Annotated in this window: 48 protein-coding genes (2 of these 48 cut by a window edge); 26 read left to right on the top strand and 22 right to left on the bottom strand. The window is 45.6% G+C overall.

Features of this window, described 5'->3' with window-relative positions:
* Positions 1–118, bottom strand: partial view of a hypothetical protein gene (locus ACO1NU_RS10400; protein WP_448818409.1) — the 5' end (the start) only. It extends 806 nt beyond the left edge of the window; 118 of the gene's 924 nt are visible here — the first part of the coding sequence; it begins with the start codon at positions 116–118; its stop codon lies beyond the left edge, outside the window.
* 231 nt (positions 119–349) lie between these two features.
* On the opposite strand from ACO1NU_RS10400, the gene ACO1NU_RS10395 reads away from it, so the two are divergent.
* Both ACO1NU_RS10395 and ACO1NU_RS10390 read left to right on the top strand, forming a co-directional pair.
* On the top strand, positions 350–1,900 hold the full coding sequence (locus tag ACO1NU_RS10395; protein ID WP_448818408.1) for a glycoside hydrolase family 10 protein: 1,551 nt from the start codon (positions 350–352) through the stop codon (positions 1,898–1,900).
* 5 nt (positions 1,901–1,905) lie between these two features.
* Positions 1,906–3,087, top strand: a complete 1,182-nt coding sequence (locus ACO1NU_RS10390; RefSeq protein ID WP_448818407.1) for an anhydro-N-acetylmuramic acid kinase — start codon at positions 1,906–1,908, stop codon at positions 3,085–3,087.
* A gap of 39 nt (positions 3,088–3,126) precedes the next feature.
* On the opposite strand, the gene ACO1NU_RS10385 is transcribed toward ACO1NU_RS10390, so the two are convergent.
* Positions 3,127–3,723 carry a porin family protein gene (locus ACO1NU_RS10385; protein WP_448818406.1) on the bottom strand — a complete coding sequence of 199 codons (597 nt, stop codon included), beginning with the start codon at positions 3,721–3,723 and terminating at the stop codon, positions 3,127–3,129.
* 119 nt (positions 3,724–3,842) lie between these two features.
* Here ACO1NU_RS10385 and ACO1NU_RS10380 point away from each other — a divergent pair, with 119 nt between their 5' ends.
* From ACO1NU_RS10380 to ACO1NU_RS10355, 6 genes are all read left to right on the top strand, one after another.
* Complete coding sequence (locus tag ACO1NU_RS10380) at positions 3,843–4,058, top strand: hypothetical protein (RefSeq protein ID WP_448818405.1); 216 nt, start codon at positions 3,843–3,845, stop codon at positions 4,056–4,058.
* 103 nt (positions 4,059–4,161) lie between these two features.
* The gene (locus tag ACO1NU_RS10375; protein WP_448818404.1) at positions 4,162–5,883 is read left to right on the top strand and encodes a S41 family peptidase; all 1,722 of its coding nucleotides are present in this window, start codon (positions 4,162–4,164) and stop codon (positions 5,881–5,883) included.
* 11 nt (positions 5,884–5,894) lie between these two features.
* Positions 5,895–6,239, top strand: a complete 345-nt coding sequence (locus ACO1NU_RS10370) for an MmcQ/YjbR family DNA-binding protein (protein ID WP_448818403.1) — start codon at positions 5,895–5,897, stop codon at positions 6,237–6,239.
* Positions 6,240–6,284: 45 nt separating this feature from the next.
* Positions 6,285–6,821, top strand: a complete 537-nt coding sequence (locus ACO1NU_RS10365; RefSeq protein ID WP_448818402.1) for a lipocalin family protein — start codon at positions 6,285–6,287, stop codon at positions 6,819–6,821.
* Between the two features lie 36 nt (positions 6,822–6,857).
* Positions 6,858–7,802: a hypothetical protein gene (locus ACO1NU_RS10360; protein WP_448818401.1), complete on the top strand. Its 945-nt coding sequence runs from the start codon at positions 6,858–6,860 to the stop codon at positions 7,800–7,802.
* A 176-nt stretch (positions 7,803–7,978) separates the two neighbouring features.
* Positions 7,979–8,512, top strand: coding sequence for a C40 family peptidase (locus tag ACO1NU_RS10355; RefSeq protein ID WP_448818400.1), 534 nt, complete (start codon positions 7,979–7,981; stop codon positions 8,510–8,512).
* A 60-nt stretch (positions 8,513–8,572) separates the two neighbouring features.
* Here the strand turns inward: ACO1NU_RS10355 and ACO1NU_RS10350 are convergent, their stop codons facing one another.
* From ACO1NU_RS10350 to ACO1NU_RS10310, 9 genes are all read right to left on the bottom strand, one after another.
* Complete coding sequence (locus ACO1NU_RS10350) at positions 8,573–8,764, bottom strand: hypothetical protein (protein ID WP_106292459.1); 192 nt, start codon at positions 8,762–8,764, stop codon at positions 8,573–8,575.
* A 40-nt stretch (positions 8,765–8,804) separates the two neighbouring features.
* Positions 8,805–11,279 carry a ligase-associated DNA damage response DEXH box helicase gene (locus ACO1NU_RS10345; RefSeq protein WP_448818399.1) on the bottom strand — a complete coding sequence of 825 codons (2,475 nt, stop codon included), beginning with the start codon at positions 11,277–11,279 and terminating at the stop codon, positions 8,805–8,807.
* A gap of 25 nt (positions 11,280–11,304) precedes the next feature.
* Positions 11,305–12,918, bottom strand: coding sequence for an ATP-dependent DNA ligase (locus ACO1NU_RS10340; RefSeq protein WP_448818398.1), 1,614 nt, complete (start codon positions 12,916–12,918; stop codon positions 11,305–11,307).
* Positions 12,915–13,949, bottom strand: coding sequence for a ligase-associated DNA damage response exonuclease (locus ACO1NU_RS10335; protein ID WP_448818397.1), 1,035 nt, complete (start codon positions 13,947–13,949; stop codon positions 12,915–12,917). The genes ACO1NU_RS10340 and ACO1NU_RS10335 overlap by 4 nt, the downstream gene beginning before the upstream one ends.
* Before the next feature lie 90 nt (positions 13,950–14,039).
* Entirely contained in the window at positions 14,040–16,169 is a 2,130-nt protein-coding gene (locus ACO1NU_RS10330; RefSeq protein WP_448818396.1) for a carboxy terminal-processing peptidase, read from the bottom strand.
* Between the two features lie 175 nt (positions 16,170–16,344).
* Positions 16,345–17,418, bottom strand: a complete 1,074-nt coding sequence (locus ACO1NU_RS10325; RefSeq protein ID WP_448818395.1) for a tetratricopeptide repeat protein — start codon at positions 17,416–17,418, stop codon at positions 16,345–16,347.
* 60 nt (positions 17,419–17,478) lie between these two features.
* Positions 17,479–18,687, bottom strand: a complete 1,209-nt coding sequence (locus ACO1NU_RS10320) for a hypothetical protein (RefSeq protein ID WP_448818394.1) — start codon at positions 18,685–18,687, stop codon at positions 17,479–17,481.
* A gap of 36 nt (positions 18,688–18,723) precedes the next feature.
* Positions 18,724–19,569 carry an isoaspartyl peptidase/L-asparaginase gene (locus tag ACO1NU_RS10315; RefSeq protein WP_448818393.1) on the bottom strand — a complete coding sequence of 282 codons (846 nt, stop codon included), beginning with the start codon at positions 19,567–19,569 and terminating at the stop codon, positions 18,724–18,726.
* Positions 19,569–20,477 (bottom strand): cyanophycinase, encoded by a 909-nt coding sequence (locus tag ACO1NU_RS10310; RefSeq protein WP_448818392.1) that lies wholly within the window; start codon positions 20,475–20,477, stop codon positions 19,569–19,571. Before ACO1NU_RS10310 ends, ACO1NU_RS10315 begins: the two co-directional genes overlap by 1 nt.
* A 120-nt stretch (positions 20,478–20,597) precedes the next feature.
* Between ACO1NU_RS10310 and cphA the strand changes: the two genes are divergently transcribed.
* Positions 20,598–23,234, top strand: coding sequence for a cyanophycin synthetase (gene cphA, locus ACO1NU_RS10305; RefSeq protein WP_448818391.1), 2,637 nt, complete (start codon positions 20,598–20,600; stop codon positions 23,232–23,234).
* A 613-nt stretch (positions 23,235–23,847) separates the two neighbouring features.
* Here the strand turns inward: cphA and ACO1NU_RS10300 are convergent.
* From ACO1NU_RS10300 to ACO1NU_RS10290, 3 genes are all read right to left on the bottom strand, one after another.
* Complete coding sequence (locus ACO1NU_RS10300) at positions 23,848–24,432, bottom strand: carboxymuconolactone decarboxylase family protein (protein ID WP_448818390.1); 585 nt, start codon at positions 24,430–24,432, stop codon at positions 23,848–23,850.
* A 74-nt stretch (positions 24,433–24,506) separates the two neighbouring features.
* Positions 24,507–25,052 (bottom strand): peroxiredoxin, encoded by a 546-nt coding sequence (locus tag ACO1NU_RS10295; protein ID WP_448818389.1) that lies wholly within the window; start codon positions 25,050–25,052, stop codon positions 24,507–24,509.
* 120 nt (positions 25,053–25,172) lie between these two features.
* Positions 25,173–25,991 (bottom strand): N-acetylmuramoyl-L-alanine amidase, encoded by an 819-nt coding sequence (locus ACO1NU_RS10290; protein ID WP_448818388.1) that lies wholly within the window; start codon positions 25,989–25,991, stop codon positions 25,173–25,175.
* 69 nt (positions 25,992–26,060) lie between these two features.
* Between ACO1NU_RS10290 and ACO1NU_RS10285 the strand changes: the two genes are divergently transcribed.
* A complete protein-coding gene (locus ACO1NU_RS10285) occupies positions 26,061–26,921 on the top strand; it encodes an aldose 1-epimerase family protein (RefSeq protein WP_448818387.1) in 861 nt (286 codons plus the stop codon).
* 267 nt (positions 26,922–27,188) lie between these two features.
* Here ACO1NU_RS10285 and gltX read toward each other — a convergent pair whose 3' ends face one another.
* Entirely contained in the window at positions 27,189–28,703 is a 1,515-nt protein-coding gene (gene gltX, locus ACO1NU_RS10280) for a glutamate--tRNA ligase (protein WP_448818386.1), read from the bottom strand.
* A gap of 196 nt (positions 28,704–28,899) precedes the next feature.
* On the opposite strand from gltX, the gene ACO1NU_RS10275 reads away from it, so the two are divergent.
* The 10 genes from ACO1NU_RS10275 to ACO1NU_RS10230 all read left to right on the top strand — a co-directional run bounded on the left by ACO1NU_RS10275 (position 28,900) and on the right by ACO1NU_RS10230 (position 42,402).
* Positions 28,900–29,616: a phosphoadenylyl-sulfate reductase gene (locus tag ACO1NU_RS10275; RefSeq protein WP_448818385.1), complete on the top strand. Its 717-nt coding sequence runs from the start codon at positions 28,900–28,902 to the stop codon at positions 29,614–29,616.
* Between the two features lie 18 nt (positions 29,617–29,634).
* Positions 29,635–30,543 (top strand): sulfate adenylyltransferase subunit CysD, encoded by a 909-nt coding sequence (gene cysD, locus ACO1NU_RS10270; protein ID WP_448818384.1) that lies wholly within the window; start codon positions 29,635–29,637, stop codon positions 30,541–30,543.
* A 94-nt stretch (positions 30,544–30,637) separates the two neighbouring features.
* Positions 30,638–31,879, top strand: coding sequence for a sulfate adenylyltransferase subunit 1 (locus ACO1NU_RS10265; protein ID WP_448818383.1), 1,242 nt, complete (start codon positions 30,638–30,640; stop codon positions 31,877–31,879).
* Between the two features lie 46 nt (positions 31,880–31,925).
* Positions 31,926–35,267, top strand: a complete 3,342-nt coding sequence (locus ACO1NU_RS10260; protein ID WP_448818382.1) for a DUF4175 family protein — start codon at positions 31,926–31,928, stop codon at positions 35,265–35,267.
* Positions 35,268–35,272: 5 nt separating this feature from the next.
* Entirely contained in the window at positions 35,273–35,707 is a 435-nt protein-coding gene (locus ACO1NU_RS10255; RefSeq protein ID WP_448818381.1) for an ATP-binding protein, read from the top strand.
* The gene (gene ybeY / locus ACO1NU_RS10250) at positions 35,707–36,138 is read left to right on the top strand and encodes an rRNA maturation RNase YbeY (protein ID WP_448818380.1); all 432 of its coding nucleotides are present in this window, start codon (positions 35,707–35,709) and stop codon (positions 36,136–36,138) included. The genes ACO1NU_RS10255 and ybeY overlap by 1 nt, the downstream gene beginning before the upstream one ends.
* Before the next feature lie 73 nt (positions 36,139–36,211).
* Positions 36,212–36,865 carry an NAD(P)H-binding protein gene (locus tag ACO1NU_RS10245; protein WP_448818379.1) on the top strand — a complete coding sequence of 218 codons (654 nt, stop codon included), beginning with the start codon at positions 36,212–36,214 and terminating at the stop codon, positions 36,863–36,865.
* Positions 36,862–38,721: an ABC-F family ATP-binding cassette domain-containing protein gene (locus tag ACO1NU_RS10240; RefSeq protein ID WP_448818378.1), complete on the top strand. Its 1,860-nt coding sequence runs from the start codon at positions 36,862–36,864 to the stop codon at positions 38,719–38,721. Before ACO1NU_RS10245 ends, ACO1NU_RS10240 begins: the two co-directional genes overlap by 4 nt.
* Before the next feature lie 65 nt (positions 38,722–38,786).
* Positions 38,787–40,646, top strand: a complete 1,860-nt coding sequence (gene mnmG / locus ACO1NU_RS10235) for a tRNA uridine-5-carboxymethylaminomethyl(34) synthesis enzyme MnmG (RefSeq protein WP_448818377.1) — start codon at positions 38,787–38,789, stop codon at positions 40,644–40,646.
* 124 nt (positions 40,647–40,770) lie between these two features.
* A complete protein-coding gene (locus ACO1NU_RS10230; protein ID WP_448818376.1) occupies positions 40,771–42,402 on the top strand; it encodes an Ig-like domain-containing protein in 1,632 nt (543 codons plus the stop codon).
* On the opposite strand, the gene ACO1NU_RS10225 is transcribed toward ACO1NU_RS10230, so the two are convergent.
* On the bottom strand, positions 42,380–42,904 hold the full coding sequence (locus ACO1NU_RS10225) for a gamma carbonic anhydrase family protein (protein ID WP_448818375.1): 525 nt from the start codon (positions 42,902–42,904) through the stop codon (positions 42,380–42,382). The genes ACO1NU_RS10230 and ACO1NU_RS10225 overlap by 23 nt on opposite strands.
* Positions 42,905–42,913: 9 nt before the next feature.
* Positions 42,914–44,500 carry an L-aspartate oxidase gene (nadB, locus tag ACO1NU_RS10220; protein ID WP_448818374.1) on the bottom strand — a complete coding sequence of 529 codons (1,587 nt, stop codon included), beginning with the start codon at positions 44,498–44,500 and terminating at the stop codon, positions 42,914–42,916.
* 689 nt (positions 44,501–45,189) lie between these two features.
* On the opposite strand from nadB, the gene nadA reads away from it, so the two are divergent.
* Positions 45,190–46,182 carry a quinolinate synthase NadA gene (nadA, locus tag ACO1NU_RS10215; protein ID WP_448818586.1) on the top strand — a complete coding sequence of 331 codons (993 nt, stop codon included), beginning with the start codon at positions 45,190–45,192 and terminating at the stop codon, positions 46,180–46,182.
* Positions 46,183–46,192: 10 nt separating this feature from the next.
* Positions 46,193–47,230, top strand: coding sequence for a thiamine-phosphate kinase (thiL, locus tag ACO1NU_RS10210; RefSeq protein ID WP_448818373.1), 1,038 nt, complete (start codon positions 46,193–46,195; stop codon positions 47,228–47,230).
* 18 nt (positions 47,231–47,248) lie between these two features.
* On the opposite strand, the gene rmuC is transcribed toward thiL, so the two are convergent.
* Positions 47,249–48,607 (bottom strand): DNA recombination protein RmuC, encoded by a 1,359-nt coding sequence (rmuC, locus tag ACO1NU_RS10205; RefSeq protein ID WP_448818372.1) that lies wholly within the window; start codon positions 48,605–48,607, stop codon positions 47,249–47,251.
* Between the two features lie 157 nt (positions 48,608–48,764).
* On the opposite strand from rmuC, the gene ACO1NU_RS10200 reads away from it, so the two are divergent.
* Positions 48,765–49,457, top strand: a complete 693-nt coding sequence (locus ACO1NU_RS10200; RefSeq protein WP_448818371.1) for a zinc metallopeptidase — start codon at positions 48,765–48,767, stop codon at positions 49,455–49,457.
* A gap of 308 nt (positions 49,458–49,765) precedes the next feature.
* On the opposite strand, the gene ACO1NU_RS10195 is transcribed toward ACO1NU_RS10200, so the two are convergent.
* From ACO1NU_RS10195 to dusB, 3 genes are all read right to left on the bottom strand, one after another.
* Positions 49,766–51,079, bottom strand: a complete 1,314-nt coding sequence (locus ACO1NU_RS10195; RefSeq protein ID WP_448818370.1) for an NCS2 family permease — start codon at positions 51,077–51,079, stop codon at positions 49,766–49,768.
* 92 nt (positions 51,080–51,171) lie between these two features.
* On the bottom strand, positions 51,172–51,558 hold the full coding sequence (apaG, locus tag ACO1NU_RS10190; protein ID WP_448818369.1) for a Co2+/Mg2+ efflux protein ApaG: 387 nt from the start codon (positions 51,556–51,558) through the stop codon (positions 51,172–51,174).
* A 46-nt stretch (positions 51,559–51,604) separates the two neighbouring features.
* On the bottom strand, positions 51,605–52,597 hold the full coding sequence (dusB, locus tag ACO1NU_RS10185; protein ID WP_448818368.1) for a tRNA dihydrouridine synthase DusB: 993 nt from the start codon (positions 52,595–52,597) through the stop codon (positions 51,605–51,607).
* Positions 52,598–52,700: 103 nt separating this feature from the next.
* On the opposite strand from dusB, the gene ACO1NU_RS10180 reads away from it, so the two are divergent.
* From ACO1NU_RS10180 to ACO1NU_RS10170, 3 genes are all read left to right on the top strand, one after another.
* Positions 52,701–53,573 (top strand): CPBP family intramembrane glutamic endopeptidase, encoded by an 873-nt coding sequence (locus tag ACO1NU_RS10180; protein ID WP_448818367.1) that lies wholly within the window; start codon positions 52,701–52,703, stop codon positions 53,571–53,573.
* A gap of 192 nt (positions 53,574–53,765) precedes the next feature.
* A complete protein-coding gene (locus tag ACO1NU_RS10175) occupies positions 53,766–54,566 on the top strand; it encodes a phosphatidate cytidylyltransferase (RefSeq protein WP_448818366.1) in 801 nt (266 codons plus the stop codon).
* A 5-nt stretch (positions 54,567–54,571) separates the two neighbouring features.
* Positions 54,572–55,585: an energy transducer TonB gene (locus ACO1NU_RS10170; RefSeq protein ID WP_448818365.1), complete on the top strand. Its 1,014-nt coding sequence runs from the start codon at positions 54,572–54,574 to the stop codon at positions 55,583–55,585.
* 46 nt (positions 55,586–55,631) lie between these two features.
* Here ACO1NU_RS10170 and mfd read toward each other — a convergent pair whose 3' ends face one another.
* Positions 55,632–57,671: the 3' portion of a transcription-repair coupling factor gene (gene mfd / locus ACO1NU_RS10165; RefSeq protein ID WP_448818364.1), read on the bottom strand. Its footprint extends 1,305 nt past the window's final position; 2,040 of the gene's 3,345 nt are visible here — the last part of the coding sequence; its start codon lies off the right edge, out of view — the gene reads right to left on this strand; its stop codon occupies positions 55,632–55,634.

The raw sequence follows: 57,671 nt of genomic DNA, 5'->3' as shown, positions 1-57,671 counted from the left end.
CCTTCAGAAATACGTACGCATTGGTTCCTAAAAGGGCTATGATAACCAGTATCAGAAAGTAAATCTTGTTTGAATCCTTTGATGGACCGGTGGTCTGTTCAGGAGCTTCGTTTCTCATAATAATACAATTTATCCAGGCATAGCAAGGAAAAATAACTTAAAGTAACAAAGACGAAACTAATAACATCTTTCAACACGTTCAACAAAATCTATACATATATTTTCGTCAAACCGTCTTTTATAACCTTGTATATACGTTAACGATTTAAAATTAAACGAAGTATCTTTGTTTTTTTGCGGCAGTACGCCAAAACGAAGACATCTACCTTACTGTATAAAAATAGCGATAATGAACATTTTTAAGTCCCTTCTATTTTCCTTAATATTCTTTTGTTCCCTTGGCCACACTTTTTCCCAGGATATTTATCAGCACCCGGCGAACCCAAAAAGAGAGTTCCGCGGAGTCTGGATCGCTACTGTAGCAAACATCGACTGGCCCTCCAGACCAGGGCTCACAACCGACCTTCAAAAAAAAGAACTCCTGCGCATCTTTGATGAGCATCAAAAAAGCGGAATAAACGCCATCATCTTACAGGTGAGGCCCGCCGCTGACGCCTTCTACAGCCAAAGCAACGAGCCATGGAGCAGGTTCATCTCCGGCAAACAGGGTCGAGCTCCCTCTCCTTTTTATGATCCGCTGGCTTTTGCCATAGACGAAGCGCACAAGAGAGGCATGGAGCTTCACGCCTGGTTCAACCCATACAGAGCATCCACCACCTTGTCGCCCACAGAACTTAGTAACGACCATATCTCCAGGAAAAACCCACACTGGTTCTTCAACTACGGAGGGAAGAAGCTCTTTAATCCTGGCCTGCCTGAAGTGCGCGACTATATCGTTGAAACCATTATGAACGTGGTAAGGAATTATGACATCGATGGCGTACACTTTGACGACTACTTCTATCCTTATCCTGAAAAAGGCCAGATCATCAGAGATTCAGAAGAATTTTCCCAATACGGCAAAAACTTCAAGAATATAGGCGACTGGAGGCGACATAACGTCGATACATTGATTCAGACGCTCTCAGAAAGCATCCACAAAGAGAAAAACTTTGTAAAATTTGGAGTAAGTCCTTTCGGGATCTGGAGAAACAAGTCTCAGGATCCGACCGGCTCTGAAAGCAATGGTCTCGATGGATATGGGACTCTCTATGCTGATGCTAAAAAATGGGTCCGGAATGGATGGATAGACTATATCAATCCTCAGATCTATTTCCCTTTTAACAACCGTGCTGCTGCCTTTGAAAAGCTTACCGACTGGTGGAGCGATAATGCTTTTGGCAAACATGTATACATCGGGCAAGCGGCCTACCGGGCCATTGAAAGACGTCAGGGCTGGATGAACTGGTCCCAGATCCCTGATCAAATCCGATACCTGAGAAATAACAACAGGATTCAGGGGAGCGTATATTTTAGCTCAAAATCCCTCACCGGAAACTATGCAGGTCTGCAGGATTCTTTGAGACAGAACTTCTATCGACACCCTTCTCTACCGCCTCAGATGCTCTGGAGAGATGACAGTCCTCCTCAATCACCCATCAACCTGATGGCCATGACATCCGGAAACGACAAAGTACTATTAAACTGGAATGAGCCTTTGCCATCCAGAGACGGAGATAAAGCCTACGGCTACGTCGTGTACCGCTTCAACAATACCGAAGCAATCGACATTCAGAACCCTGAAAAAATTGTTAGCATCAGCTATCAGAATAAAACCACGTTTGTCGACTCCCATCATGTCCCGGGCACCTACTTATATGTAGTCACGGCACTAGACCGGTTAAAAAATGAGAGTTTACCATCAAACCATGCAATGGTGTCTATTCCTCAAGCGAACTAAAAGTCATGAACACTGCTCTGCAAAAGCTGACAAACTCCGCTGAAAAAACGTCAAGAACCATCATAGGTCTGATGTCCGGCACATCTATGGATGGATTGGATGTGGCTCTTACCAGGGTGAGCAGCTATGGCCGGAACACCTCAGTCGAGCTGCTCCGGTTTGAAACAGTTGCTTATCAGCCTGAGTTTCGTGAAGACCTGCAATCCATCTTCTGCAAAGAATCGGTCAGCCTGCAACGGCTTACTCTGCTGAATGCTGTCACAGCAAAGGTCCACGCAGATATTATTCTGGAATGCTTAAAGAAGTGGGACATAGCAGCCGATGAAATCGACTGTATCGCCAGCCACGGTCAAACCATCTACCACGCACCAAAGAGCCTGCACGCTTTAGATCAATACCCGAATGCAACGTTACAGATAGGTGATGGCGATCATCTGGCGGTAAGCACCGGAATAACCACCATAAGCGACTTTCGGCAAAAGCACATTGCTGCCGGAGGTGAGGGTGCCCCTCTGGCACTCTATGGCGATCAGATCCTCTTTGCATCGTCAAACGAGAACAGAGTACTGCTCAACATCGGCGGGATATCCAATTTCACTTACTTACCGGCTGATGAGCATCAGGAAAGCGTCTGCACAGACTGCGGGCCAGGAAACACCCTGTCTGATCTCTTGGTCAGCGAGCACTTTCAAATGCCTTTCGACCGGAACGGTGATATCGCACGCAGCGGTGAAATCAATTCTCCCCTCCTGAAGGCACTGCAGGATCAGCCCTTCTTCACCAGAGATCTTCCGAAAACAACGGGACAGGAGCTGTTCAATAAAGAATTTGTTGACAAGGCATTGAAGAAAGCAGAGATTGATACTATAACTCCTGAGGACCTCATTACAACCGTTGCAGAACTTACGGCCTCTTCCGTAGCTGCATGTATTAACGAAGTAACGAAGGGAGACCCGTTTACAGTTTATGCAAGCGGGGGTGGTGTTCACAACGGGTACCTCATGGAGAGCCTCAGAAAGAAGATACATCCTAACCCGGTATCAGACATAGATGAATTGGGAATTCATGCAGATGCGAAGGAAGCGGTGCTGTTCGCCTTACTGGCAAACGAGACAATCTGCGGATCCGCTCTTGAAAGCGGGGCAGGCCCACGAATAATGATGGGAAAGATCTCCCTCCCCATTTAAAAAGACAAGCCCATCATATGGACGGGCTTGTCTTTAAACTTACAATATTTTAAAACCAAGGCTTAGCTGCCACAGGTTTTGTTTCTTGATCGCGTCGTTTTCACTAACGTCGGTCAATCCGGCCTCATATCTTAGGTCAACCGTAACATTCGAAATGTCTACGCCCGCACCAAACTGAGCAGCCCAATTCTGATCCTTGTAGTTACTTGCCTTATAAGCATCCAGAACATCATTGCCTGACAGATTCTTATCCAGTACAAAAGAAACAACAGGTCCGGCCATAAAGCGCACGTTTACCGGTCCAAAACCAACTTTCGATCCCAGCAAAACCGGTACGTCAAGTGTCGTGAACCTTATTTTACCTTCAGCGTTTACTCCTGCTCCGTCATTGTCAGATTTGAACTCCCCGCCCTTACCCGCAAGGTAAGCTTCCGGCTGTACATAGAATCCTGCGGCCCCGACACGAGCCCATAGACCAGCCTGATAACCAAGCCGGTTTTCGTCACTGGCAAAGTTAGATTCCAGTTTCGCAAAGTTAAGGCCGGCCTTCAAGCCCAGATTAAAAGAAGGCAACTGGGCAGAAGCACTGCCTCCAAGGCCCATTAACATAATTCCAAATAATAAAATCTTTTTCATAATCGTAATCTAAGGGTTTGAGATCAATAACAACCACAAGCGTATAAAGTTGCCAAATGTAAGGTTCAATCGCTTGTTTTTAACACGTATTATTTCATAATTTTACCGCAAAGAAAATCATGGCGGAAATTAGCATTAGTACAGCGGACTGGGAAAGACTAAAATTAAAAGTCAGAAGGAAATACAGAGAGCTTTCAGAGGAAGATCTTGCCTATCAGGCTGGTCAGGAAGAAGAGCTGATTCAGAGACTCATGGTCAGACTAAAACGGAACCGTGAATACGTGGTATTTACCCTTAAAAAAGGCCTCGTCAATATCGACAATAACAGACTGTAATATCTGCGGTCCAAATATTACGCTTGCTTCGTAATATTCATCTTCAAATGGTATATTTATAATCCTGCACTGCATCTATCTTTACGTGCAATAAGAATGGATTATGTTGAGCCTGAAGAAGCATTCAAAAACACTTAGAATATCCGCATTTACGGGGATAGCACTATTCTCTCTTGCCTTTAGTGATGACTATTTCGAAGCATCCAAAAGCCTGGAGATCTTTAACTCCCTATACAAAGAAATTAATATCAATTACGTAGATGATATTAATTCTTCCGAAATGATTCAGACAGGTATTGAGGCTATGCTGCAAAGCATGGATCCCTATACCGAGTATGTTCCCGAGTCTGATATGGAAGACTACCGCCTCAGATATGTAAGTACCCAATATGGGGGCATCGGCACAAGTATCTATCAGCGAAACGGAAAGTTCCTCGTTGCCGAGGCATTCGAAGGCTTTCCCGCTCAAAAGGGCGACTTGAGGGCTGGTGATGAGATCATCGCCATTAATGAGCTTTCTCTTAAAGGAAAGCCTTACGAGTCGGTGAGTTCCATGCTGAAAGGCCCGAGAGGCACCAAACTAAACCTCACGGTTCTGCGCCCCGGCGAAAAAGAACCTCTCAAAAAGCAATTGGTCCGAGATGAGATCACTCAACCCAATGTGAGTTATTCAGGATTGATTAACGATAAAATCGCTTATATTAAGCTGGATAAGTTCCTCGAAAAGTCCGCTTCTGAAGTCGAGAACTCCCTGGCAGTGCTACTGAAACAAAAGCCGGAAGGTCTCATCCTCGACCTTCGCTCTAATGGTGGAGGCATACTCCAGGAAGCAGTAAAAATCGTCAACCTCTTTGTAGACCCCAATACCATTGTGGTTACCCAGAAAGGAAAAACGAAGGAGAAATCTTTTACTTACAAAACTTATAACAAACCCATGGCGCCCAAACTGCCACTGGTAGTCCTCGTAAACGGCCGCTCAGCATCTGCCTCCGAAATCGTAGCAGGAGCCTTGCAGGACCTCGACCGCGCTGTCATCATCGGTCAGCGCAGCTATGGTAAGGGACTTGTGCAGCAGAGCTTTAATCTCCCCTACAACAGCCTGGTAAAGGTCACGGTAGCCAAGTATTACACACCTTCCGGAAGATGCATCCAATCTCTTGATTATACACATCGCAGGGAAAATGGCGCGGTGGTTAAAGTTGCCGACTCTCTGATTACTGCTTATCAGACAAAGGCCGGCCGCACGGTTTACGATGGCAGTGGTATCTATCCGGATAAATTCATCAGTCCGGTTAAATACAGCCCGATAGCAGGCACCCTACTTTCTAAACGCTTCATCTTCGATTACGCCACGCTGTACCGCAATACGCATCCCACAATCTCCGGCTCCAGAACCTTCGCTCTCACCGATGAAGAGTACAAGGCTTTCGTCACTTACCTGTCCGATAAAGACTATAATTACTTCACAAAAACAGAGAAACTGTTGAACGACCTGAAAACAGAAGCCGAAAAAGAAAAAAAGATCTCAGAAATCCAGACAGAATACAATGCGCTGAAATCGAAAGTATCCATCAGCAAGAAGAACGACCTGACGCAGTTTAAGCCTGAAATAAAGCGCCTTCTAGAGAACGAGATCGTCTCCCGCTACTTCTTCCAGAACGGACGTACAGAGAACAGCTTCAACTCGGATAAGGATATAGCAGCAGCAGAGGAAGTCCTCCTGCATAAAACCCTCTTTACCTCTATCCTCAAAGGAAATGGTGATTACAGCTCTATTGGGAAGCCGGTGCATGGCTTTACAGCAAGCATTTCTGAAGATGAATAGCCGCACATATCATGAACATTGAAGAGTACCGCGATTTCTGCCTAAGCCTGAAAGGAGCAAGCGAGAGCTTTCCCTTCGGAGACGATACCCTGGTGATGAAGGTAAAGGATAAAGTTTTTTCTCTGGCATCTCTTGAGGGCCTCTTCTCCTTCAACGTCAAATGTGATCCTGAAAAGGCAGTCGACCTTCGGGAACGCTATCCCGACGTTCAGCCCGGCTATCACATGAACAAACGACATTGGAATACCATTCACGTTACCGGTGCCGTTCCTGACGATGAGCTCAGAGAGTGGATCCGCGACTCTTACAACCTTATCCTGAATAGCCTGCCCAAAAAGCTCCGGATGGATATATGATGTTTAAGCTTCTAAACCTTCCTAAGGGTTCTTTGTTAATTGAACATGAGAAAAACGACACCTGAACTAGCTTTGGCAGCCATTCTATTGGGCTCGGCTGCCTTGGTCATACGTAAATTACTTCAGAAACCTCTTGACACCGTTCCCCATGTTGAATTGGAAAAGTATCTTGGTAAATGGTATGAAATAGCAGCTTTCCCTCAGCGATTCCAGAAAGGATGCACCTACACCTCCGCACATTACAGCCTGAACCCCGACAAAAGCATTTCCGTAAAAAACGCCTGCATTGCAAATGGCGAAGAAAAGATCGCCGTTGGTAAAGCTAAAATCACCGATAAAAAAACCAATGCCAAGCTGAACGTGCAATTCCAATGGCCATTCACAGGCAAATACTGGATACTTGAACTGGCACCAGACTATAGCTACGCCATGGTAGGACATCCTAACCGCGACTACCTTTGGATATTAAGTCGCAAGCCCTGGATGGAGATGGATGTTTACAAAAAACTGCTGATGTCGGCCGACCGGAAAGGCTTTGATATCTCCAGACTCCGTATCACACCCCAGAAGTCTAACGACTGATTTTTCTAATGCTAAACTTCCTGTATATTTAGCTGCATGATGCCGCTATACAGCTTTACCAAAGGTCAGATACTTCCTCTTTCAATAGTCTTCATGCTATTGACTTCCATTCTGCCTTCCTGCAACAGAAAAGAAGAGAAAATACGGCCTTCTTTTAAGCCTGTGTTGGGCATGCAGTTTATTGAATACCGCAGGGAGTTCGACAATGGCCTCGCATTTAACGAGTATGGCTTTCAGCAAGAACCCGCCTGGAAGCTATATTTCTTATCAGAAGACTCCGTCATGATCTATAGTCCTTTTGAAAAGAAGTACTATCACTATCCCATTTACCACGATCATGACTCCGTATTCAATATTGCCCGGGAGTGGCTAAGACTGAAGCAACTCAACAAAGACAGCCTTACCTTTCAGCTCTTGTCTGTAGACCGCAAGCAGGTATCCCGCGAGAGGTCCAATGTACTGATGAAGTTCTACTCCTATCGCTATCTCGAGGAAGTTCTGAAAAAGGATCCTGTATTTCTCAGGAGACCAGGACCTCAGGATACCCTTTTCATCAGGTCCCTCGTAGAAAGAGCAAACCGGAATCCCGCCAATGCAGACAGCAGCTTTGCTGCGCGGCAGCCCGTGCAGCTCGTTAGCACTATTAAGGAGATCAAAGTAAGCAAGCTGGGACTGGAATATGACCCCAATAATCTTCTGAATATTAGTTCCGCCGACACCTATCTAAAGCCTGAATATTCCATAACCATTGATAAGGCTTATAAAGATTTTTTCCATACGTTCACGGTACTGGTTGACCAAAAAGGACGGTTCCATGTTGACACATTCATCACCAGTCCGGAGTTCACAGCCTCCCGGCGGAAAGTACTCGAAGGAATTGTAGATGTCTACCTGCAACGTTTCCTTCAGGTCGTCCCCGGCTCTACGCTCGGAATGCCCCACACCAGTCAGATCACGTTTCATGTGAGGGGTAAAAAGTAACATTTCCACCACAATTGTATCATAATCAGGACAATTGAAATGTTAAATTTGTTAAAATAGGACACTTATCACTTGCGCCTTTGGATAATTTAGTTAGATTTGCAATGCTCGTGTCAGACCTTATGACACAAGAGGGCGTTTAAAAGTACTGTTGTTTAACTTTAAACGAAGTTTAAATGGGGAAAAAAATGATTGTAGCGATGTTAATCGCTATTATGTACGTGTCTAATACCCAGGCGCAAACTAAAAAAACTGTAGAGGATCCTGACAATCTTGCCAAGGATTACTTCTCCCAGATCATGGGAATCGCTGTATCAGCTACATCTAATGTTAAGCTTTACCAATTTGTTTATGACTGGATCGGTACTCCTTACCGTTTAGGCGGTGATACCAAAAGAGGAATTGACTGTTCAGGTTTTGCTTTTCAATTGTACGATAAAGTGTTCAATACAGTTATCGGCAACAATTCCAGAAACATTTTTACCATGGTTAATCCCGTAAGTAAAGATGACCTTAAAGAAGGTGATCTGGTATTCTTCAAAATAAAAAGCCGCGCAATCTCACACGTAGGCGTTTATTTAGGAGATGACAAATTTGCTCATGCCTCATCAAGCAGAGGTGTTACAATCAGTAATCTGAACGAGTCCTACTGGAAGCGTTACTATTACAAAGGTGGAAGACTTATCGAGTCTCTGAAAGAACAGTTGTAAAAACTCTGTTCAAAAAGCGGGGGTTGATATGAAAGCAAAGGCTGTTCATATCAACCCTTTTTACATTTTAGCCACGTCGCGTGTGTTCTTAACCAGGCCAATGCCGGTAAAGAAGAATATCAATCCCAAAATTCCGTAGACAATCAATTCCCTTGGTGAGCCTGATTGCTGAACAAATCCAACAGCGGCATAAATCAGTCCTACAATACCTAGTATTGTTAATATAGTACCAAATGTTCTCTTTAAGTTCATAGTGTATATGTTTGCCATCTGCTATGCAAATACAAGGCCACTATTTTCCCTTTGCATATCTTAAACTCATCTTTGCTACCCGCTCTTCCAATGTCTCCGTGGTAAGCTTTTCTCGAAGCCTGTCAACCATAATAGGAAAAGCGAATGGCGTGGGTTTCTTGCTCTCCGTAATCACTACTTGAAGCTGCTGCAGCCTGCTTAGTGCCTCCCTGAGCCTGAACTCTTCCAACTGGAATTGCAGAGCCTCATTATAGGCTTGCCTCACCAGTACATTATCCGGCTCATATTCGTTAAAAACATCAAAAAGAAGCGAGGTCGAAGCTTGAAGATGCCGATTTTTCATGGTCTTCCCCGGATAGCCTGTAAACACCAGACCTGCAATATGCGCGATATCCCGAAAACGCCGCCTGGCCATTTCATTCGCATTCAAGCTGCTCTGAATATCGTCCAGCAAGTTTGCTGACGAAAAAAGATCTGCTGCCAGAGCTTCCTCCAGGGGTATCGGATCCGCCGACAGCAACTCAAATCCATAGTCATTCATCGCGATCGAATAGCTCGCCTTCCTGACCTTCGCAATCCGATAAGCAAATAAGGAGGCCATACCTTCGTGTACCAGGCGCCCCTCAAACGGATAGAAAAAAAGATGATAGCCATCGTGAGAATTGAAGCGCTCGATCAGAAACTCATTGCTCGTGGGCAGATGAGAAAGCTCGGCCTGCATATCAAATAAGGGCCGTAATGTCTTGATCTCGATGTCCTTTTCTATATGATGCGCTACATCATCCAGCTTGCTTCTGAACATCGCTGAAAGCTGAGACGACAAGGGGATCCTTCCTCCCATCCAACTGGGTATCCGGCCGTTTCCTTTCGGCGACTTCTTTACGTACGCGGTCATATCCTTGGTCTTAACGAGCTCCAGACTCCTGCCGGCAAACCAAAAGTTATCTCCCACCTTTAAACGTGCAACGAAATCTTCCTCTATTGATCCCAGATAACCACCTGAAAGGAATTTGATACGCATGCTCACATCACTCACAATGGTCCCCATAGTCAGCCTGTGCCGCATAGCTACACGTTTGCTCTTTACCTTATACAAACCTTCCTCAATTTCCACCTTCAGGTACTCATCATACTGCGACAGGGTCTTACCTCCCAAAGTGATAAAATTCAGGATCTGCGCATACTCCTCCTCCCGCAGATCTGCATAGGCGTAGGTATCCTTCAACTCTCGAAAGATTTCATCAGCTCTGAATCCGTCTGAAACAGCGAGTGTAACCAGATACTGCATCAATACGTCCATCGCCAAAACAATGGGATCCCTGCTTTCGAAGATCCGGTGCTCAATTGCTCCCTTGATGGCCGCTCCCTCCAGAAGCTCCAGCGAGTGCGTGGGCACAAACCAGGCTTTTGACGTTGCTCCCGGATGGTGCCCGCTCCGTCCGGCACGCTGCATAAAGCGCGCTACGCCCTTCGGACTCCCGATCTGCACTACGGAGTCCACCGGCCTGAAATCTACCCCCAGATCAAGGCTGGACGTACATACAACAAGTTTAAGCATCTCATTATGCAGTGCTGCCTCCACCCATGACCTTAGCTCATTGTCTAAAGATCCGTGATGCATAGCCATGATGCCTGCATACTCAGGATATTGATCCAGAATAGCATGATACCAGATTTCCGACTGAGAACGCGTATTGGTGAAAATCAGCGTCGTCTTACTCTTCGCCACAATGTTCATCACCTTCGGCAACAGCTTGATTCCAAGATGGCCCGCCCATGAAAATTGCTCTATATCATCAGGAATAATAGACTGTATCTCGATCTTCTTATCCAGGTCGGCCCGAACCAGCCGGATAGAAGCAGGATCCGCCACCTTTCCCAGAAGTACATCCGCTCCTTGCTCCAGATTACCAATGGTCGCACTGATGCCCCATATTCTCAATTTCTCCCTTGATGTATCCCGGTTAATAATGCCCTTCAGTCGCGACAGGCCCAGCTCCAGCTGAACGCCCCGCTTCGTCCCCAGCAACTCATGCCATTCATCAGCTACAACCGCTTGTAGATTCTCAAACAACTTCGGATAGTCCTTCTGCGACAGCATCAGATGCAGACTCTCCGGAGTAGTAAGCAAGACTTCCGGCTGCTTTCGCTTCTGCGCCTGCTTCTCTTTTGCAGATGTATCGCCCGTACGGCTCCCTATACTCCAGGGAATCTCCAGGTCATCTACCACCGTCTGCATGGCTTTCCGGATATCATTGGTCAAAGCCCGCAAGGGCGTGATCCACAACATCATCAAACCGTTGCTCTTCCTCGTCTTATAGGTATCCGGATAACGGTTAATATACTCCGCCACGATAGGAAGAAACAAGGCAAAGGTCTTCCCACTTCCAGTAGGGGCATTTAACAACCCTGAAAAGCCTGAGAGGTAGGCTGTCTGCATCTCTTTCTGAAATGCAAACTGCTTCCAGCCCTTCATTTTAAACCATGTAGTAATTGCCTTTTCGCCAACCGTCATACGTTCTGATAAATAGTACCTGCTGTTATCCCAGCATCGATTTCAAAGCCTCCAGATGATCGGCTTCTTCAATTTTCTTGTCATGCCTCCAGCGCAGGATCCTTGGGAAGCGAAGCGCCACACCCGACTTATGCCGCGGTGATGCGTTGATCGCCTCAAAGCCGATTTCAAACACCAACCCGGGCTTGACTGTCCTCACCGGACCAAATTTCTCCAGCGTATTCCGCTTCACATAATGATCCACCTGGTTGATCTCCTTGTCTGTCAATCCCGAATAGGCTTTAGCTACCGGAACAAGCTTGTCGCCGTCCCACACAGCAAATGTATAATCCGTGTAAAGGTCAGCTCTCCGGCCATGACCTTTCTGCGCATAAACCATTACCGCGTCAACAGTCAGCGGATCAACCTTCCATTTCCACCAGTCGCCACGCCTTCTTCCGGTCTGATAGACCGACTCCACCCGCTTCAGCATAAAGCCTTCAGCAAGGTGTTCTCGTGCTGTAAGGCGAAGATCGTGCAGATCCTGCCAGGAATCAAAATGAACTACCTCAGACAGCCTGAAGATGTCCTGGTGCTTACTCACTGCATGCAGCCTCTCCACTATAGCCCGTCTGTGCCGCAAAGGCATTGAACGGATATCATCGCCCTCAAATTCCAAGCAGTCATATACAATAAAGGCCATAGGGCTTTCTGCCATGATCTTTTTTGTCAGATTCTTCCGGCCGATCCTCGTTTGCAATACATTGAACGGAAGCGGGCAGCTGCCACTGAAGCAGATCGCCTCACCATCAAGCACGGTTCCATCCGGAAGTTCGGAGATGAACCGATGCAGTTCCGGGAACTTATCTGTAACTAGATCTTCCCCCCGGCTCCATATGAAGATCTCCCCTCCGCGAAATATGACCTGCGCCCTGATGCCGTCCCACTTCCACTCTGCCTGCCACTGCTCCGGACTTCCTAAGGCCGCATCCAGATCCTCTGCCGACTTCGTCTGATCGGAAGTCTCCTGAACAGGGTATGCCAGGCAAAACGGATAAGGCCTGGAGATATCCTCAGACGCATCCTGCTCCTGCATCAGATCATGGAAGCTGAACGAGGCCGGATCCCAGTTACCCATAATCCTGTGGGTCAGCACCGAGGCCTCCAATCCCGAGAGCTCCGCAAGAGCCTTCACAATTAAGCTATGAGAAACGCCGACTCGGAAACTGCCCGTCAGTATTTTGTTGAACACGAAACGTTCCTGCCTGTCCATGCTATCCCATGCAGAAAGTAACCATCCTTTCTTCTCGCCTTCATCCAATGCCGCCAGCGCATTTATCTCAGCAATCCATTCAGTGAGCGACTTATCCTGTGAACCACCAGGCTCGGGCAACAGTAAAGCAATGGTTTCGCCCAAATCACCCACCACCTGGTATGACTCTTCAAAGAGCCAGCCTGGGATATGCGCCAGCTCCATAGCCCAGGTCTTAATAAGCGTGGAATTGATCTGCCGTCTGGGCTTCCTGCCTGTAAAAAGAGCAAGTGTGCTGATCTTATCCTCGTCAGACACAAACATGAAATAATCTTTCAGAATCCTGACCTTCTCAGAGGTCTTATTAGTTTCATCGAGGTCTGAAAACAACTTCGCAAAATCCTTCATATCACGTCCTCCGCCTTTGTCTCACCGGCTTCTCCAACTTCATCATCTTCTACCCCGTAGTGTGTTTCTGCTTCGTAGGCATCTAAGCCCTGCTCCCGCAAATACCGCGAGAATGACGCCGTAGAGCCATGCGTCAGGCAAACCGCTTCGCACTCCGTCGCATAAATCGCTTTTATCAGGTCATCCCAGTCGGCATGATCTGACAATACAAAGCCCCGGTCGGCTGCCCTTCTTCGCTTCGCACCCCGTATGGCCATCCAGCCTGAGCAGTAGCCGAAAGACACGGAAGGAAACTTACGCATCCAGGGAGAGCCTACTGCTGAAGGGGGACAAATCACAATGCCGCCTCTCGCCTGCTCCCGCTTAAATTCTGCCGTTATCCGCTCTGCATCAGGGAGCCGTATCCCATTCCGCATCAGGGCATCATTGCTGTTGGCGATGACCCCATGCAGGTAGATCTTACCAATCGAGGGATTTAGCCCCTGCATGATCCGTTGCGCCTTTCCAAGCGAATATCCCGCCACAACCGTTGTCCGTCCCTCCTCTGCATTCAGCTTCCACCATTGGTTGATATCATCATAGATCTCCTGCTGAGGCCGCCACTTATACACGGGCATACCAAAAGTACATTCTGAAATAAACGTATGGCATTTTACCGGTTCAAAGGGGGCCGACAAGCCATCATCTTCCAGCTTGTAATCTCCTGAAGCCACCCAGACCTCACCTTTATATTCCACCCTTACCTGTGCTGAGCCAATGATGTGACCAGCCGGATAAAATGTCACCTTCACTCCATTGATCACCGTACTCTCTCCATACTCCAGCGTTTCCAGGGATATTTCCCCCAGGCGGTAATACATAATTTCTCTTGAGAGATGATGAGCCAGGTAATGTTTATGTCCCCAGCGGGCATGGTCTGCATGGGCATGTGTAATGACCGCACGGTCTACTGGTTTCCAGGGGTCTATATAAAAGTCCCCGGCAGCGCAGTATATGCCTTTATCATTAAATTGGAGGAGTGCTTGAGCCATGGATGAATAACCATCCGAAGCAGCAGATAGTTTTAAACGCAAAAAGGCCGGCTCCTTATGGATGCCGGCCTTTAAAAAATTGCTTGTTTTTTAGTATACCATCGTGAACTGACCCGCCTGGCTCAGACGGATAAAGTCAGCCATTGTCTTTAGACTCTCGTCCTGTATAAAGTCATATTCGTCGGCTTTCTTCACCTCTCCTTTTTTCAATGGAGGCAGCCCCTTTAATGCCCGGCGCTGATTATCTCTCGCCAGCGTTCTTGCTTCCTGTTCTTCACGCTCCTTCTTCAGCTTCGCCTCATTCAGTGTAATCTGCGACTCAGCCTCTCTCCGTCTGAACTCAGTGATATCTTCCAGCAGGTATTTATATTCTGCCGACTTCTTCATTCTTTCCTCATGGAGCTTCACCAGCTGTGACTTAATAGGTGCGAGATCCGCCACCGGAGTGTACTTTGTCGGACTGATAGAGTCAAACGGTAATGCTGAGGGTTCTGAGCTTTCACCATATTTATCGGCCGAAAAGATCATCGGGAACTGAATATCCGGAATCACCCCCTTATGCTGGGTGCTGCTTCCGTTGATCCGGTAGAACTTGGCAATAGTCAGGTTAATCTGCCCAAACTTAGGCCCCTGCGTAGCAGTGGTGTTTCCGGTCTTGTCTGTTGTCTTGATTTTATTCAGGAACTCATCTACAGTACTGATATAGCGGGACAGATCCAGTGCCGACTGTACCGTACCTTTACCATAGGTCTGCGTACCCATTATGACACCGCGATTATAGTCCTGAATAGCGGCCGCAAAGATCTCCGATGCAGAAGCACTGAAACGGTCTACCATGACGCCTAGTGGTCCGGTCCATGAAATAGTTGGATCGTCATCATCACTCACCTCAGTGCTGCGTGGATTACGCACCTGTACTACTGGTCCTGATTTGATAAACAATCCGGTCAGCTCAATCGCTTCAATCAGGGAGCCTCCTCCGTTTGTTCTCAGGTCAATAACGATACCGTCAACCTTATCACGCTTCAGCGTATCGATAATCCTTCTCACATCTCTTGTCGTACTCTTATAGTTGGGATCACCCTTCCGGTAGTCGTCAAAGTTTATATAAAATGCAGGCACTTCGATCACCCCGATCTTATACGTCTTACCGTCTTCCGTAATAGTCTTTATCGTCTTTTTAGCCGACTGGTCTTCCATCACCACCTTCTCGCGCACCAAGGTCACGATCTTCGGCTGCGAAGAAAGCTCCTGGCCCGCAGGAATAATCTTCAGACGCACCACCGTGCCTCTTGGTCCCTTTATCTTCGAAACAGAGTTATCAAGCCTCCAGCCACGTACATCCTCAAATTCGCCATCCTTGCCTTGCGCCACGCCAATGATCTTGTCGTTTACATGAAGGGTCTTCGCCTTAAAGGCTGGCCCCCCCGGCACAATAGCGGCGATCTTGATCACTTCATTCTCCAGCTGTAAACTCGCGCCAATCCCTTCGAACGTACGGGACATCTCTTCATTGAAAGCCTGAGCACGCTGCGGAATGAAATAATTAGTGTGAGGATCGATGGTTTCCGTGAAAGAATTCATGATCACCTGGAAAGCATCCTGATTATTGAGTTTCTGAGTCTGGGACAACAGGTTCTTATATCTGGTTTTTAAGGTCGTCTTATTCTTCACTGCATCACCTCCTGATAGTTTCAGGTTGAGCAGATCAGACTTCACCCGTTTCTGCCACAGCACATTTGACTCCTCAATGGAAGCAAGCCATGGCAATTTTTCCCTGTTATAGGTAAAGGTTTCGTTCTTGGTAAAGTCGAATGGCTTATCTACCTGGGCCATTGAGTATTTCAGCCTGTCGGCATATCTCGCCTGAAACACGTTGAAAATATGAAAGAAAGCGGTAAGATCCCCGGCACGCAGATCATCATCAAACGTCGTGCGGAATTTTTCAAACGATTTGATATCCGATGCAAGGAAATAGCTCCTGCCCTGGTCAAGCTGATCAATGTACTTATCCAATATCTTTGAAGATAAAGAATCATCAATCTTGACCTTTTTATAATGTGCACCCTCAATAATTTTCACCAGCTCCCGGGCTACCAAGCTCTGAGAAGGCTCAGGCTTTAAGTTGGTTGAACCCTCCACATCCGTCACCACACGAGGCTCCGCAGCACAAGCAATAAACGCAAGGATGAACAAAGCCAGGAATATTTTTTTAAGCATTTCTTTAAGAGATTTAAAATCCATTTTCTAATAAGCTATCTGCGAATACTATACCAGTTTACGAGTATAAACAAAAAAGAGGCAGTATCCACCGCCTCTCTAACATAACAATATCAAAAATAGTATTATTTGTTTCCCTTAATATAAATAAATTACAAAGCAGGGAGATTACTCCCTATAACACCATTCCCTTAACAAGCTTTTCGTGAAGCCTGGAATACTCATCAAGTGCCGTACCCGCAGCTGAATAATTTCCCATCAGATTGTAGGTTTCACCCATATCTCCTTTGATCTCAACTAGGCTTGTTATATACTGGTTCTGAATGGCCAGCAACTCCGCCTTCTTATAATCAACAAGTGCATCCTCATGATCTTCCAGCGCATTTTTCACTTCCGCAATATGGATCAGGCTGCCTATCAGTGCTCGCTTGTCGTTCAGCTTTTCCGCAAGGGCGGTTGTCTGAATACAAAACCATTTAGCTTGAGAGTAGCGTTTCTGCTGATAATAGAGTGCTGAAAGATTCTGGAAGCATCTCATCCGACCGGCCTTATTACCCATCCGGGTAAAGAGCGGCAAAGCCTTCTTGATGATGTAGTATTCTGCCTCATCATGCTTCTTGAGCGACAATTTATTCTCCGCAAGCTGAAGGTAGGTATCCGCTACATCATGGTTCTTGCTCATCGAGCGGTATAATCCGATAACAGTTTCATTTTGGAGGATCGCTTTCTGATATTCTCCGGACAGGCGGTAAAGAGCCCCCAGATTAGAAGCCACCGAAACCATCCCCCGCTTGTCATTCAGCTGCTCTTTGAGACGGTAAGCTTCATTAAAATAATGAATAGCCTGAGGTATGTTCCCTTTCTTTCCGTAGTACACACCATAGGTGTTCAGGATTAAAGCCTGACTTCGCTGATCGTTCAGCTGCTTGTAATCTTCCAGCAGGATCTTCAGCGTGGGCAACAAGCTTTCCTGAGGTTCTCCAGATATCTCCGTCTGATTCAGCAACGAATGAAGCATCAGCACATTGTTGTACTTAACAAGATCTGCCGCTTGCTTGTTTTTCATAACCAGACGCTTCCCGATATCCTGCTTGAACAGCAGAGTTGAGTCGACCGGACTGGCGTCAAAATACACCGGCCCTACCAACCTTCCTGGTTTATTCACAAGGGAATCTCTTTCACCAGCCTGCACTACACCACTTGCAATCAGCATGACTGCCACTGCTCCCCTAATTAGATTCTTTTGCATATTTCTTCTAAACTCTTTGCAAAGATAGAGATATAACTAATTAGATAACAAGTTATTGCCCTATTCTTTTTTTCTCTTGAGGAGAAATGCACCGAGAAGAACGAGGAAGAATATTGCTGTGGCCATCTCCAGGGTGTAGTTTTTCTGGATTGCGGGTTTTTGTTCGGGGGCAATGACCGGAGGAGCTGCCGGCTCATTAGGAACCACGCTGGCCGTATGCGCCGACTCTGTTTGCGAAGCCATCATGTGGCTAACCGAGTCGTTCAGCCGTACAGAGCCGCGCTCAGATCGGTTCGCGGCTATCTTATTCCCGGTTCTTAAATAATAGTTGGCATAGCCCGACTTCACATCAGCAAGCAGACTTAGGTTATTCAGCTTCGACGCAATCACGTTTGCTTCCTTCAGATCGCGCATGGCAAGTGAATAGTCCTTAATGGCGACTTTGACTTTAGAAAGATTCACCAGCGAGGTCACAACTCCTTTCTCATCATTCAGGTTGCGTGCAAGCGTATTCGCCTGTATGAAAAACCACTTCGCTTCCGAATGCCGTTTTTGCTCCAGATAGATGTGACCCAATACATCGAAACAGTTCACGCGGCCTACCAGGTTATCTGCAGAACGGTAAAGCCCCAGCGCCTTATTCAGGATCATACTCTCTGCCTGCTTGTAGCGCTTCTGGACCCTGCGGATCTCAGCTAGCTTCACATATGCATCTGCCAGTGTACTCTTATCATTGGGTTGATCGTACTTGCTTGAAATGATCGAATTCAGATAGCCCGACGCTCCTTTCACGTTCTGCTGTTTCATCAGCACACCGGCAAGCGTATTCGCCGTTTTTGCGGCTTCAGCAAACTTTTGGCGGCTCTCCTGAACCTGCAGCAGCAAGGTGTAATACTTTTCTGCGTCTGCCAGCGCATTGTTCATTTTGTAAAAGGCAGCCATCTTGCTGATAGCGGCTTCACGCTTATCGCTATTTCCGGCTTTATGGAACAGCATTTCAGCTGTCAGTAGCTCTGAAAACCCTTTTTTACTCCAGCCTTCCTTAAACATGATCTCGCTGAGTTCAATCCGCAGATCTCCTTCTTCTACCAGCTGCGTATCGTGGTTCAGGGCAGCAATAGCCGACCTCAACGACTTGACTTTCGCCTGCGGATCATCCGGAGATGCCACATCGGGCGCAGCGAGTTCGATAGAGTCTGTAGCAGCCTGGCCAGACGTCAGGGATGGTTGAAAAAGAAAAAGGGCAGCAGCCAGATAAAAGACCTTCATGAAAATTTGATAGCATTACATAAACCTCTGTGTGGATCAGAATGTTTCAACACCTGAAGAAAAGGCTGCCCAGACCATATACGGGTGTGAGTCCACATGATAAATCTCTCCCTTCGCGGAGATCCCGATCACACCGGCAAAGCCATCAAAAGCCTTGAGTTCCTTCATCGTCTTATCTGCCGCTTCCGCTAAAGGCAGGCCGTCGGTTACTCGTGTGACGATCTTAGCAGCCACCGCAGCACTGACAATATTCTCACCCACCCCGGTGCAGGATACAGCGGCAAAAGAATTCGCATAGTTGCCGGCCACTGTAGCAGAGTCGCTGATCCTGCCCGGCATCTCAAATCCCTTTCCTCCGGTGGACGTCGCAGCCGCAAGTCGCCCCTTCCCATCCAGTGCAACACAGCCTACCGTACCCTTCCGGGCTGCTGCAACACTCTTCTCCTCAAACTCCTGTCTCCTCTGAGGGATCTCCGGATCATAATGCTCCATGCCCATCCCTCTGGCGAACGACAAAGCCTCAGGGCCTCCCAATACGCTGTCTTCATATTCAAGCAGCCGCTCGGCGATCCGCACCGGGTTCTTTACGTCTTCTATGTTGATCACCCCGGCAAACTTGCTCGTAACACCGTCCATAATTGCCGCACTCATCCGGATCTTTCCGTCGCTTTGGATCTGAGAGCCCGTGCCGGCATTGAACAGATCACAGTCTTCCAGCAAGCTTACCGCATAAGCCACTGCTTCAACAGCCGTATGCGTTTTCAGATACGCGTACGACCGGGCCACTATCTCTCTCAATGCCTCCTGCTTCGCATGTTTCACATCGTCGTTCGTACCCGACTCGCTGAAAAAACCGCCATGTATAATAATCTTAGGCTCCATTAATCGTAATCTTTTGCTTTTAAGTATGTATCCTCTTCTATTTTAATCGCTTTGTTTATGGACAGTGTATGCTTCTGAAGGTCGTATCTATCATAGATAGACATGACGTGTACCTTTAAATTGTCGATAGACACCGGCGACCCGATCTCCACATCATAGATGCTGGTCTCGCTGATGTAACGTCCATCCACGAGGATCGTTAAGCCCGAGCCGATAGCTTCCATGGAGCTGCCTCCCGTGATCAGCAGGCCCGCATCCTCTCCCAGTCCGATTCCCAACATCCCCGGATTGCTCGCTACAGCATAGAACAACCTTCCGATCCGGCCGCGCTGCACAAAATGCGTGTCGATAATCACATTGTTTAACAGCCCCAGGCCCCCCGTGATCTGCACTTCGCCCTTCAGCAAAGCTTCAGAACTGCTCCCCCGGTAAATCATATTGGTCGACGCCGCAGCCGCACCTGCAGAAGTGCCGGCGACTAAGAAATCATCCTCCTGATACCTCTTCTTTAAAATCCGGTGCAGTTCTGTGCCTCCCAGGATCGCACTGAGGCGGAGCTGATCCCCTCCCGATAGCATCACGATATCAGCTTTCTTCATGCGCTCCAGCACATCAGGAGAATTGGCATCCTCCCTGCTCTTGATGTCGAGCACGTTCACACGCCCCACTTGGAGCTGATTGAACGACTTGATGTATTCATTACCTACAATTTCCGGAATTTTAGAAGCTGTTGTAATCACTTCTACTGCTGAATCTTCGCCCTTCGCCGACTCGGTTATCATCCTTTTCAATATGCCGCGTTCAAAGAACTTAATATAATGAGGATGATTGATGTCTTCATTGTAGCTGAGTGAAGTTCCGAGATCCACTGCACCACCAATGATAACGAGTTTACCTTTCGGGACCATAGTTGATTGTTTTAGTGCGCATTATTAATATATCAAAAAAATGACGTTTTAGTTTTTCATACGGGCAAAAACCTTTAGTCGGCTTTCAAGGTTAATTGTCCACATTTAATGATATGATTAATGAAAATACAGAGTATTCAGGTGCTGAAAGGACCAAATATCTGGTCGATAAAAAGAAAGAAACTCATACAAATGCGCCTGGATCTGGAGGACCTGGAGGAAAGACCAAGCAATACCATTCCCGGCTTCAAAGAGCGGCTTGAACAGCTCATCCCCAGCCTGTACAACCACCGGTGCTCCGAAGGCCATAAAGGTGGCTTTTTCGAGAGATTAGAGCGCGGAACATGGATGGGGCATATCATCGAACACATAGCCCTAGAAATTCAAACACTTGCCGGCATGTTTGCCGGCTTCGGCCGTACCAGAAGTACCAGCACCACCGGCGTCTACAACGTGGTGTTCACCTATGTGGAAGAACAGGTAGGTTTGTATGCTGCCAAAGCTGCCGTCAATATAGCCGAGGCCCTTATCTCGGGCACCAGCTATAATCTTGAAAATGACATCATGCATATGCGGAAGCTCCGTGACGATGTCAGGTTCGGACCCAGTACAGGATCCATAGTCGATGAAGCGGTTTCCCGCAACATCCCCTATTTCCGGCTGAACTCCGGCTCCCTGGTCCAACTGGGGCAGGGCAAAAACCAAGTCCGCTTCAGAGCTACCATCACTGATCGTACCAGCAATATCGCCGTAGACATTGCAGGAAATAAAGAAGAAACCAAACGGATCCTGAACGAACAGGCTATACCTGTTCCCCGGGGACTAACCATCAGCAGCGAAGAGGGCCTTCAGAAAGCCGTCCGCGAACTAGGATTTCCACTGGTGTTCAAGCCATTTAACGGAAACCACGGCCGTGGTGCAACCATTAACGTCAACAACCTGGCCGATGCTGAAGCGGCATTTGAGCTTGCACGCAAAATCTCGCCGAAAGTCATTGTAGAGCGCTTCATTGAAGGGCATGACTTCAGGGTGCTGGTGATCAATTACAAGATGGTTGCTGCTGCTATGCGGCAGCCGGCACATGTGACCGGCGATGGTGTCAGCACCGTTCAGCAACTAATTGATATCGAAAACCTCGACCCAAGAAGAGGATATGGACACGAGAACGTACTGACCGAGATCACAGTCGATCACGACACCGAGTCCCTGCTTAGAAAGAAGGGCTATACGCTCCAGTCGGTTCCAGCCAAAGGAGAAGTGCTGTATCTGAAGTCTACGGCCAACCTGAGTACCGGAGGCACGTCAGTAGATGTGACCGACCTGGTCCACCCTCTGAATGTATTCGTCTGTGAGCGGATCGCCCGTATCGTAGGGCTCGATATCTGTGGTATCGACATCATGGCCACGAACCTTTCCGACCCTCTCAAGCAGACAGGCGGGGTCGTTCTGGAAGTGAATGCCGCTCCCGGGTTCAGAATGCACCTGGCGCCCTCCGAAGGCACGCCTAGAAACGTCGCTGCCCCCGTGCTGGATATGCTTTACCCTTCGGGAGCTTCAGCGCGCATTCCAATCATCGCAGTTACGGGAACAAACGGCAAAACCACTACAACACGGCTCATTTCGCACATCGTGAAAAACAATGGTTACCGGGTAGGCTATACCACTTCGGACGGGATCTATATCCACGACTCCATGCTCAAAGACGGTGACACAACAGGACCTGCCAGTGCAGCCTTTGTCCTGCAGGATCCAACGGTTGAATTTGCGGTGCTGGAAACTGCCAGAGGAGGTATCCTGCGCTCCGGACTTGGCTTCGATACCTGCAACATTGCCGTATTAACGAATATACAGGAAGATCATCTCGGAATATCCGACATCAATACACTCGATGACCTTCGGCGGGTAAAAAGCGTGCTCATCGAGTCAGTCAGAGAAGATGGATGGGCCATACTGAACGCTGATGATCAGCATTGCCTTAAGATTGGCCAGAAGACTACACATTGCAATGTAGCCTATTTCAGCATGGATGCCGAAAACCTGGCGATTATAGAGCATTGCAGCAAGGGAGGCACCGCTGCCTTCGTCGAAAAAGGATTTGTCATCATCAAGAAAGGCGGATGGAAAATTCCTTTATGCCGTATCCACAACATTCCGATTACCTATGGCGGAACAGTGAAGTTCATGATTCAGAATGCAATGGCGGCAGGTCTCGCTGGATATCTCTGGGGATTCAAAGTGTCCGAGATCCGCGGCGCCATGGAAACATTCCATCCTTCGGTAGATCAAACTCCGGGAAGGATGAATTTGTTCGACTTCGAATCGTATAAGATTCTGGTAGATTACGCCCACAATCCCGATGGACTACTCGGCATACAGCCCTTTATCGCTGCTACGCCAGCATCTATCCGCACAGGGGTGATCTCCGGAACAGGAGACCGCAGGGATGACGATATCAGACAAATGGGTCGCATCGCAGCCGGCATTTTCGACAAAATAGTTGTTTGCCAGGAACGATACCTGAGAGGCCGCACCGCTGGAGAAATCACCGGTCTGCTGGTAGAAGGCATAAGGGAAGTTGCGCCTCAGAAACCTGTAGAAGTCCTGCAGAGCAGCGAAGAAGTATGGAACTTTATTATAGACCATGTTCAACCCGATGAGCTGATTACGATTATCAGCAACACGGTTGAAAATGCCTATCAGAAAGTTAATGAACACCATGGCAACACGCGAAAAGCAGAATACAGGCAATCTTCATAAAACAAACCGGCCTGTTTCACGTTATTATTTCGAGTCATTTGATGGCTTAATTGTGATAAGGTTTAGGTTGAAGCGTCAGGGATCATTTCCTGACGCTTCTTTTTTTAGTCATGTCTTCCTTTTACAAATACATTCACATATAGGCCGGCGAATAGTATTCCCACTATCGCACCCATTAGGGCAAAAACGATTGAAGAGGTCGAAACCCATCCGGTCAACACCCCAAAAATAATTGCAAGTATAAAATAGATACCTGTCGAACTGTTTTGATGAACTGGCTGCATATCTTTATCTTTTTCTAAGACAGAGCAAAAACCGTGCACATTCCAGAAACGGGGAATGCGATGGATCGGAGGATAGAAAGGCGGAGATGCGAAGGCGGAGAATAGCCCTGAAAAAACAAACCGTCGCATGAGTATATCATACGACGGCCTTCCCTAATTACAATTAAAAACCTTTTTCCTTCGAATCTAAGGCAGGTGATTCATCCTTCAACCTGTCTGTACGGGAAATCTATCAACTCGAAGGCGGTTAACCTTGTAGCTAAATTAACGATTTTATTTTACAAATAAAACGGAGCAAGAGCTTTTCGTAATTTATTTGAAATTTGGTCTTAGTAGATCACCTTGCTTGTTGCAGTAATCAGAGACGCGATACGAACAGCATCAAAAATGCGCTCTTCCTTCGCTCCAAGCTTGATCAACGAATCTTCGTGTGAGTTCACACACATCTCGCAGCCGTTTACCGCAGAAATGGCCAGACTCATCAGCTCAAAGAACTCTTTACCAGTTATCGGCTTCATCATGATCTGCATTCTGATACGCGCAGGAATCTGAGTGTATTTTTCTTTCTGGGTGAAATGTCTGAAGCGATAGAAAACGTTATTGGATGCAAGAAGAGAAGCACATGCTGCAGCTTCAGCGATTTCTGCTGCTGTTGCTTCATTCTGCTCTGCAAAATGCGTGTAAAAGTCTGTTAACGGCTTGTTGTTCGCATTAACTGCAACAGAAACGCCGATCAGGCCAATTTCCTTTGCAGAAAGATACTCGGAAGTCAGGGTACTGCTGAAGTTCACCTTCAGATCCCTTACATACCTTGATTCACCCTTTTCCAAAATCTCCAGGCTCGTAGTGCGGTAATCACCATCCAACTGTATACTCTCTAGTAATTCTTTTATTACTTCTGTAGTTTCGCTCATAATAATAATATGTATTTATAAAAAATCCCCGTGAAACACGGGGATCTATACTGTCTGATTAAAACGGGATCTGACTATGCGTTGATCGTTTCCTGACCTTTTTCCCAGTTGCATGGGCAAAGCTCGTCAGTCTGAAGACCGTCAAGAACGCGTAATACTTCTTTCACGTTACGACCAACGTTTAAATCGTTTACACATACCCAACGAACGATTCCCTGAGGATCGATGATGAAAGTTGCACGGTAAGCGATCTTTTCGTTTGGCTCCAGGATACCCAAATCTTCAGCAAGTGATTTAGAAGTATCAGCAAGCATCGGAAATTTCAAGTCACGAAGATCATCGTGGTTGTTTCTCCATGCCAGGTGAACAAATTCACTATCCGTTGAAGCTCCGATTAAACGAGCATCTCTGTCGCGGAACTCTCCGTAAGCTTTGTTAAACTCAGCGATTTCAGTTGGGCAAACAAAGGTAAAATCCTTTGGCCACCAGAACATTACTGTCCAAACGTTATCATCGTTGGTTAGATATTCTGATGTGATTGATTCAAATTCTTTTCCTTTTTCAATACTAACTACTGCCTGTTTCTCGAAAGACGGGAATTTCTGACCGATTGTAATCATAAACTTTTCTACTTAGATTTAATTATATCGCAAAAGTATCCCTTATAAATTATGAATGCAATATCAAATCTCTATTTCGTTATATCAATTATCAATACGTTATAGACAAAATCTATAAGATTATTGATCCATCTTCCGGAGGAGGTTCTGTATAACGGCCTTGTCCTTCGCTGTAAGAACCGGACTCAGGTCAGACTGGATAAAGTGTAATTTGAATGACTTAATTGCTGCTACTGAGTCCTTTATATTGTAACCGATCATTCTCAGGGCTTGAACCCCATTGAACCCCGACTGAACTGTATCCAACAGATTATCAGGCCAGTGGCCAAATCCATTCTGAGATAGCTTCTGCCATGGGAATTTCGGGTTTGGATCCACTTTTCTGCCCGGTGCAATGTCTGAATGGCCTATAAAATTAGCCGTTGGGATGCTGTAATTCTTCTTCAAAACGGCCAATAATTGCATTAAACTCGCGATTTGACTCTCTGAAAAAGCCTCAAAACCGTTATTATCAAGCTCAATTCCTATGGAAGAAGAGTTAATATCTGTGTTGTTACCCCACTTACCGTTCCCTGCATGCCAGGCCCTGAAGTAGTCGTTCAGCATGTGATGAACCGTACCGTCTTTGCAGATCACATAATGTGCACTGACCTGTGTTCTTTGCAGTGTGAACGTTTTCAGCGTTTGCTCACAGGAATTCTGAGCCGTATGATGAATAATCACATAGTTGGGCTTTCTAAGGTTCAGATTCACGGTACCCACCTCATAGGCAGGAACTTTACCTCCGTAGTTTGTTACGGGTGGCAAGCCTTCAAGCGATCTGGCCAGTTCTTTCGCCTGTTTTTTATACACACGGTTTGTAGCAGAATAAGGATTGGATGAGCAGGCTGAATACAGTATCGCAAAAGTCAGCAATGACGGTAAGATATATTTCTTCATTTCACAGTTTGAAATGCTAAATACGCTATTTTTACCGGACACGTAAAATATTCATTTAACAATATATCCATGATCACCTTAGAGAATGACGATATTAAAGCTGATATCCACCCACACGGAGCAGAGCTGCACAGTATCTTTTCAAAGAAAGAACAAATTGAATACCTCTGGAACGGAGACCCCTCTTTCTGGCCAAGACACGCTCCCGTACTCTTTCCTATAGTCGGCGGGCTAATTGACGACACGTTTATCTACCAGGGCGAAAGCTATCATTTAGAAAAGCACGGCTTTGCAAGAGACAGCGACTTCGAAGTAGAGGACAGCACATCCACAACTGCTACTTTCCTGCTGAAAAGCAATGAAGAGACCCTGAAAAGCTATCCTTTTGCCTTTGAACTGAGGTTAAAGTACCGCTTGGACGGAGCCAAAGTGATCCTTGATTACGAAGTAAGCAACCCTGACCAGAAGCCGATGTTCTTCTCTATAGGTGCACATCCGGCATTCAAAGTTCCACTTACAAGCGGAGGCTACGAGGATCATGCGCTTGTTTTCAGCGAGGTCGAAGAGGCAGACTCATGGGCTGTAAGCGGCAACTATCTGACTACGCCGTCGAGATACCTGGATGGACAGCAACGGCTGGATCTTCGCCACGATCTTTTCTACAACGACGCCGTTATCTTTAAAGATCTGAAATCCACTTCCATCTCAATAGTGAATAACCAGAATTCACACGGGCTAACTTATGAATTCAAAGGCTTCCCGTATATGGGGATTTGGGCAGCTAAAGACGCCCCATTTGTATGTATTGAGCCATGGTGTGGCATTCCAGACAGCATTGAGCACGACCAGAACATTGAAACAAAGGAAGGCATTATCCGCCTGGAAGGACAGCAAAACTGGACCGTTAGTCAATCTATAGCCTGCTTCTAATTAAGTCAGGACTTAACAGGTACAGAGGACATACGAAGAGGTACTTCAGGGGTGACGGGCTTGTGCCAGAAACTCCCCCGGTGCGTCATTAACCAGCAGTTCACCTGTATTTTTTCCGGTGAGTAACGGGTCCGTGTCGGGTGAGCAGCGAGAGAAGAGCGGCTGAACCACCATCCTGGTACCTCTGTAAAACGAAGGGGGTAGCTTTTTGGTTTAAAGCTACCCCCTTCGTTTTATATCCTGATGATTATAAAGGATTCATGTTGCTCAGGCACCAAATTCCGTAACTGCTTTCGCAATCCGGGCAATTGCTTCCTGCTCACCGATCATCTTGGTAATATCAAATACTGCCGGACCGAACTTGCCGCCTACCAGCATAATGCGGTAAGGAAGCATCACGTCGCCTACTTTCAATCCTTTGTCCTGTGCCAGTTGCTTAAACGCAGCTTCCAGTTCCGCAGCATTCATGTCTGATCCGGAAGCAAGCATATCGGAGAAAGCAGCGAAGAACTCCACCTTTTGTTCTGACCACTTCGGTTTAACCGAATTCAGATCATATTCTGCAGGGATACGGAAGAAATATCCGGCTTGCTGCACAAAGTCCGTGATAAACGTACAACGGTCTTTCACGAGCTCGATAACAGGAAGCACCTGTTCTTCTGTAGCTTCGATACCTTCAGCAGCGAAAAGCTTTGCTACTTCAGGGTACAATTTCTCTGCAGGGCTTTTTTTGATCCACTCGGCACTGAACCATTTTGCTTTCTCAAAATTGAATTTAGCACCCGCTTTACTTACGTGCTCCAGGCTGAATTTCTCCACGAGCTCATCCATGCTGAATAGCTCCTGTTCGGTTCCGTCGTTCCAGCCCAACATCGCCAGCATATTAATGAAAGCTTCCGGCATGAAGCCGATCTCGCGAAATCCGGGAGTGATCTCAGAAGTCGCCTGGTCAGTCCAGTTCATTGCATATACCGGGAAACCGAGGCGTGCACCATCGCGCTTGCTCAACTTGCCGTTTCCATCTGGCTTCAGGATGAGCGGAAGGTGTGCCCACTTCGGCATTTCATCTTCCCAGCCCAGGTATTTCCAGAGTAAAAGGTGGACAGGCGCTGAGGGCAACCACTCTTCGCCACGAAAAGCGTGAGTGATCTTCATCAAATAGTCGTCTACAACAACCGCCAGGTGGTAAGTAGGCATTCCATCCGCCTTCAGAAGCACTTTATCATCTGACAGGCCGGCATCAAAGCTCACGTCGCCACGGATCAGGTCGATGAATGAAATGGTTTCCCCCTCAGGTATCTTGATGCGGATGACGTGGGGCGCACCGCTGTCGAGCAATTGTTTGACTTCTTCCTGCGCCAGGGAAATCGAGTTTTTCATCTCCATACGATGCGCGTGGCCGTATTGGAAGTTAGGGATTTCTTTGCGCTTGGCGTCCAGTTCGGCGGCGGTGTCAAAAGCATAGTACGCATAGCCTTCTTGCACAAGCCTTTCAGCATATTCGCGATAAAGGGGCTTGCGTTCGCTTTGACGGTAAGGCGCATAGGGTCCGCCAACCACCGGGCTCTCATCGGCGCGAAAACCGCACCATTCCAGACAGTCCATGATGTACTGCTCGGCACCCTCCACATATCTGCTTTGGTCGGTATCTTCAATTCTTAAAATAAACTTACCTCCGTGTTTCTTGGCAAAGAGATAGTTAAACAAAACTGTACGTACACCTCCGAGGTGCAAACCGCCTGTTGGGCTGGGAGCAAAACGTACCCTTACGTTATCCGTCATAATTTCTGATTAAAACGCAAAGATACGCTTCCTGTGGTTTATACAAATAGCATCATCCGGAAGACAAGCCTGAGAGTCATGCAACTGCCTTATTTTAAAATTCATAACACTTTCCTGAGCAAATGTTTCTATTTTTGCCTACCTTTTCTATAGATTTACCGATTGACTGTAATAAGAAAAGGCAAAAGAATAGAAGATGTCAGAAATTCTGGAAAATAAAATACAAGAATTAGCAGCGGTAACAGCTAAATTATCACCTCAGGATGGCCTGGCTTTGCTGGCCAGACAGTTTGAGGGGAAGATTGTTTTCTCCACGAGCTTCAGCTGGGAGGATCAGGCTATATCCCATATGATCCTGAGCCATTCACTTCCCGTTAAGATCTTTACCCTGGATACGGGTCGTTTATTTAACGAAACCTATTACGTATGGAGTCGCACCAACGAGCAATATAGCACGTGGATCGAAGCCTATTATCCGAATCAGGAAGAGATCCAGAACTTTGTCAGCCTAAAAGGACCGAACTCCTTCTATGAATCTGTAGATAACCGTAAATCGTGCTGCTTCATCCGCAAGGTTGAGCCGCTACGGCGCGCTCTCGCAGGAAATACCCTTTGGGTCACAGGCCTGCGCGCTGAACATTCGCCTGATCGTGGTGATCTGCCGGCAATTGAATGGGACGAGACGAACAAGATCATTAAGTATCACCCTCTGCTTCACTGGACCACCGAGGAGCTTCGTGCTTTTATCAACCAGAATGGCATTCCATATAACACCCTTCATGATAAAGGCTTTGTGAGCATCGGATGTGCTCCATGCACCAGGGCTATCCAGCCGGGCGATGACTTCAGAGCCGGCAGATGGTGGTGGGAAGACAGAACAAATAAAGAATGTGGCCTTCACGCGCATTCATAAATTAAAAATATAGCTTTTATGCCGCAACATACATTGGATTACCTCGACTTGCTTGAAGCGGAGTCGATACACATCATGCGCGAGGTGGCGGGTCAGTTTGAACGCCCTGCTCTCTTATTTTCGGGTGGTAAAGATTCTATCACCCTGGTACAACTGGCTCTTAAGGCCTTTAAACCAGGTAAAATCCCTTTCCCCCTGGTCCACATTGATACAGGGCATAACTTCCCGGAAGCACTGGAATACCGCGACAGGATTGCGGAGCAATATGGTGCTAAGTTGATTGTACGGAAGGTAGAAGACACAATCAAAGCCCGGGGCTTGAAAGAGCCTTCAGGAAAGTTCGCTTCCCGCAACGCCCTGCAATCATACACCCTCCTGGATACCATCGAGGAGTTCGGCTTTGACGCCTGCATCGGCGGAGCACGCCGTGATGAGGAGAAGGCACGGGCTAAGGAACGTATCTTTTCGGTAAGAGATGAATTCGGTCAGTGGGATCCCAAGAAACAGCGTCCGGAACTATGGAACCTGTACAACGGCAAGATCGCACAGGGTGAAAACGTACGTGTTTTCCCGATCAGCAACTGGGTGGAACTGGATGTATGGAACTACATCAAGCGGGAAGGTATTGAACTTCCTTCGATCTACTTTACGCATGAGCGTGAAGTGATCGTCCATAATGAGCATCTGGTTGCGATGTCGGAGTTTATCCGGGTAGACGAAGGTGATGTGGTCGAAAAGAGGCATGTTCGGTATCGCACAGTGGGCGACATGACTTGTACTGCAGCGGTAGAATCAACGGCTTCGACGATTGACGACATTATCGGCGAGATCCACAGGACCAATATCAGTGAAAGAGGCGAGACGCGGATCGATGATCAGGTTTCTGAGGCGGCGATGGAAGATCGCAAAAAGAACGGTTACTTCTAATCGTACTTCAACAAATTGCTCTTTTGCTGAGCTTAAACAATTACGGTAAGGTGAATACCTCGTGTTTGCCCCTTAAGAAAGAATATAACATTAAATGGATTTACTGCGATTTATAACTGCTGGTAGCGTTGATGACGGAAAAAGTACGCTGATAGGGAGACTTTTGTATGATACAGACTCTATCAAGGTTGACCAGCTTGAAACGATTCAGAAACAGAGTAAGAATAAGTCTGAGGGTGAAATTGATCTTGCTCTTTTTACAGACGGCTTGCGCGCTGAGCGTGAACAGGGGATTACGATCGATGTAGCCTATAAATATTTTTCTACAGAGAAAAGGAAGTTCATTATAGCCGATGCGCCGGGTCATATTCAGTACACAAGGAACATGGTTACGGGTGCATCAAACTCTGACCTCATCATCATATTGGTTGACGCACGTCTTGGTGTAATTGAGCAGACCCGTAGACATACCATCATTGCTTCTCTTCTGCAGCTTCCGCATGTAGTGGTGACCATCAACAAGATGGATATGGTTGACTTCTCTCAGGAGGTGTATGACGGCATCGTGGCTGAATACTCTAAAATGGCTGAATCGCTGCAAATCAAGGACGTGAAGTTTATCCCAATCAGTGCACTGAACGGAGATAATATTGTGAATCCTTCTGTAAATACCCCATGGTATACTGGAGAGACGCTGCTGCATCTACTTGAAAATGTAGATGTAGCCCAGGATATCAACTACGACGAATCGAGGTTCCCTGTACAGTATGTCATCCGTCCGCAGTCTGAAGATCTGCATGATTACCGTGGTTATGCGGGCAAGGTGCTGAGCGGTACCTACAAGAAGGGCGACCGTGTAACCGTCCTGCCGGATGGTATTGATTCCGTGATCGAAGCGGTCGAAGTACATGGTGAAGAAGTGGAAGAAGCTTTCGCTCCGCAGAGTGCCGTGATCCGCCTCCGCGATGATATAGATATCAACCGCGGAGATCTCATCATCAAGCAATCAGGCATTATCCAGGTATCGCAGGATGTTCAGGCTACGATTTGCTGGATGGATAACAGACCGCTGGTAAAAGGTAACAAGTATCTGCTGCAGGTTCAGAGCAAACGCGTAAGATGCGTTATCAAGGAGATCAATTATAAGATTGATGTCAACACACTGGAACGCCATGAAGACTTTGATCAGGTGGTGCTTAACGATGTGGTGAACGTAACGATCAAGACCGCATCTCCAATTGCCTACGACAGCTACAACACACTGAGAGCGAATGGTGGGGCGATCCTGATCGACGAGACCGCTCATACCACTGTTGCGGGCTGTATGTTGAAATAAACGTTGAAATAGCATTTTATTCGCTAATTTTATAGAAGCGGATAAGATGGATACCTCAGCGGAAAATTATAGGGGACTCATCCTGAAAATTGATGGGTTCATACGTAAATACTATTTAAACAAGATAGTACGCGGATCCCTGTATCTCCTGGCTGCGTTGCTGACCGGATACATCTGCGTCACTCTTACTGAATATTATGGAAATTTCAGCCCGGCTATCCGGGCTGTTCTTTTCTATGGATTTATCCTGATACAGCTGTTCGTTTTTGTAAGCTTTCTGCTCACACCGCTCCTGGCCTATTTTCGCCTTGGGAAGCGAATTGACCACCAGCAGGCATCGTTCATTATCGGGAGGCATTTCCCTGAGGTTAAAGACAAGCTCCTGAATGCATTACAGCTGAAAGTGCTGTCAGACCGATCTGATGCTTCAAATGCCATCATTGAATCTGCCATCCAGCAGAAGGTCGCAGAGCTGAAGCCCGTCCCGTTTAGCTCGGCCGTTCATATCGGCGAAAACCGTAAATACCTGCGTTACGCGCTACCCCCTCTGTTCATCATTGTTTTACTCGCGTTCACAGCACCCTATATCCTGAGTGAGGGAACAGAAAGGATCATCCACTACAAAAAGCAGTACGTTAAAAAAGCACCTTTCCGCTTTGTTCTACTGAACAGGGGGCGGACGGCTCTGCAGGGCGAGGACTTTACTGTTGAGCTCAAGCTGATCGGTAATGAGGTGCCTGATGCGGTGTATATCGAGGACGGACTGAATACCTTCCGAATCGAGAAAGAAAATGTGGTGCGCTTTAGATACACGTTCAAAAAGATGCAACAGACGAAGAACATACGCTTCAGGGGCGGGGAATTCTTATCAGAGCCCTTTACTATAGAAGTTCTTCAGCGTCCTGCTTTGATTGCGGCGGATGTTAAAATTATTTATCCCGCCTACCTGAAGAGACCTTCCGAACAAACCAATAGCATCAATGACCTGACCGTGCCTGCGGGAACGCATCTTTCTTATCGCCTTTCCACTAAGAACACGTCCGATCTCAGGGTTTATGATGAGCAGGGAAACCCGCAGGTGGCCCGCTCGCTGGGCGATTCGGTATTCCGCTATGACCTGAGGGCCATCACATCCGGCGGAATGAAGATTAAAGCCACGGACAGGCGTAAGTCAGGCGCGAGCAGAGATGCCGATCTCATGAGTTTCAGAATCAATGTGGTACAGGATGAGGCTCCGTTAATCACTATTGTGGAACGCAAAGATTCACTGGATGGACAGATGGCCTTTTTTCTTGGGCAGGTTCATGATGATCATGGTTTCGCGGACCTGAAGATCAAGTATCGCATACTTGAGGGATCTGCTACGGGTCCATTACAATCAAAGGCGATTTCCCTTAACAGAATGGCCGCTCAGAACTCCTTCTTTCAGGCAGTATCGGCGTCAGACTTCGGTGTAAGAGAAGGACAGGATCTGGAATTCTTTTTTGAAGTGCGGGATAATGACGGCGTGCGCGGGCCAAAGAGCAGCAAGACGGAAAGCTTCAAACTGAGTCGCCCGACAAGAGCAGAAGCAGCTCAGCAAGCAGCCATAGCCCAACAGCTGACCGAAAACAAGCTTAAAACAGCGATCCATACAGCAGCGCGGATTGAAACGGAGGCAAAGAAGCTCAACAGGGACCTGATGAGTGAAAAGGAATTTTCTTTCGCTCAGAAAAAGCAAGTAGCCGAATTGCTGGAGAAACAGCGGGAGCTGGAAAAGCTTCTTCGAGAGTCGCGCGAGGAAAGCGAGAAAAACAGGCGGAACAAAGAAGAGCACGATCCGAAAATGCAGCCGGCGGCAAAAAAGCAGAAGCAGATAGAGAAATTGCTTGATGAGGCTCTCGATGATAAAACACGGGCCCTGCTGAAGAGTATCGAGGAACTGATGAAAGAAAACCAAAAAACTCAGACGCAACAAGAGATCAGTAAAATGCAGTCGGGCAGCAAAGCACTGCAAAAGGAACTGGATCGTATCCTGGAACTTTACAAGCAACTGGAATATGACCATCAGCTGAGTCAGACTATTGAAGGCCTGAAGCGGACAGCAGCAGAGCAAAAGAAGCTCGCACGTGATTTAGCTGATCGCGGGCTGAACAAGCAACAGGCTCTTCGCAGGCAAGAGGAAGCAGCAGCAGATTTTAAAGCGCTACGGAATAATCTAAAGGCTTTATCGGACAAGAACCGTGAGCTGGAAAAAAGTCACACTCTGGAGCCTACAAATGCTGAAGTACAGGAAATCAGCCAGGCACAGGCTCAGGGTCAGCAATCGTTAAAGAACGACAGACTTGCACAGGCCCAGAAGAACATGAACGAGGCAGCAACGAAGATGGCAGCGCTCTCCTCCAAACTGGAAAAATCTAGGGAATCATCGGAGGCAACAGGTAGCATGATTAGCTTACGGGCGCTTAACCAGATTATCCATAATCTCCTGACATCCTCGTTTGACCAGGAGAAGCTGCTTAATGCGACAAAAGAGAGCAGGCCGGGAGACCCGCTACTCTCCAGCTATACCAAGACGCAGATGCAGATCAAAGACAATATGCGAACCATTGCCGATAGTCTCTACAGCTTGAGCAGGATGGTCCCACAGATCGAATCTACCGTACACATGGAAGTTGACCAGGCTACAGCGAGCATGAATTCGGCGCTGGAAGGTTTGGCAGACAGGCGAATAACCGACGCGGCACGGCATCAGCGGAATTCCATGACATCGATGAATAACATGGCCTTGCTGCTCGGCGAAGTGAGGGACCAACTTGAAAAAGCGATGAAAAATGCTTCAGGTAAAGGCAAGGGTTCGCAACAGAATCTTTCCCAAATGATACGGCAACAAGAGGAATTGAATAAAAATATGCAAAAAACAAGGGATCAGCTCAAACAAAATGGCCAGGAAATTGGTAAACAGAGGGGCGCGTATGCCGTTTCAGAGAAGATGGCCCAGATGGCTCGAGAGCAAAGCATTATTCGTCACGCGTTGGAAGAATTTAACAAGCAATCGAAACGCGAAGGAGCCGGAAATTTAGGCAATCTTGAAAATTTGGCAAAAGATATGGAACAAACGGAGGCGGAGCTCGTAAACAAGAAAATTCAACTTGAAACGATGAACAGACAGCAAGAAATTCTGGTTCGTCTTTTGCAAGCTGATAAATCCGACAGAGAACGGGAACACGATGATAAGCGTGAAAGCAGCCAGGGAATTGATCAAGATCCGGCGGCTATTCCTATGTTACAGCAGTTGAAAAAGATAAGGGCAAGGGAGACGGATTACTTAAAGACTGTTCCGCCAAACCTTAACTCATTTTATCAATTGAAAGTTGGTGATTATTTTAGATCTTTAACATCAAAATAGTAAATATGACAACTAATTGGGTAGATAATTCGGATAACTCCGTTCTTTATACTTTGCAGTTGCCTTCAAAATTGGAGAGTATAACTATTCTTGAAAATTTTATAGACACGATTAAGACGGAGAATAGCATCCCGGAGAATGTTTATGCCAATATGCTGACTTGTTTGAATGAGGTTGTGATCAATTCGATCATCCACGGAAACAAGCAGGATGAGTCAAAACTCGTCTATATCAATCTTGAAATCGTAGACAAGAAAGAACTGCAATTTACTGTTACAGACGAAGGAGAAGGATTCGATTATAATAATCTTCCTGACCCGACTGCTCCTGATAATCTCGAGAATCTCTCGGGGAGGGGAATTTTCATCGTTAAACATTTGGCGGACCAGTGTATTTTTAACATGACGGGAAATCAGATTGAGTTACATTTCAAGATCTGATGGCTAAAGAAAAAATTCTGTTCCATTCGGAGGGCATCCCCTTCGTACTTAAACAAAAAGGCGAAATCCGTAAGTGGATTAAAGCCACTATAGAAAACGAAGGCCAGTCGTGCGGCGAACTATCGTTTATTTTTTGCAGCGATGAATACTTGCTTGATATCAATATCCAGTACCTGAACCACGACACGTTTACTGATATCATTACGTTCGACAATAGCGAAACGGAAGGGCTAATTGAGGGTGACATCTTCATCAGCATCGACCGGATACGGGACAATGCTCTTCAGTTTAAAACGTCTGAGCGCGACGAGTTACATCGGGTAATTATCCATGGTATTTTGCACTTGCTGGGTTATAAAGACAAAGGCAAGGAGCTTAAGGCCCGGATGACCATAAAGGAGAACCAATATCTCGCCTCGAGAACATTCTAGGTCCTTTCATTTACTGACCTTTCTGTTATAGAAAAGCCTATTTTATTTGCTTATTTTTGCAATTAGCATCACTTTGAAAAGAGCAATAATCATCGGCGCAAGCGGGCTTATAGGATCGCATCTCATCAGGACACTGTTGGCAGACAACTGTGTTGAGGAGGTGGTGGCTCTGGTGCGCAAGCCTCTTGAGATGACCACCCCCAGGCTTTCCCAGCACGTGGTGGATTTTGACAACGAGCAAACTTATTCAAACTTCGTTTTTGGAGACGCGCTGTTCTGCTGTTTAGGCACTACAAGGAGCAAGTCCCCTGATCCTGCGATGTACAGGAAGGTTGACCTGGAGTATCCCCTTGCAGTCGCCCGCGTAGCCAGCGTTAATCAGGTAGCTCAATTTCACTTAATATCGGCATTAGGCGCTGACATTCAATCACTTATCTTCTACAGCAGACTAAAGGGCGAGTTGGAAGTCGGAGTTAAGAATCTGAATTTCAAGGGTATATATATCTATCAACCCTCTCTACTCGACGGATCGAGAGCCGAGTTTCGCCCGGCGGAAAAACTTGGAATAGCAGTCATGAGGCTAATCAATCCCATTTTGGTAGGGCCTCTAAGCAAATACAGGAGCATCAACGCAGAGACAGTGGCCAAAGCAATGGCAATTACAGCACACAAGAATCTTGATGGAGTTTACGTGTATCCTTCAGACAAGATTAAAGAAATAATATGAGCATTTTATCAGGAGAACAGTTGAGCCATGTATTTAATGATACCTGGCTATTTAAGGATCTTACGTTTGGCATTGCAAAGGGACAGCGGGTTTCTCTGGTAGGCATTAACGGATCCGGCAAGTCTACACTTTTGAAGATCCTTGCCGGACGCATCGCTCCCAAGGAGGGAAAGGTTGTTACGGAGCGTGGACTCCATATCGGGTATCTGGAGCAGGATCCGGATTTCAGCGGACAAAATACTATATCTGATTATATCTATAGCATGGACAACGCCCAGCAACAGGTAATCAGACAATACGAGAAGTTAATCGAACAGGAACATCCTGACCCTAAAGAGTTGGAGCGTTTGATCGATCAGCTTGGTGAGTTGGACGCTTGGGAATACGAACATCAGATAAAAACGATTCTGCAACGATTATCTATAGAGGATCACGAACAGGAGATTAAGAGCCTTTCAGGAGGACAGCGAAAGCGCTTGGCTTTGGCGAAGCTGCTGATTGATAATCCGGACGTATATATTCTGGATGAGCCGACTAACCATTTGGATATTGAGATGATCGAATGGCTGGAGAGCTTCCTGACCACAGGACAGAAAACTGTATTGATGGTGACGCACGACAGATATTTCCTGGATAATGTCTGTAATCAGATTATCGAGCTTGACAAACAGAAGCTCTTCAATTACAATGGTAAGTACAGTTACTTCCTGGAAAAGAAATCAGAACGTGAAGCTGATGATGCTTCCTCTTTACAGAAAAACCGGAATCTCCTGAAAAAAGAACTGGAGTGGATGAGGCGAATGCCTCAGGCACGTGCGACGAAGTCGAAAGCCAGAATTGATGCTTTCTATGATTTGGAAGCGAAGACTAAAACAACGCAGAACCTGAAAGTTGAATTGAGTACTTCAGTATCCCGCCAGGGAAATAAGATCATTGAAATTCACCATGTCGAAAAAGGCTTCAAAGATAAAGTGATACTGGAGGACTTCAGCTATACTTTCAAGAAGGGGGATAAAATTGGCATAGCTGGAAGAAACGGTACGGGTAAGTCTACCCTACTCAATTTATTGACCGGCGTGGTACAACCTGATTCAGGAACGATCTCAATTGGTGAAACAACTGTATTTGGTTATTATAAGCAGTCCGGACTGGAGCTCAACAATGATGAGCGGGTGATTGATGTAGTAAAGAACGTAGCAGAGTATATCCTGATGGCTGACGGTAAAACCCTTACTGCATCTCAGCTACTGACGCACTTCCTCTTCCCTCCTGCTAAGCAACACAACATGGTGAGTAAGCTGAGCGGTGGTGAAAAGAAAAGATTACAGCTAATGCGGGTGCTCATGAAGAACCCTAATGTGCTGATTCTTGATGAACCGACTAACGATCTTGACATTGATACGTTGAATATACTTGAGGAGTTTTTAGAACGTTATTCTGGTGTATTATTATTGGTATCTCATGACAGGTATCTGATGGACCGCCTTACCGAGCAGTTGTTTATTTTGGAAGGAAACCAACGCGTACGGGTGTATTCAGGTAACTATACAGACTACCGCATGGAAAAGGATAACGAGGTAAAGATAAAGACCGAGGTAAAAGCTTCTGTTAAGGAAATAGTAAGTACCGAGAAAAAGAATAAACTTTCCTATAAGGAAGAGCGCGAATTAGAAGAGATCGATACTCTAATCCCCGCACTAGAGTTGCAGATTGCTAATCTCACTGATCAGCTGAACGGTGGAGTAACAGATCACTCAGAACTTGCAAAGATCGCTTTGAATATTGAAGAACTTAAAGGAAAACTAGATGTATTGAGCCTGAGATGGCTTGAGTTAATGGAAGTTAAGGAGGCGTAAAACTATATGGTTCCACGTGGAACCATATAAAGCCATATAAACGTTCCACGTGGAACAGAGACAAAATGTTTAAAAAATACGATATAATAGTTGTAGGGGCAGGACACGCAGGCTGTGAGGCAGCAGCTGCGGCTGCTAACTTAGGATCATCTGTTTTATTGATCACCATGAATATGGGAACGATCGCACAGATGAGTTGCAATCCCGCTATGGGCGGAGTAGCAAAAGGACAGATTGTTCGGGAGATTGATGCGATGGGTGGATACTCGGGTATTGTATCTGACCGGTCTACTATTCAGTTCAGAATGCTGAACCTGTCTAAGGGCCCTGCTATGTGGAGCCCTCGCACACAAAATGACAGGATGCGCTTTGCCGAAGAGTGGAGATTGATGTTGGAGCGTACGCCGAATGTAGACTTTTGGCAGGACACGGTTAAAGAACTTTTGGTTTCCGGAGATCGCGTTGTAGGTGTAAAAACATCTCTTGGTATAGACATTGAAGCGGAAGCTGTAGTTCTGACAAATGGAACCTTCCTGAATGGAATTATCCATATTGGCGAGAAGCGTTTCGGCGGAGGAAGGACAGCAGAGAAGTCTGCTACCGGACTTACTGAACAACTTGTGGAGCTAGGATTCGAATCTGGCCGGATGAAGACGGGCACTCCCCCACGTGTGGACGGCCGAAGCCTGAACTACTCACTGATGGAAGAACAGTGGGGAGATCCAAATGCGGGTAGATTCTCGTTTACTGATGTTAAGATCCCGAAGGAGCAGCGTTGCTGCTGGATAACTTATACGAATTCAGAAGTACATGAAACTTTGAAAGAAGGATTCGAAAAGTCTCCTATGTTTACGGGACGTATTAAAGGACTTGGTCCACGGTACTGCCCATCTATTGAAGATAAGATTAATCGCTTCGCAGAACGGGACCGGCATCAGATCTTTGTAGAGCCGGAAGGAATGAACACCGTGGAAATATACGTAAATGGATTTTCAACTTCATTGCCTGAAGACGTCCAATATAAAGCGCTGACTAAAATACCTGGATTTGAAAACGTGAAGATGTTTCGTCCCGGCTACGCTATAGAATATGACTTCTTTCCTCCTACTCAGTTGAGTCTGACTCTCGAAACAAAGCTGATTAAAAACCTGTTTTTCGCGGGACAAATTAACGGTACTACAGGATATGAAGAAGCGGCAAGTCAGGGATTCATTGCTGGTATCAATGCTCACCAAAAGATCAATGATCTTCATGAACTCATTATGAAAAGATCTGAATCTTATATCGGGGTGCTGATTGATGATTTGGTAACGAAAGGAACGGAAGAGCCATACAGAATGTTTACATCACGTGCGGAACACCGGCTCCTGCTCCGTCAGGACAATGCGGATATCCGACTTACCCCTATCGGACACGAATTGGGATTGATTAGTGATGAGCGTCTGGCAAAAGTGCAGGACAAAATCAATGACTCCGATAAGATCGTTCATTACCTAAAAGCGACCTCGATAGAACCCGGCCAGGTGAATAGCCTGCTGGAGGAATTGGGAACAGCTCCATTGTCGCAGAACTTTAAACTGTTTCAACTGCTGACGCGTCCTCAGGTTTCTATCACTGATCTCCAAAAGGTGAGCGAACCGTTACAAGATCTGCTTTCTTCGTATAGTAGAGAAACCGTGGAACAAGCGGAGATAAAAGTCAAGTACGAAAGCTATTTTGAGAAGGAGTTGGAGATCGTAAATAAAATGAAGCGGATGGAAGATCAGGAAATTAATCCAGACTTTGATTATTCGACTATGGTATCGCTTTCCAAAGAAGCAAGAGAAAAACTCAGGAAAATAAAACCAAGGACGCTAGGTCAGGCTTCCAGGATTTCAGGCGTGTCACCGTCGGATATTTCGGTCATTATGGTACATTTAAAATAAATCACTGATATTCAAATACTTATAAATAAATATCTCGACACATTTTAAAGCCATATAAAGCGATAAAATTTGCGAAGAGAGATAATCATCCATATTCACAGAAAAAGTCTTAAAAAGCCTCTAAATGCGTAATTCGGGTATTTCGTTATTTTTCTCAATTTTTACATTAATTTGCGTCTATCTATTATTCCCCGGCTGCGCAAGCATCCAGACGCCCACGGGCGGACCCAGGGATAGTATCGCACCCAAGGTACTAAAAGAGACTCCTACAAATTTCACCACCAATTTCAAAGCAGATGAGATCAATATTCAACTGGATGAATATTTCAAAATAAGTAACGAATCCAAAGAGTTCAGCATCTCCCCTGCGATGGACAAGAATCCCTTTTTCAAAATAAGAAAAAAGGTGCTCAACATTCAGCTACAGGATACGCTGGCTCCGAATACAACTTATACAATCAATTTTGGCAGAGGCTTGGTTGATTACAACGAGGGGAACGTGCTGAAAAACTACATGTATGTATTTTCGACGGGAAATAAAATTGACTCTCTTACCATTAGTGGTACAATCAAGAACACATTATCTAAGCAGCCCGTTTTAGATGCAACCGTTTTTATCATCCCCGTGGAACAGGATTCTATATTCGGAAAGAGGCGGGCCAATATATTCACGACTACCGATTCATCAGGAAATTTCAATTTGAAATACCTAAGAGCGGGTACCTACCGGGCTTATGCATTAAAAGAAGAAAGTGGCGACCGGGTATACAATTCGCCGAATGATGAGATTGGCTTTTTGAGCGAGCCGTTGATACTTACGAAGGACACAGCGAACATTCAAATGGAGCTTTTCAAACAAGAGGCTAAAAATTTCCGGATCGTTGACCGGAAAATAGAAAAAGATGCGAAGATCGTTTACATGTTTAATCAGAAGCTCAGTAAGCCAGGCATCCGAATTCTACAGCCTGAAAATCTCAATCGTTCGAAAATCGTCGAATTAAGCGCCACAAGAGATACCTTGTCTATGTGGACGGAAACGATGGATTTCGATTCCATTCAGGTAGTAATCACTAACGAGGGAAAGGATATTGACACGTCGGTTATACGGAGAGGCAAGCGTGACGAATATAAAAGAGAGATCAGAATATCGGACAATACCCCCGGCTCGCGGATCAAACCGGGTAATGATCTTATACTCACGTTCTCAGCTCCTATCGGCGATAAGATTGATGCTTCTAAGATCACCTTCCTTCAGGATTCTGTCTCCGTGAGCGGCTTGCGCATCCTCCGGGATACATCGTCGACGAGAAGATATATACTCAGATACCCCTGGAGATTGGAGCGCAGCTACATTCTAAAGCTTGGTGAAAATGCTTTTACGGGCCGATATGGTGGAGGAAACAAACCGTTTGAGAAAACATTTACGCGTGATGAGGAGCTTAATTACGGGAATTTGGCACTTAGTGTATCGGTTCCGGATACCTCCAGGCAGTACCTGGTTCAGCTGCTGAATGAAAAAGACGAACTGCTCCGGCAAAATGCTGTTCAGAAGAATACGGTTATTGCTTACAATATGTATCCCGTGGGGAAATACCGTTTCCGCGTAATCTATGATACGAACAAGAACGGGAGCTGGGATACAGGAGACGTTTACATAAAAAAACAGCCCGAGAACATCTGGAACGCGGGCGTGGAAATTATGTTACGTGCAAACTGGGAACTGGAAGAGAAACTCACGGTACCTCCGGAGAAGTAAACCACTTTGAATACATGATGTAGTTCTCAGGAAGACGGGTTAATAATGCTCTTTGCTCTTCTGATATTGCTTTTACGCGCTTAGCTGGCGTGCCTGCATAGATATATCCCGATTCGCAGCGAGTATTCTCCAAGACTACCGATCCTGCTGCTATAATAGTAAACGGCTCTACCACAACGTTATCCATCACAATCGCGCCCATTCCTACTAAAACATTGTTTTCCAGCGTACAACCGTGCACCAGGGCATTGTGTCCAATGGAAACATTGTCGCCCACAGTCGTAGCCGCCCTGAGGTAGGTACAATGTATCACTGCACCATCCTGTATGTTGACGTTATTGCCAACACGGATCGCATTCACATCTCCACGAACAACAGCATTGAACCAAACGGAACAGTTGTCGCCCAATGTGACATCTCCAACAATAGTACAGTTGGGAGCTAAAAAACAATCTTTCCCAAAGCTCGGGCTTATTCCTTTAACTGGTAATATGACGGACATAGTATTATTTTATAAAATAGTATCTTCTGTGCTTTCTGCGTGGTTCGGGTAATCGGTGGTATAGTGCAGACCACGACTTTCCTTCCTCTTCAAAGCTGATTTAATAACGAGGTACGCGCATTGAATAACATTTCTTAATTCACAGAGCTTAACCGATAATTTGGTCATTTTATAGAATTCCTCCGTTTCAGAATGAAGGAGGCCTAAACGCCGGAGGGCGCGTTCCAGGCGAAAGTCAGATCTGACGATCCCAACATAATCACTCATTATCTTTTGCGTCTCCCTGAGGTTGTGGGTGACGAGAATATCTTCATTAGACAAAACAGTATTTGTTTCATCCCACTCAGGAATATTATCCGGAATGATATTAGACGTGTACTGCTCAAGCGCGCTTAGATAGATCCTATGGGCGAACACAGTAGCTTCCAGTAAAGAATTGGAAGCCAATCGGTTAGCACCATGAAGCCCGGTTGAAGAACATTCGCCGCAAGCATACAGTCGATGAATAGAGGATTTCCCGAACTCATCCACCATAATACCCCCGCACATGTAGTGGCAGGCCGGAGTAACAGGTATATAATCGCGGCTCATATCAATTCCGATACTGAGACACTTAGCATAAATATTAGGGAAATGCTTCAAAATATCTTCTTTCGAACGATGGGTAATATCCAGATAAACGAATTCATCACCAGACTTCTTCATTTCAGAGTCTATTGCCCGCGCAACGATATCTCTTGGTGCTAACGACAGGCGGCTATCATATAAATGCATAAACTCGGCCCCATCACGGTTTCTTAATACACCGCCGAAGCCACGCACAGCTTCCGATATCAGAAAGGAAGGATACTCTCCAGGGTTATAAAGTGCGGTTGGATGGAACTGGATAAACTCCATATTCCTGACTTTTCCTTTTGCCCGATAAACCATTGCAATACCGTCGCCGGTAGCAATCGTTGGGTTCGTTGTATTTGAATAGATATGTCCCGCCCCACCTGATGCCATAACTGTGACCCGTGATAAGAATTTCACAACACGTCCGCTCGTAACATCCAAAGCGTAGATTCCGTAGCATTCTATATCATCAGAACGCTTATCAACGAGTTTTCCACAATGATGTTGAGTAATCAACTCCACTGCTATATAATGCGTAAGAATCTCAATATTAGAATTGCTGTGTACCTGCTCCAGGAGAGCCCTTTCGATCTCAAATCCCGTAACATCTTTATAATGAAGCACTCTATGCTCTGAATGGCCGCCTTCTTTGGCCAGATCATAGATGCCCTGGTTATTTTTATCGAAGCGTGTACCATAATCAATAATCTCCTGAATACGTTCAGGACCCTCATTTACTACTATATCAACAATTTCCTTATTACAAAGTCCATCACCGGCGATAAGGGTGTCTTCAACGTGTTTGTCGAAAGAATCTTGTTTATCCACAACTACAGCAACCCCACCCTGGGCGTACTTCGTGTTGGATTCGTCTTCATTTGCCTTTGTAACTATCAGGACTTTACCGTGTTTCGCCGCCTTAAGGGCAAAACTCAAGCCCGCAATCCCCGAACCAACAACTAAGAAATCAACATCTCTCATGGAAAACTTTTATAAAATTTAAATTCCTCTACTGGTTATGTGGATAACCTACGTAAAGATGTTAATTTTGAATATAAGAAGGCTAATAATTTTTAATAACTAACACTCTGCTTGAATTAGCGTCTCAAAAAGATAATTTTTGACAAAGTTATAAGACGAAAGTACCGCAGTTATCAACGTTTTCCACACAAGAAGAAATACACAGGAAAAATTTAGCCGGAAAAATTTTGAGAATTTAAATACACTAAAAAAGAAGTCTTTACGTAATCAACACTGTTAATAAAGTGTTAATAAAAGACTAATAAGACGGATTTGCAACGAAAAATCATTAAGATTCCAAACATTACTAACACCCTAATAAACTATAAGATTCTTTACTTAAGTAATTAATTGTAATTATTGAGATGTTGGAAATGGCTATTTTTGGCAAACCAAATAGATGATCATGTAGGTCATGAATCCAGAAAGAAATAATTAGAAAGCTCAGAGCTTATTTTATGCCTGGCAGATGTATATTATTTAATGAATTGATTGTCAGTTATTTATAATTTACCGAACTAAATAGAGAACTTTATATGCTTGTATAAAAGCGTTATTAACATGCTTAACAAACTTCTTTTCAGGGCTTTGTCTGAGAAGAATGAAGATATTACATTGATTACCCACTAATTTGCAACGCGATGTTTGAGATGGACGTCTTGGAAGAATTAAATATGAAGGGCTTTGTAGAAGAGCCCATAGATCCCACCCTGGATCTGTTTAAAGAGATAGATCGGTTGAAACGGGAAAAGAATGCCGTGATCCTTGCTCATTATTATCAGGAACCCGATATACAGGATATAGCCGACTATATTGGCGACAGCCTGGGCCTCTCTCAACAGGCTGCAAAAACAGATGCCTCGATGATCGTTTTTGCTGGAGTTCATTTCATGGCGGAAACAGCCAAGATCTTGTCTCCTGAGAAGAAGGTCCTTTTACCCGACCTTAAAGCCGGTTGCTCTCTTTCGGATAGCTGTCCGCCCGTACTCTTTTCCAAGTTCAAGGAAAAGTACCCTGATCATATCGTTATTACGTATGTAAATTGTTCAGCTGAACTAAAGGCCTTAAGTGATATAGTATGTACATCGTCTAACGCGGTTCAAATAGTAGATAGCTTACCGAAGGATCAGAAGATCATTTTTGGTCCAGATAAGAACCTCGGTAAATATGTATCTAAAAAAACCGGCCGGGATATGGTGTTATGGAACGGTGCATGTATGGTACATGAAATCTTTTCCATGCAGAGGATCATCAAGCTGAAAGAGCGACATCCGAACGCTAAATTTATAGCCCATCCGGAATGTGAAGACGCTATTCTTCAAATGGCAGATTATGCCGGCTCTACAACAGGCTTGTTGAAGTATACGATGAATAGTCCGGCTACGGAGTTCATCGTGGCAACAGAAAGCGGCATCTTGCATCAGATGCAAAAGGAGAACCCGGGTAAAACATTCATTCCTGCACCTCCTGATAATAGCTGTGCCTGCAATGACTGTCCGCACATGAAACGCAATACGCTTGAAAAGCTCTATCTTTGTTTGAAAAACGAGCTTCCTGAAGTGACTATTCCGATGGATATTATTGATCGGGCGAGACTTCCTATTGAAAGAATGCTGGAAATATCTGCCAGACTCGGATTATAATACAACATATATGTTTGAAAATAAAGAAAGAAGTGATATTGATAATCTCGGTGAGTTCGGTTTAATTGACCATCTAACTAAGAATATACAGCTTACGCAGCCAACAACAACAAAAGGGGTGGGCGATGACGCTGCAGTACTGGATTTTTCCGGTAAGAAAACGCTTGTTTCAACTGATCTTCTTCTTGAAGGTATTCACTTTGATCTGGCTTATACGCCGCTTAAGCACCTTGGATTCAAAGCTATTCAGGTGAATTTAAGTGATATATATGCCATGAACGGTGCTGCTACACAAGTTACCGTATCTCTCGGTCTCTCCAGCAAATTTCCTATCGAAGCAGTAGAAGAGTTGTACGAAGGTATGATGCTTGCTTGTAAGCAGTATAACGTTGACATAGTTGGCGGGGATACATCAGCATCAAAGCAGGGCCTGGTGATCAGCGTGACGAGTATAGGCTATGCTGCGGAAGAAGATATTACGTATAGACATACTGCAGAGGAAGGTGATTTGATTTGTGTGTCGGGAGACCTTGGTGCAGCCTATGTGGGACTGCAGCTTTTGGAAAGAGAGAAGCTCATCTTTTTGGAGAACCCCCAAATTCAACCGGATTTAGAGGGGAAAGACTACATTATAGAAAGACAGCTTAAGCCTGAGGCGCGTCAGGACATTGTTGCTATTTTGAAGGAACTTCAGGTGAAACCGACTTCTATGATAGATGTATCTGACGGCCTGTCATCAGAGCTTATTCACATCTGTACCAAATCAAATAAAGGATGTAACCTGTACGAAGAGAAGATTCCGCTTGATCCGATGACATACGAAACAGCCAGATCATTCAACCTGGATCCTGCTGTGTGTGCATTAAGTGGCGGGGAAGACTACGAACTTCTGTTTACGATTAAACAGGGAGACTACGATAAGATAAAAGGAAATCCCGATATCACCGTAATCGGTCATATTACTGAGCCTGAAGCTGGTATGAACTTAGTATCGCGTTCAGGTAACGTCCATCCTTTGAAGGCACAAGGCTGGAATGCATTTAAGTAGTTTATGCCGGAAGGAGTTTTATTCTTCTTCCAGCATAAATTTTTGATCTATTCTTTTGGAGGCCTTAGCACCGAGCTTTCTTAGATTTTCCACTCTGCCTACCAGGTTTCCACTTCCGGAGGTCAGCTTGCCGAATGCATCTGAATAGGCCCCTTTCGCGTCATCAATTTTGTCGCCTATTTTCTTTAGATCATTTGTAAAGCCTACAAACTTATCATAGAGAGCGCCTGCCTTTGTTGCAATGTCTATAGCGTTTCTCGTTTGTTGCTCCTGTTTCCAGACAGACGATATAGTTTTGAGTGTAGCAAGGAGAGTCGACGGGGTTACAATAACCACACGTCTGCTCCATGCAAATTCGAAAAGCTCTAAGTCATGTTTGACTGCGATAGCAAAAGAAGACTCAATGGGTACGAAAAGCAGAACGAAGTCGGGGGAGTTAATCCCATACAGATCGCAATAGTTTTTACTGCATAGATTTTTGATATGAGCCTTAATGGAGCCGATATGATCGTTTAAAAAGCCCGGTCTTTCTGATTCATTTTCGCAGTTCACCAGCCGGTCATAAGCGATCAGAGAAACCTTCGAATCGATGATCATGTGTTTATTATCGGGTAGTGTTACTACTACGTCGGGCTGTAACCTGTTTCCATTTTCATCTGTAAAGCTGGTTTGCTTCGTGTAACTCTCTCCCAAGATGAGGCCAGAGGCTTCTAAAATCCTGTCTAAGATGACCTCGCCCCAGTTTCCCTGCTTTTTAGTATCTGCTTTAAGCGCTTTTGTCAGGTTGCTTGCTTCTTCACTTATCTGCCTGTTTAATTCCATCAGTTTAGATATCTCACCTTTTAAGACGTTCCTCTCATCCGATTCTGCCTTGTATACCCGGTCAACCTTCTGTTCGAAGGACTTGATATTCTCTTTTAGAGGATTAAGAAGTGCATCAATGTTAAAGCGGTTTACTTCGGTAAATTTCAAAGTCTTTTCTTCCAGGATCTTATTGGCGATTAGTTCGAAGTCCCGATTAAACTTCATCTGTAGCTTTTCCATCTCGGCCCTTTGTTCATTTAGCTTTTCCTGTTGCGCCTGCAGATAGGCTTTGTTGGTTTCATATAAGCGGGATAGCTCGGTTGTTTTTTGTCGTTCGTCCTGCAGTTCCTCAAATATTCTTTCCTGTTCCTGTCTGAAGATGGCTGTAACGTTTTCTTTTTCCTGTTTGGCGTAGATATATCGTTCTTCCTGCCTGGCGAGCTCTGTAGTCAGTTGCTCAACCCTGCTGGTTAAGGTTGTGATAAGTGAAGATTCAGCTCGTTTTTTAGATGCCTGATATATGTTCAGGACTAATGATAAAATTAATAGTATTGATAATATTATGTAGATCATATTACTAAGATAATTATCACGAAAGTAATAAATAATCTGAACTTCTGTCATGACAGTGAGTTTATAGAACACCTAAACAGGCTAGCAATGTAAAAAAGAAGTGATGTGTAGGTATGGGAATGCTTTTTGTTGTAGACTTATATATTAATAGAGAAAAATGGGAATTATAATTTTTATAGCCGTTGCGATACTTAGCTTTATTGTACAGGCGAGATTTAAAAGTAAGTTTACTAAATATTCAGAGACACCTCTTTCTACGGGCATGACCGGGAGGGATATTGCTGAGAAAATGCTACACGATAACGGAATATATGATGTCCGGATTTTATCGGCGGAAGGGTCGCTATCAGACCATTATAATCCAGCTGATCGTACGGTGAATCTGAGTCCTGAAGTCTATAGCGGCAGAAGTATAGCAGCTGCAGCTGTAGCGGCGCACGAATGTGGACATGCTGTTCAACATGCTAAAGCATACTCCTGGTTGCAGTTCCGTTCTGCCATGGTACCTATTGTAAACATATCTTCTAACCTGTTGCAGTATGTATTTATGCTTGGTTTGATCATGTATTATGCATCTAGCTTTGGCTATACGCTGCTTCTGATTGCTTTCGGAGCTATGGTGGTGGTTACCTTATTCAGCGTGATTACGCTTCCGGTAGAGTTTGATGCAAGTAGACGGGCTCTGGTTTGGTTACAGAGTAATAAAGGTGTAATGCAGACGAGTGTAGAGCACTCACAAGCGAAAGATGCTCTATGGTGGGCAGCCATGACATACGTTGTTGCAGCACTTGGATCTCTTGCCCAGTTATTATATCTGGCAATGATGTTGTTTGGAGGTAGAAGAGACTAAGCATCAGGTTGATATAAAAAAAAGGGATTGTCGTTTTGATGGCAGTCCCTTTTTTTATGCTCCAAAATTAGAGCGGCAATCCTATAAATCCGTTGATGAGCGCTTAGTGTCTATATCATGCTCTATGTTGTATTGGTTGAACTTCTACTCCTGAATACTCTTTTTGACTTCTGCTGTAGTACTAAAAAGCTGCACATCCGGATTAAGTATTTGCACCTTCTTAGTCCTTCTTAAGATGTTTACTTACCCTTATTTAGATAAGGTAATTACGTCATCTTTGAAATGAATAAGGGCTCTATGTGGTCTGGCTATTTTTCTACCAAGAGAGCCAGAATAACAAAGAAGTCAATTACCAGTAAAGATGGAGTGATTTCATTTCGTTTTCCAACGCAAATTTTAAGGATTGTCCAGCTTAGGAATCCCCAGATAATGCCGTGTGTGATCGAATGGGTAAAAGGGATTAACACCAATGCAAGGAATGCAGGAATGGCCTCATCAAGTGTTCCCCAGTTAATCTTAACAACCGGGCGTATCATGAAGACTCCTACGAGCACCAATGCAGGAGCTGTGGCTATAGCAGGTACAGCGGCTAATAGAGGAGATAAAAACAGGAACGGGAGGAAAAGAAGAGAGGCAACGACAGCAGTTAATCCTGTCCGGCCACCCGCTTCAACGCCAACCGCTGATTCCACATAGGCAGTACCGGGACTGGAACCAGCTATACCGGCAAAAGTAGTTGCAAATGCATCTGTCAGCAAAGATCGTTTAATGTTCTTAGGTTCTCCTGTTTCATCCAAAAGATTAGCAGCTTCAGCAATCCCTACGAACGTAGAAAGGCTATCGAACATGTCTGTAAAAACGAATGCAAATACCACGGGAACAACCGCCAGTGTCAGGGAGTTGATCAGATCAAGCTGGAAAAACAGGCTAAAGTCGGGGGCAGCAAAGACGCCATCAAATTGAATGAGGGGTGCGATACCTTCATCAACTCCCCACCAGCGTCCTAAAGGATAAGACAGCAGTGTTGTAAGAAGGATACCAAAAAGAATAGCCCCCTTTACATTCCGGGCAACCATAATAGCCGTAACAAATAAGCCAATAACGAAGGTGAGCAGTGTAGTATCCAGCGTATTCCCGCTGATGATCGTGGCGGGGTTAGCTATAATGAACTTGGCGTTTGAAAAGCCGATGAGTGTAATAAAAAGACCTATACCTGCTGAAACTGCATAGCGCAATGGACGCGGGATAGCTTTTATGATATACTCGCGGATATTAAAAATGGATAGCAGAAAGAATACTATGCCCGACCAGAATACAGCGCCCAGGGCAACTTGATATGAGATATCCATTCCCAATACCACCGAATAGGTAAAGAACGCATTTAATCCCATGCCTGGTGCTACCAGAATAGGGTTCTTAGCATACAGACCCATCATCATGCTGCTAAAGAAGCATACTAATACTGTTGCCGTAAGTACTGCCGGAAAAGGAAGGCCAGCCTGACTTAGAACACTCGGATTAACAACAATGATATAAGATGTGGCCAGAAAAGAAGATATTCCGGCAATCACTTCGGTTGTTACAGATGTTCCGTTCTTCTTAAGTTCAAAGAAATGTTCCATTAAAATCAGGTTGGCATATTTGTAAGGGTGCCAATTTCGTGTTTAAATTGCAAAGAACATATGTCCGCGATCAGATTTGGACGCTATTCAGATCAATTTAACCGGTAAGGAGCTATTAAGTGGAAGGTTGGTATCTCTACCTCGAATTCTTCTCCATCTGGCAGAGAGGTCATAAAAAAACAGCCCTTCATTGCACCCATTTCAGTCTTCAAGTGACATCCGGAGACGTATTGATGATACGACCCTGGTTCGATAACCGGTTGAAGACCCACTACGCCCTCTCCTTCAACTTGATGATAGGATCCGTTTGAATCAAAAATGTTCCAGCGTCTGCTTACAAGCTGAATGGTCGCATCTGTCATGTTCTCTATAGAAATCTTGTAAGCAAACATAAAATGATCATTTTCGGGATGGGAAAATTCAGACTGGTACATGGTATCAACTGAGATCTTGACACCGCGGGTAATTTGTGTGATCATAGGTATAATTTTAAGATTATAGATGCTGCGCTAAAGATCTCAAATATCAAGCCATCTCTGCTTCATATCTGTTCTTTATTTCAGCAAGTACCTCTGTTATACGGTCCTGCGACTCTAGAGTTACAAGCTTCATTCTATATTCTTTAAAGTCAGGTATACCTTTAAAATAATTAGAATAGTGTCTTCTCATCTCGAAAATGCCCGTCTTCTCACCTTTCCATTCAATGGATTTTTGCAGATGTGTAAAGCAATTTTCTACTCGTTCTGAGATGGTAGGACCCGCCAGGAGCTCACCAGTTTTGAAGAAATGTTTTATTTCACGGAAGATCCATGGATAGCCGATTGCTGCACGTCCGATCATTATTCCGTCCACTTCGTACTCCATACGCCAGTTGGCCGCTTTCTCAACAGAATCAACATCGCCATTTCCGAAAATAGGAATCTCGATATTCGGATTCCGCTTGATATCACGTATCATGCTCCAGTCGGCCTGACCTTTATACATCTGTGCCCGGGTCCGTCCGTGTATGGTGAGAGCTTTAATTCCTACCTCCTGTAGTCGTTCAGCGACTTCGTAAACATTTTTTGTATTGTCATCCCAACCCAGTCGAGTCTTAACCGTTACCGGAAGATCTGTTGATTCTACAACTGCCCGGGTCATTTCCACCATGCGGTCAATGTCCTGTAATAAGCTCGCACCGGCGCCTCTACAGGCCACATTCTTAACCGGACAGCCATAGTTGATGTCTATGAGATCAGGACCTGCCTTAGAAGCGATAACGGTAGCCTCCCTCATCGATTGAATATTGCTCCCGAAGATCTGTATACCAATGGGGCGTTCGTACTCGAAAATGTCCAGTTTCTGAACGCTCTTCGCGGCATCTCTAATTAACCCCTCTGATGAAATAAACTCAGTATACATCAGGTCTGCCCCATTCTGCTTACACACATAACGAAAAGGAGGATCACTCACATCTTCCATCGGTGCCAACAACAGGGGGAATGCACCTAAATCTATATTTCCAATCTTAACAGGCATCAGCTTCGCTCAATACAATTATCTTTGTCGATGATTTTCAATTACAAAAGTACAAAATTATCGCATCATGCCTGAATACGGGTCAGTTAAACGTCATCCTTTGATGTCACTCTTCTATCTGGTGATCTTTATAATCTTAGGATATACGTTATCGTCCCTTTTGGCAGTGGGTATATTTTTTCTGACGAACCGCGGTATAGCCTCCCCTTCTGATATAGCAGGTTCGAAGGATTCCCTATTAATGATGCAGGCGATCGTAGCTACAGGATCATTTATATTACCGCCTCTAGCCTTGCAAATTTTTGAGAAGAAGTCTGGTGCAGACTACCTCAAGCTGAAAACTAAAGTACCCTTCACCATCATTATACTTACTGTAATATTGATGTTTGGTATTGCTCCGTTCATTGACTGGACCTTGAAAGTCAATCAGATGATGGACCTTCCTGCATTTTTAGACGGCCTGGAACGATGGATGAGAGAGAAAGAAAGGGAACTTGCGGAATTAACCAAGCATCTGATGACGATGAAAACGCCGGTGGATCTTGCTGTCAACCTTCTTGTGGTAGCTGTCATTCCTGCCATGGGAGAAGAGTTTCTCTTCCGGGGATGTTTTCAGAATATCATCACTCGGATCATGAAAAACCATCATCTTGGAATATGGCTGGCTGCAGCCATATTCAGCGCTATACACGTACAGTTTTTAGGATTCTTCCCCCGGATGTTTTTAGGAGCCTTATTCGGTTATATTTTCGTCTGGAGTGGCAGCATCTGGCCGGCCGTTGCCGCCCACTTTACCAATAACGCCACAGCGGTGGTGATCGCATACATCACGCAATCACAGGGCAAGTCGCTTGATAGCATAGAAAACCCGTCTGCAACCATAGCCCAGGCAACGCTAAGCCTTGTATTTGCTCTCCTGATCTGCTATGTATTCTTCAACATGACAAAAGCAAAAAGAGAGGTATCGAATGACTAAAGGCTGGGTTAGGATTTACAGATCATCTGATTTTTTCAAGTCGGAAATAGTCAGACAAGTGCTTATCGATCACGAAATAGAGGCAGTATTATTAGACAAACAGGGCTTTCCATACAAATTTGGGGATGTGGAAGTCTATATACACGAAGTCAACTTCCAGAAGGCTATAGAAATTATCATTAGTAACGAGTTATGAAAACCAGAGCAATAACAGGCTTTTTCTTCATTTTAATTATGCTGGGGTCGGTTCTCTTCGGAGAGGTAACCTTCGCCGCTTTCTTCCTTATTCTAAGCCTATTATGCCTGGATGAGTTCTATAGATTGGTACGCACCGAGGAACTCAGGCCACAACGTATAACCGGTGTGCTTCTTGGGCTGGCTGTTTTTAGTTCTGTCATCTGGAAGTTTCTCCATGCTGACACCCGCTATATGCTGGCGATCGTCCCTATTGCGGTAGCAGTCTTCATCTGCGAGCTGTATAGGAAAAGTGCGAATCCCTTTCAAAATATTGCCTTTACGCTGACGGGTGTGGTGCTGACCGTTGCGCCGTTCTGTTTTTATGCAGCTATCGGATTTATTGATGGAACTTACAACTATCACTATTCACTGGGTTTCCTGATACTACTATGGTCTAGTGATACAGGTGCTTATCTATTCGGTAGAAGCCTTGGTAAGAACAAGCTGTTCGAAAGGCATTCACCTAAGAAAACCTGGGAAGGATTCTTCGGGGGTATGGTGGCTAGTCTGCTGGCAGCCTTCATTTTAAGTACGCAGTTTACAGGAATTTCCTATATTCATTGGGCTGCTATCTCCCTGATTGTTGTGATCGGAGGTACTCTTGGCGATCTTTGTGAATCTATGTTAAAACGTAGCTTTGATGTTAAAGATTCGGGTAATTTGCTGCCCGGACATGGAGGTGTCCTCGATCGCTTCGACGGATTGTTTATAGCTGCGCCGCTGGTTTACGTATATTTGGTAATTTTTACAATATAAGTTAAATGGATCTGACACCCGAAAATAATAACAACAAAGAAAGTGAAAAAGACCCTGTGAGATCAGATCGCTCCCTTTGGTATTTCGCGACAGGCCTTGGAGTGGTGATTCTGATCATGGGATACCTGACCCTGTTCGTAGATGACCCCTGGAGTATCTTTTCAAAAGAAAAAACGCCTGTCACGGTAATAGATGACAATTCTTTACTGGATCAAAGTGCTTCCATGAGTGATGAAGAGGTACGTGCCTCCCTGGTGAAGTTCATCGAGGCTTTTTATCATGATCAGCGCAGAGGATATTTTGATCCTCCCAGCTACTTTGCACCGCTTACGGAAACTTTTTACAACTATCATAACCTGAATTATACCCGCCTGAAAGATATCTATTGGAAGCGGATGGCTCAGATGAGCAATTTCAGTCGCACATGGGTGGTTTCATCTCTTGATTTTTCACGTGCTGATTCTAAAATCACAGCTACTTACTGGGCTAAAGAGCGCTATTTCAGGCCTTCCGTAAGGCAGCAGTACTCAGCGGACTTAAAATACGAGATAATTATAAATGCAGAAGGGAAGATCGAGTCGCTGACTGTAATAGAGACGAAGAATGAATCTGTTGTGCAGCTGGCTCCTGATACAGTATCCAATCACCCGGAAGAGGCGTTTACGCCGGATATCGAGGCAGAGCCCTCCGCTGAAAACAAGATGTATGACATGGGTCAGGTTGACGTTGAACCGGAGTTTAATGGGGGACAGAAGGAATTTACCCGGTACGTATCTTCCAACCTGAAGTATCCCGCTGCTGCCCGTCAGAATAATGTTCAAGGAAAGGTCTATCTCAGCTTTGTTGTAGAGAAGGATGGTTCGATCAGCGATGTGAAAGTTCGTCAGGGAATTGGAAGCGGATGTGATGAAGAAGCGGTCAGGATACTCCAGTCGTCACCTAACTGGAAGCCCGGCTCCATCAAAGGATCTCCTGTAAGGACATACTGTACTTTGCCCCTTAACTTTCAGCTGCAATAAGCATAAAAGATAACCCTATATACTTTGGATAATAGCTGATCAGCTATTATCCAAAGTATATTTGCTCCATAACTTCGATGGCGTCATCGAGATTCCGCACATCTTCCACGGCCAGTCGCAGTGTCTTTTTTACCTCCCTAAGGTTGCACCTGCGTCCGTTTGCTTTTACAAATTGAAGCACATTACCGAATTGTGAGCTCTCAAAATAAGGTGATTGCTGATTGGAAACAAAGTATCCTTTAAGCGTATTCTTCTTTAAAGATACCTTCTCAAAACCAATCTCTTTTCCGAGCCACTGAAGCTTGAGTGTCTTAAGCAACTCTTTCACTTGTCGTGGAACAGCGCCGAAGCGGTCAGCCAGTTTCTTCTCAAACTCAGCGAGCTGTTCATCACTTTCCAGCTTGGAAATCTCCGTATACAGATTATAGCGTTCTGTTATGTTTGTGACGTAGCTGTCGGGGATGAGGACTTCCAAATCGGTATCGATCTGTGTAAAAGAAATAAGAGGCCTCGGTTTTTCATCCTTGAAAAGGTCCTTGAACTCTTCGTCTTTCAACTCCGTGATGGCTTCATCCAGGATCTTGTGGTACATATCGAATCCTATCTCTGCAATAAATCCGCTCTGTTCTGCACCAAGCAGGTTCCCGCTACCGCGGATATCAAGATCGCGCATGGCTACATTGAAGCCGCTACCGAGCTCCGAAAACTCCTCAATGGCGCTTAATCTCTTGCGGGCCTCGGAGGTCAGCGTAGATAGTGGCGGACTAAGTAAATAGCAGAATGCTTTTTTATTAGATCGTCCCACACGGCCACGCATCTGGTGCAGGTCACTCAAGCCGAACATATGCGCATGGTTGATCAGAATGGTGTTCGCATTCGGAATATCAAGCCCCGCCTCGATGATTGTAGTAGCCACGAGTACATCATAGTCACCGTTGATGAACTTCAGCATCACATCCTCAAGAGCCTCACCTTCCAACTGTCCATGAGCGATCCCGATGCGTGCATTCGGCACCAGCCTTTTGATCAATCCGCCAAGCTGCGGGAGGTCATTTACCCGGTTATGGATAAAGAAAACCTGCCCGTTTCTTTCGAGCTCAAACTCTACAGCTTCTTTAATCAGGGTTTCGTTGAATATATGAAGTTCCGTTAACACCGGCTGCCTGTTAGGCGGAGGGGTAGCAATAATGGAAAGATCACGGGCACCCATCAATGAAAAGTGAAGTGTACGTGGTATCGGCGTAGCTGTTAAGGTCAATGTGTCCACGTTCGCCCTGAGTTGCTTAAGCTTTTCCTTCACCCCCACACCGAACTTTTGTTCTTCATCGATAATCAGCAAGCCGAGATCCTTGAATTTAACATCTTTGCTTACCAGCCTGTGTGTTCCGATCAGAATATCGATCTTCCCCTCAGTAAGCTTCTGTAAAGATTCCTTTATCTGTTTATTGGTCTTGAACCGGTTGATATAGTCGATGTTACATGGAAAATCGTCCAGCCGCGCTTTAAACGTCTTGTAATGCTGATGCGCAAGGATGGTGGTAGGTACCAGAATAGCCACCTGTTTGCTGTCTGCCACTGCCTTAAACGCAGCCCGTACCGCAATTTCCGTCTTGCCGAAGCCTACGTCACCGCAGATGAGCCGGTCCATCGGGTGTGGAGATTCCATGTCCTTTTTGACATCAGCCGTGGCTTTCTCCTGATCTGGAGTGTCTTCATAAAGGAATGAGGCTTCCAGCTCCGTTTGCAGATAGGTATCCGGAGGAAATGCTGTTCCGTCCTGTGCCTTACGCATCGCGTATAGCTTGATCAGGTCCCGGGCAATGTCTTTAACTTTTTTTTTAGTAGTTTTCTTCAGCTTCTCCCAGGTATCGGTACCCAGCTTATTCATGCGTGGCTGTGTACCTTCCTTTCCGGAATACTTGGATATGCGGTTCAGCGAGTTGATATTTACATACAGAAGGTCGTTATCTGCATACACCAGGCGGATCATCTCCTGTGTTTTTCCGTTTACCTCTACTTTTTCGAGACCTGCATACTTTCCAATCCCATGGTCAATGTGGGTAATAAAATCACCCGATTTCAGGTC

It is taken from the genome of Arcticibacter sp. (assembly GCF_053551015.1).
Note: the sequence above shows the minus strand (reverse complement) of the source record. Positions and strands in the feature narration are given on the sequence as shown.

Coding starts and splice junctions, on each gene's coding strand:
- ACO1NU_RS10395 (WP_448818408.1), top strand. CDS start 350: ATGAACATTTTTAAGTCCCTTCTATTTTCCTTAATATTCTTTTGTTCC.
- ACO1NU_RS10390 (WP_448818407.1), top strand. CDS start 1,906: ATGAACACTGCTCTGCAAAAGCTGACAAACTCCGCTGAAAAAACGTCA.
- ACO1NU_RS10385 (WP_448818406.1), bottom strand. CDS start 3,723: ATGAAAAAGATTTTATTATTTGGAATTATGTTAATGGGCCTTGGAGGC.
- ACO1NU_RS10380 (WP_448818405.1), top strand. CDS start 3,843: ATGGCGGAAATTAGCATTAGTACAGCGGACTGGGAAAGACTAAAATTA.
- ACO1NU_RS10375 (WP_448818404.1), top strand. CDS start 4,162: ATGTTGAGCCTGAAGAAGCATTCAAAAACACTTAGAATATCCGCATTT.
- ACO1NU_RS10370 (WP_448818403.1), top strand. CDS start 5,895: ATGAACATTGAAGAGTACCGCGATTTCTGCCTAAGCCTGAAAGGAGCA.
- ACO1NU_RS10365 (WP_448818402.1), top strand. CDS start 6,285: ATGAGAAAAACGACACCTGAACTAGCTTTGGCAGCCATTCTATTGGGC.
- ACO1NU_RS10360 (WP_448818401.1), top strand. CDS start 6,858: ATGATGCCGCTATACAGCTTTACCAAAGGTCAGATACTTCCTCTTTCA.
- ACO1NU_RS10355 (WP_448818400.1), top strand. CDS start 7,979: ATGGGGAAAAAAATGATTGTAGCGATGTTAATCGCTATTATGTACGTG.
- ACO1NU_RS10350 (WP_106292459.1), bottom strand. CDS start 8,764: ATGAACTTAAAGAGAACATTTGGTACTATATTAACAATACTAGGTATT.
- ACO1NU_RS10345 (WP_448818399.1), bottom strand. CDS start 11,279: ATGACGGTTGGCGAAAAGGCAATTACTACATGGTTTAAAATGAAGGGC.
- ACO1NU_RS10340 (WP_448818398.1), bottom strand. CDS start 12,918: ATGAAGGATTTTGCGAAGTTGTTTTCAGACCTCGATGAAACTAATAAG.
- ACO1NU_RS10335 (WP_448818397.1), bottom strand. CDS start 13,949: ATGGCTCAAGCACTCCTCCAATTTAATGATAAAGGCATATACTGCGCT.
- ACO1NU_RS10330 (WP_448818396.1), bottom strand. CDS start 16,169: ATGCTTAAAAAAATATTCCTGGCTTTGTTCATCCTTGCGTTTATTGCT.
- ACO1NU_RS10325 (WP_448818395.1), bottom strand. CDS start 17,418: ATGCAAAAGAATCTAATTAGGGGAGCAGTGGCAGTCATGCTGATTGCA.
- ACO1NU_RS10320 (WP_448818394.1), bottom strand. CDS start 18,687: ATGAAGGTCTTTTATCTGGCTGCTGCCCTTTTTCTTTTTCAACCATCC.
- ACO1NU_RS10315 (WP_448818393.1), bottom strand. CDS start 19,569: ATGGAGCCTAAGATTATTATACATGGCGGTTTTTTCAGCGAGTCGGGT.
- ACO1NU_RS10310 (WP_448818392.1), bottom strand. CDS start 20,477: ATGGTCCCGAAAGGTAAACTCGTTATCATTGGTGGTGCAGTGGATCTC.
- cphA (WP_448818391.1), top strand. CDS start 20,598: ATGAAAATACAGAGTATTCAGGTGCTGAAAGGACCAAATATCTGGTCG.
- ACO1NU_RS10300 (WP_448818390.1), bottom strand. CDS start 24,432: ATGAGCGAAACTACAGAAGTAATAAAAGAATTACTAGAGAGTATACAG.
- ACO1NU_RS10295 (WP_448818389.1), bottom strand. CDS start 25,052: ATGATTACAATCGGTCAGAAATTCCCGTCTTTCGAGAAACAGGCAGTA.
- ACO1NU_RS10290 (WP_448818388.1), bottom strand. CDS start 25,991: ATGAAGAAATATATCTTACCGTCATTGCTGACTTTTGCGATACTGTAT.
- ACO1NU_RS10285 (WP_448818387.1), top strand. CDS start 26,061: ATGATCACCTTAGAGAATGACGATATTAAAGCTGATATCCACCCACAC.
- gltX (WP_448818386.1), bottom strand. CDS start 28,703: ATGACGGATAACGTAAGGGTACGTTTTGCTCCCAGCCCAACAGGCGGT.
- ACO1NU_RS10275 (WP_448818385.1), top strand. CDS start 28,900: ATGTCAGAAATTCTGGAAAATAAAATACAAGAATTAGCAGCGGTAACA.
- cysD (WP_448818384.1), top strand. CDS start 29,635: ATGCCGCAACATACATTGGATTACCTCGACTTGCTTGAAGCGGAGTCG.
- ACO1NU_RS10265 (WP_448818383.1), top strand. CDS start 30,638: ATGGATTTACTGCGATTTATAACTGCTGGTAGCGTTGATGACGGAAAA.
- ACO1NU_RS10260 (WP_448818382.1), top strand. CDS start 31,926: ATGGATACCTCAGCGGAAAATTATAGGGGACTCATCCTGAAAATTGAT.
- ACO1NU_RS10255 (WP_448818381.1), top strand. CDS start 35,273: ATGACAACTAATTGGGTAGATAATTCGGATAACTCCGTTCTTTATACT.
- ybeY (WP_448818380.1), top strand. CDS start 35,707: ATGGCTAAAGAAAAAATTCTGTTCCATTCGGAGGGCATCCCCTTCGTA.
- ACO1NU_RS10240 (WP_448818378.1), top strand. CDS start 36,862: ATGAGCATTTTATCAGGAGAACAGTTGAGCCATGTATTTAATGATACC.
- mnmG (WP_448818377.1), top strand. CDS start 38,787: ATGTTTAAAAAATACGATATAATAGTTGTAGGGGCAGGACACGCAGGC.
- ACO1NU_RS10230 (WP_448818376.1), top strand. CDS start 40,771: ATGCGTAATTCGGGTATTTCGTTATTTTTCTCAATTTTTACATTAATT.
- ACO1NU_RS10225 (WP_448818375.1), bottom strand. CDS start 42,904: ATGTCCGTCATATTACCAGTTAAAGGAATAAGCCCGAGCTTTGGGAAA.
- nadB (WP_448818374.1), bottom strand. CDS start 44,500: ATGAGAGATGTTGATTTCTTAGTTGTTGGTTCGGGGATTGCGGGCTTG.
- nadA (WP_448818586.1), top strand. CDS start 45,190: ATGGACGTCTTGGAAGAATTAAATATGAAGGGCTTTGTAGAAGAGCCC.
- thiL (WP_448818373.1), top strand. CDS start 46,193: ATGTTTGAAAATAAAGAAAGAAGTGATATTGATAATCTCGGTGAGTTC.
- rmuC (WP_448818372.1), bottom strand. CDS start 48,607: ATGATCTACATAATATTATCAATACTATTAATTTTATCATTAGTCCTG.
- ACO1NU_RS10200 (WP_448818371.1), top strand. CDS start 48,765: ATGGGAATTATAATTTTTATAGCCGTTGCGATACTTAGCTTTATTGTA.
- ACO1NU_RS10195 (WP_448818370.1), bottom strand. CDS start 51,079: ATGGAACATTTCTTTGAACTTAAGAAGAACGGAACATCTGTAACAACC.
- apaG (WP_448818369.1), bottom strand. CDS start 51,558: ATGATCACACAAATTACCCGCGGTGTCAAGATCTCAGTTGATACCATG.
- dusB (WP_448818368.1), bottom strand. CDS start 52,597: ATGCCTGTTAAGATTGGAAATATAGATTTAGGTGCATTCCCCCTGTTG.
- ACO1NU_RS10180 (WP_448818367.1), top strand. CDS start 52,701: ATGTCACTCTTCTATCTGGTGATCTTTATAATCTTAGGATATACGTTA.
- ACO1NU_RS10175 (WP_448818366.1), top strand. CDS start 53,766: ATGAAAACCAGAGCAATAACAGGCTTTTTCTTCATTTTAATTATGCTG.
- ACO1NU_RS10170 (WP_448818365.1), top strand. CDS start 54,572: ATGGATCTGACACCCGAAAATAATAACAACAAAGAAAGTGAAAAAGAC.